54 protein-coding genes and 10 pseudogenes (1 of these 64 cut by a window edge) are annotated in these 55,873 nt (G+C 59.6%); 33 read left to right on the top strand and 31 right to left on the bottom strand.

Features of this window, described 5'->3' with window-relative positions:
* Positions 1-9 carry the 3' end of an ImmA/IrrE family metallo-endopeptidase gene (locus GGD63_RS31990; RefSeq protein ID WP_183247972.1) on the top strand. Its footprint begins 891 nt before the window's first position, so 9 of the gene's 900 nt are visible here — the last part of the coding sequence; its start codon lies off the left edge, out of view; the stop codon is at positions 7-9.
* A 13-nt stretch (positions 10-22) separates the two neighbouring features.
* On the opposite strand, the gene GGD63_RS31985 is transcribed toward GGD63_RS31990, so the two are convergent.
* The 4 genes from GGD63_RS31985 to GGD63_RS31970 all read right to left on the bottom strand — a co-directional run bounded on the left by GGD63_RS31985 (position 23) and on the right by GGD63_RS31970 (position 3,890).
* The gene (locus GGD63_RS31985) at positions 23-1,222 is read right to left on the bottom strand and encodes a site-specific integrase (protein ID WP_246785746.1); all 1,200 of its coding nucleotides are present in this window, start codon (positions 1,220-1,222) and stop codon (positions 23-25) included.
* A 184-nt stretch (positions 1,223-1,406) separates the two neighbouring features.
* Complete coding sequence (locus GGD63_RS31980; protein ID WP_183247968.1) at positions 1,407-1,985, bottom strand: type I restriction endonuclease; 579 nt, start codon at positions 1,983-1,985, stop codon at positions 1,407-1,409.
* 152 nt (positions 1,986-2,137) lie between these two features.
* The gene (locus tag GGD63_RS31975) at positions 2,138-3,049 is read right to left on the bottom strand and encodes a nucleotidyl transferase AbiEii/AbiGii toxin family protein (RefSeq protein ID WP_183247966.1); all 912 of its coding nucleotides are present in this window, start codon (positions 3,047-3,049) and stop codon (positions 2,138-2,140) included.
* The gene (locus GGD63_RS31970; RefSeq protein WP_183247964.1) at positions 3,036-3,890 is read right to left on the bottom strand and encodes a type IV toxin-antitoxin system AbiEi family antitoxin domain-containing protein; all 855 of its coding nucleotides are present in this window, start codon (positions 3,888-3,890) and stop codon (positions 3,036-3,038) included. Before GGD63_RS31970 ends, GGD63_RS31975 begins: the two co-directional genes overlap by 14 nt.
* A gap of 577 nt (positions 3,891-4,467) precedes the next feature.
* Here GGD63_RS31970 and GGD63_RS31965 point away from each other — a divergent pair.
* The gene (locus tag GGD63_RS31965; protein ID WP_183247962.1) at positions 4,468-5,262 is read left to right on the top strand and encodes a trypsin-like peptidase domain-containing protein; all 795 of its coding nucleotides are present in this window, start codon (positions 4,468-4,470) and stop codon (positions 5,260-5,262) included.
* A gap of 102 nt (positions 5,263-5,364) precedes the next feature.
* A protein-coding gene (locus tag GGD63_RS31960) for an IS5 family transposase (protein ID WP_183247961.1) occupies positions 5,365-6,125 on the top strand; the annotation gives its coding sequence in 2 pieces (ribosomal slippage) (positions 5,365-5,704 and positions 5,704-6,125; 762 coding nt in all).
* A 114-nt stretch (positions 6,126-6,239) separates the two neighbouring features.
* Here the strand turns inward: GGD63_RS31960 and GGD63_RS31955 are convergent.
* Together GGD63_RS31955 and GGD63_RS31950 are read right to left on the bottom strand one after the other, a co-directional pair.
* Positions 6,240-7,739 (bottom strand): hypothetical protein, encoded by a 1,500-nt coding sequence (locus GGD63_RS31955; protein WP_183247959.1) that lies wholly within the window; start codon positions 7,737-7,739, stop codon positions 6,240-6,242.
* The gene (locus tag GGD63_RS31950; RefSeq protein WP_183247957.1) at positions 7,739-12,643 is read right to left on the bottom strand and encodes an ATP-binding protein; all 4,905 of its coding nucleotides are present in this window, start codon (positions 12,641-12,643) and stop codon (positions 7,739-7,741) included. The genes GGD63_RS31955 and GGD63_RS31950 overlap by 1 nt, the downstream gene beginning before the upstream one ends.
* A gap of 267 nt (positions 12,644-12,910) precedes the next feature.
* On the opposite strand from GGD63_RS31950, the pseudogene GGD63_RS31945 reads away from it, so the two are divergent.
* A pseudogene (locus tag GGD63_RS31945) lies at positions 12,911-13,328 on the top strand (phosphomannomutase/phosphoglucomutase); the annotation flags it as partial.
* Positions 13,329-14,200: 872 nt separating this feature from the next.
* Here the strand turns inward: GGD63_RS31945 and GGD63_RS31940 are convergent.
* Positions 14,201-15,081, bottom strand: a pseudogene (locus GGD63_RS31940) (methylase); the annotation flags it as partial.
* Between the two features lie 581 nt (positions 15,082-15,662).
* Between GGD63_RS31940 and GGD63_RS31935 the strand changes: the two are divergent.
* The 5 genes from GGD63_RS31935 to GGD63_RS40375 all read left to right on the top strand — a co-directional run bounded on the left by GGD63_RS31935 (position 15,663) and on the right by GGD63_RS40375 (position 21,821).
* On the top strand, positions 15,663-18,119 hold the full coding sequence (locus GGD63_RS31935) for an NEL-type E3 ubiquitin ligase domain-containing protein (RefSeq protein WP_246785745.1): 2,457 nt from the start codon (positions 15,663-15,665) through the stop codon (positions 18,117-18,119).
* A 502-nt stretch (positions 18,120-18,621) separates the two neighbouring features.
* A complete protein-coding gene (locus GGD63_RS31930; RefSeq protein ID WP_183247955.1) occupies positions 18,622-19,926 on the top strand; it encodes an IS701 family transposase in 1,305 nt (434 codons plus the stop codon).
* Between the two features lie 314 nt (positions 19,927-20,240).
* Positions 20,241-20,531, top strand: a complete 291-nt coding sequence (locus GGD63_RS31925; RefSeq protein WP_183247953.1) for a chorismate mutase — start codon at positions 20,241-20,243, stop codon at positions 20,529-20,531.
* A 411-nt stretch (positions 20,532-20,942) separates the two neighbouring features.
* On the top strand, positions 20,943-21,179 hold the full coding sequence (locus GGD63_RS40380; protein ID WP_246785744.1) for an AbiH family protein: 237 nt from the start codon (positions 20,943-20,945) through the stop codon (positions 21,177-21,179).
* Between the two features lie 204 nt (positions 21,180-21,383).
* A complete protein-coding gene (locus GGD63_RS40375; RefSeq protein WP_312013459.1) occupies positions 21,384-21,821 on the top strand; it encodes an AbiH family protein in 438 nt (145 codons plus the stop codon).
* A gap of 220 nt (positions 21,822-22,041) precedes the next feature.
* Here GGD63_RS40375 and GGD63_RS31915 read toward each other — a convergent pair whose 3' ends face one another.
* The 3 genes from GGD63_RS31915 to istA form a co-directional block, all read right to left on the bottom strand.
* Complete coding sequence (locus GGD63_RS31915) at positions 22,042-22,323, bottom strand: hypothetical protein (protein WP_246785743.1); 282 nt, start codon at positions 22,321-22,323, stop codon at positions 22,042-22,044.
* 256 nt (positions 22,324-22,579) lie between these two features.
* Positions 22,580-23,323, bottom strand: a complete 744-nt coding sequence (gene istB, locus GGD63_RS31910; RefSeq protein WP_104465926.1) for an IS21-like element helper ATPase IstB — start codon at positions 23,321-23,323, stop codon at positions 22,580-22,582.
* A 13-nt stretch (positions 23,324-23,336) separates the two neighbouring features.
* Positions 23,337-24,875, bottom strand: a complete 1,539-nt coding sequence (gene istA / locus GGD63_RS31905) for an IS21 family transposase (protein WP_183247951.1) — start codon at positions 24,873-24,875, stop codon at positions 23,337-23,339.
* Positions 24,876-25,277: 402 nt separating this feature from the next.
* On the opposite strand from istA, the gene GGD63_RS31900 reads away from it, so the two are divergent.
* A complete protein-coding gene (locus GGD63_RS31900) occupies positions 25,278-25,568 on the top strand; it encodes a DUF3892 domain-containing protein (RefSeq protein WP_183247949.1) in 291 nt (96 codons plus the stop codon).
* Positions 25,569-26,244: 676 nt separating this feature from the next.
* Here the strand turns inward: GGD63_RS31900 and GGD63_RS31895 are convergent.
* The gene (locus tag GGD63_RS31895) at positions 26,245-26,445 is read right to left on the bottom strand and encodes a hypothetical protein (protein ID WP_183247947.1); all 201 of its coding nucleotides are present in this window, start codon (positions 26,443-26,445) and stop codon (positions 26,245-26,247) included.
* A gap of 576 nt (positions 26,446-27,021) precedes the next feature.
* On the opposite strand from GGD63_RS31895, the gene GGD63_RS31890 reads away from it, so the two are divergent.
* Complete coding sequence (locus GGD63_RS31890; RefSeq protein WP_183247945.1) at positions 27,022-27,240, top strand: hypothetical protein; 219 nt, start codon at positions 27,022-27,024, stop codon at positions 27,238-27,240.
* A 1,115-nt stretch (positions 27,241-28,355) separates the two neighbouring features.
* A complete protein-coding gene (locus tag GGD63_RS31885; protein ID WP_183247943.1) occupies positions 28,356-28,592 on the top strand; it encodes a hypothetical protein in 237 nt (78 codons plus the stop codon).
* Positions 28,593-29,066: 474 nt separating this feature from the next.
* Here GGD63_RS31885 and GGD63_RS40865 read toward each other — a convergent pair whose 3' ends face one another.
* The 7 genes from GGD63_RS40865 to GGD63_RS31850 all read right to left on the bottom strand — a co-directional run bounded on the left by GGD63_RS40865 (position 29,067) and on the right by GGD63_RS31850 (position 33,314).
* Positions 29,067-30,014, bottom strand: coding sequence for a restriction endonuclease (locus GGD63_RS40865; RefSeq protein ID WP_312013453.1), 948 nt, complete (start codon positions 30,012-30,014; stop codon positions 29,067-29,069).
* A 38-nt stretch (positions 30,015-30,052) separates the two neighbouring features.
* The gene (locus tag GGD63_RS31875; RefSeq protein ID WP_183247941.1) at positions 30,053-30,640 is read right to left on the bottom strand and encodes a hypothetical protein; all 588 of its coding nucleotides are present in this window, start codon (positions 30,638-30,640) and stop codon (positions 30,053-30,055) included.
* A 1,052-nt stretch (positions 30,641-31,692) separates the two neighbouring features.
* Positions 31,693-31,881 (bottom strand): hypothetical protein, encoded by a 189-nt coding sequence (locus GGD63_RS31870; RefSeq protein WP_183247939.1) that lies wholly within the window; start codon positions 31,879-31,881, stop codon positions 31,693-31,695.
* A 52-nt stretch (positions 31,882-31,933) separates the two neighbouring features.
* Positions 31,934-32,302: a hypothetical protein gene (locus GGD63_RS31865; protein ID WP_183247937.1), complete on the bottom strand. Its 369-nt coding sequence runs from the start codon at positions 32,300-32,302 to the stop codon at positions 31,934-31,936.
* A gap of 163 nt (positions 32,303-32,465) precedes the next feature.
* Positions 32,466-32,702, bottom strand: a complete 237-nt coding sequence (locus GGD63_RS31860; RefSeq protein ID WP_183247935.1) for a hypothetical protein — start codon at positions 32,700-32,702, stop codon at positions 32,466-32,468.
* Positions 32,703-32,768: 66 nt separating this feature from the next.
* Positions 32,769-33,008 carry a transcriptional regulator gene (locus tag GGD63_RS31855; RefSeq protein ID WP_183247933.1) on the bottom strand — a complete coding sequence of 80 codons (240 nt, stop codon included), beginning with the start codon at positions 33,006-33,008 and terminating at the stop codon, positions 32,769-32,771.
* A 96-nt stretch (positions 33,009-33,104) separates the two neighbouring features.
* Positions 33,105-33,314 (bottom strand): cold-shock protein, encoded by a 210-nt coding sequence (locus GGD63_RS31850; protein ID WP_080140125.1) that lies wholly within the window; start codon positions 33,312-33,314, stop codon positions 33,105-33,107.
* Positions 33,315-33,754: 440 nt separating this feature from the next.
* Between GGD63_RS31850 and rpsU the strand changes: the two genes are divergently transcribed.
* Positions 33,755-34,036, top strand: a complete 282-nt coding sequence (gene rpsU, locus GGD63_RS31845) for a 30S ribosomal protein S21 (protein ID WP_183248050.1) — start codon at positions 33,755-33,757, stop codon at positions 34,034-34,036.
* On the opposite strand, the gene GGD63_RS31840 is transcribed toward rpsU, so the two are convergent.
* Positions 34,026-34,304: a DUF1488 domain-containing protein gene (locus GGD63_RS31840; protein ID WP_183247931.1), complete on the bottom strand. Its 279-nt coding sequence runs from the start codon at positions 34,302-34,304 to the stop codon at positions 34,026-34,028. The genes rpsU and GGD63_RS31840 overlap by 11 nt on opposite strands.
* A gap of 121 nt (positions 34,305-34,425) precedes the next feature.
* Positions 34,426-34,722, bottom strand: coding sequence for a hypothetical protein (locus GGD63_RS31835; RefSeq protein WP_183248048.1), 297 nt, complete (start codon positions 34,720-34,722; stop codon positions 34,426-34,428).
* Positions 34,723-35,167: 445 nt separating this feature from the next.
* Between GGD63_RS31835 and GGD63_RS31830 the strand changes: the two genes are divergently transcribed.
* Positions 35,168-35,494 (top strand): hypothetical protein, encoded by a 327-nt coding sequence (locus GGD63_RS31830; protein WP_183248066.1) that lies wholly within the window; start codon positions 35,168-35,170, stop codon positions 35,492-35,494.
* Positions 35,495-35,990: 496 nt separating this feature from the next.
* On the opposite strand, the gene GGD63_RS31825 is transcribed toward GGD63_RS31830, so the two are convergent.
* From GGD63_RS31825 to GGD63_RS31815, 3 genes are all read right to left on the bottom strand, one after another.
* On the bottom strand, positions 35,991-36,377 hold the full coding sequence (locus tag GGD63_RS31825) for a response regulator (RefSeq protein ID WP_183247929.1): 387 nt from the start codon (positions 36,375-36,377) through the stop codon (positions 35,991-35,993).
* 585 nt (positions 36,378-36,962) lie between these two features.
* On the bottom strand, positions 36,963-37,229 hold the full coding sequence (locus GGD63_RS31820; protein ID WP_183247927.1) for a hypothetical protein: 267 nt from the start codon (positions 37,227-37,229) through the stop codon (positions 36,963-36,965).
* 102 nt (positions 37,230-37,331) lie between these two features.
* A complete protein-coding gene (locus GGD63_RS31815; RefSeq protein WP_210316053.1) occupies positions 37,332-37,541 on the bottom strand; it encodes a hypothetical protein in 210 nt (69 codons plus the stop codon).
* Positions 37,542-38,154: 613 nt separating this feature from the next.
* Here GGD63_RS31815 and GGD63_RS31810 point away from each other — a divergent pair.
* Both GGD63_RS31810 and GGD63_RS31805 read left to right on the top strand, forming a co-directional pair.
* Positions 38,155-38,535, top strand: a complete 381-nt coding sequence (locus GGD63_RS31810; RefSeq protein ID WP_183247923.1) for a hypothetical protein — start codon at positions 38,155-38,157, stop codon at positions 38,533-38,535.
* Positions 38,536-38,537: 2 nt separating this feature from the next.
* Positions 38,538-38,696, top strand: coding sequence for a hypothetical protein (locus tag GGD63_RS31805; RefSeq protein WP_183247921.1), 159 nt, complete (start codon positions 38,538-38,540; stop codon positions 38,694-38,696).
* A 653-nt stretch (positions 38,697-39,349) separates the two neighbouring features.
* On the opposite strand, the gene GGD63_RS31800 is transcribed toward GGD63_RS31805, so the two are convergent.
* Entirely contained in the window at positions 39,350-39,961 is a 612-nt protein-coding gene (locus GGD63_RS31800) for a phage integrase N-terminal SAM-like domain-containing protein (protein WP_246785741.1), read from the bottom strand.
* A 544-nt stretch (positions 39,962-40,505) separates the two neighbouring features.
* On the opposite strand from GGD63_RS31800, the gene GGD63_RS31795 reads away from it, so the two are divergent.
* Complete coding sequence (locus tag GGD63_RS31795; protein WP_183247919.1) at positions 40,506-40,706, top strand: hypothetical protein; 201 nt, start codon at positions 40,506-40,508, stop codon at positions 40,704-40,706.
* Between the two features lie 485 nt (positions 40,707-41,191).
* Here the strand turns inward: GGD63_RS31795 and GGD63_RS31790 are convergent, their stop codons facing one another.
* Positions 41,192-41,674 (bottom strand): MarR family winged helix-turn-helix transcriptional regulator, encoded by a 483-nt coding sequence (locus GGD63_RS31790; RefSeq protein ID WP_100233494.1) that lies wholly within the window; start codon positions 41,672-41,674, stop codon positions 41,192-41,194.
* Positions 41,675-41,771: 97 nt separating this feature from the next.
* On the opposite strand from GGD63_RS31790, the gene GGD63_RS31785 reads away from it, so the two are divergent.
* The 7 genes and pseudogenes from GGD63_RS31785 (at position 41,772) to GGD63_RS40355 (ending at position 45,301) form a co-directional block, all read left to right on the top strand.
* Entirely contained in the window at positions 41,772-42,137 is a 366-nt protein-coding gene (locus GGD63_RS31785) for an antibiotic biosynthesis monooxygenase (protein ID WP_246785740.1), read from the top strand.
* A gap of 30 nt (positions 42,138-42,167) precedes the next feature.
* Positions 42,168-42,623: a hypothetical protein gene (locus tag GGD63_RS31780; protein WP_183247915.1), complete on the top strand. Its 456-nt coding sequence runs from the start codon at positions 42,168-42,170 to the stop codon at positions 42,621-42,623.
* A gap of 172 nt (positions 42,624-42,795) precedes the next feature.
* Positions 42,796-43,287: a hypothetical protein gene (locus GGD63_RS31775; RefSeq protein ID WP_183247913.1), complete on the top strand. Its 492-nt coding sequence runs from the start codon at positions 42,796-42,798 to the stop codon at positions 43,285-43,287.
* A 261-nt stretch (positions 43,288-43,548) separates the two neighbouring features.
* A pseudogene (locus GGD63_RS31770) lies at positions 43,549-43,756 on the top strand (transposase); the annotation flags it as partial.
* 193 nt (positions 43,757-43,949) lie between these two features.
* Positions 43,950-44,204, top strand: a pseudogene (locus tag GGD63_RS31765) (IS110 family transposase); the annotation flags it as partial.
* An 85-nt stretch (positions 44,205-44,289) separates the two neighbouring features.
* Complete coding sequence (locus GGD63_RS31760) at positions 44,290-44,997, top strand: PDDEXK nuclease domain-containing protein (protein WP_312013452.1); 708 nt, start codon at positions 44,290-44,292, stop codon at positions 44,995-44,997.
* 25 nt (positions 44,998-45,022) lie between these two features.
* Positions 45,023-45,301, top strand: a complete 279-nt coding sequence (locus tag GGD63_RS40355; protein WP_246785739.1) for a hypothetical protein — start codon at positions 45,023-45,025, stop codon at positions 45,299-45,301.
* 238 nt (positions 45,302-45,539) lie between these two features.
* Here GGD63_RS40355 and GGD63_RS31755 read toward each other — a convergent pair whose 3' ends face one another.
* Entirely contained in the window at positions 45,540-46,031 is a 492-nt protein-coding gene (locus GGD63_RS31755) for a hypothetical protein (protein WP_183247911.1), read from the bottom strand.
* Between the two features lie 408 nt (positions 46,032-46,439).
* On the opposite strand from GGD63_RS31755, the pseudogene GGD63_RS31750 reads away from it, so the two are divergent.
* From GGD63_RS31750 to GGD63_RS41030, 6 genes and pseudogenes are all read left to right on the top strand, one after another.
* Positions 46,440-46,817: pseudogene (locus tag GGD63_RS31750) on the top strand (helix-turn-helix domain-containing protein); the annotation flags it as partial.
* Between the two features lie 169 nt (positions 46,818-46,986).
* Positions 46,987-47,112 (top strand): hypothetical protein, encoded by a 126-nt coding sequence (locus tag GGD63_RS40655; RefSeq protein ID WP_283809572.1) that lies wholly within the window; start codon positions 46,987-46,989, stop codon positions 47,110-47,112.
* Complete coding sequence (locus GGD63_RS31745) at positions 47,106-48,209, top strand: phosphoribosyltransferase domain-containing protein (protein ID WP_183247909.1); 1,104 nt, start codon at positions 47,106-47,108, stop codon at positions 48,207-48,209. The genes GGD63_RS40655 and GGD63_RS31745 overlap by 7 nt, the downstream gene beginning before the upstream one ends.
* The gene (locus GGD63_RS31740) at positions 48,206-48,955 is read left to right on the top strand and encodes a hypothetical protein (RefSeq protein ID WP_183247907.1); all 750 of its coding nucleotides are present in this window, start codon (positions 48,206-48,208) and stop codon (positions 48,953-48,955) included. The genes GGD63_RS31745 and GGD63_RS31740 overlap by 4 nt, the downstream gene beginning before the upstream one ends.
* Positions 48,945-50,039, top strand: coding sequence for a cysteine protease StiP domain-containing protein (locus GGD63_RS31735; RefSeq protein WP_183247905.1), 1,095 nt, complete (start codon positions 48,945-48,947; stop codon positions 50,037-50,039). The genes GGD63_RS31740 and GGD63_RS31735 overlap by 11 nt, the downstream gene beginning before the upstream one ends.
* Before the next feature lie 27 nt (positions 50,040-50,066).
* A pseudogene (locus tag GGD63_RS41030) lies at positions 50,067-50,285 on the top strand (HpcH/HpaI aldolase/citrate lyase family protein); the annotation flags it as partial.
* On the opposite strand, the pseudogene GGD63_RS31725 reads toward GGD63_RS41030, so the two are convergent.
* Positions 50,261-50,503: pseudogene (locus GGD63_RS31725) on the bottom strand (IS256 family transposase); the annotation flags it as partial. The pseudogenes GGD63_RS41030 and GGD63_RS31725 sit on opposite strands and share 25 nt — an antisense overlap.
* Before the next feature lie 459 nt (positions 50,504-50,962).
* On the opposite strand from GGD63_RS31725, the gene GGD63_RS40350 reads away from it, so the two are divergent.
* A complete protein-coding gene (locus GGD63_RS40350; protein WP_312013451.1) occupies positions 50,963-51,145 on the top strand; it encodes a hypothetical protein in 183 nt (60 codons plus the stop codon).
* Between the two features lie 340 nt (positions 51,146-51,485).
* Here the strand turns inward: GGD63_RS40350 and GGD63_RS31715 are convergent, their stop codons facing one another.
* Positions 51,486-51,725, bottom strand: a complete 240-nt coding sequence (locus GGD63_RS31715) for a cold-shock protein (RefSeq protein ID WP_183248047.1) — start codon at positions 51,723-51,725, stop codon at positions 51,486-51,488.
* A gap of 675 nt (positions 51,726-52,400) precedes the next feature.
* Here GGD63_RS31715 and GGD63_RS31710 point away from each other — a divergent pair.
* Both GGD63_RS31710 and GGD63_RS31705 read left to right on the top strand, forming a co-directional pair.
* Positions 52,401-53,540 carry an alanine racemase gene (locus tag GGD63_RS31710; protein WP_183247901.1) on the top strand — a complete coding sequence of 380 codons (1,140 nt, stop codon included), beginning with the start codon at positions 52,401-52,403 and terminating at the stop codon, positions 53,538-53,540.
* Between the two features lie 88 nt (positions 53,541-53,628).
* Positions 53,629-54,247, top strand: a pseudogene (locus GGD63_RS31705) (transposase); the annotation flags it as partial.
* Here GGD63_RS31705 and GGD63_RS31700 read toward each other — a convergent pair.
* The 3 genes and pseudogenes from GGD63_RS31700 to GGD63_RS31695 form a co-directional block, all read right to left on the bottom strand.
* Positions 54,219-54,619 (bottom strand): annotated as a pseudogene (locus GGD63_RS31700) (hypothetical protein). The pseudogenes GGD63_RS31705 and GGD63_RS31700 overlap by 29 nt on opposite strands.
* 27 nt (positions 54,620-54,646) lie before the next feature.
* A pseudogene (locus GGD63_RS40860) lies at positions 54,647-54,847 on the bottom strand (DNA primase); the annotation flags it as partial.
* Positions 54,840-55,873, bottom strand: a 1,034-nt coding sequence (locus tag GGD63_RS31695) for a thioesterase domain-containing protein (RefSeq protein WP_246785737.1), incomplete at its 5' end; no start/stop codon positions are given. The pseudogene GGD63_RS40860 and the gene GGD63_RS31695, both read right to left, overlap by 8 nt.

Raw genomic sequence — 55,873 nt, 5'->3', positions numbered from 1 at the left:
AAGAGTTAAGGCGGAGAACCACCTATCCAAACATGTTATCGGCAATGGCATCCATTGCCCTCTTATGGTCGTCCGACTTGAACAGGTGACCGTAGCGGTCCATCGTGACCTGAAGGCTGCTATGGCCGGCAAAGGTCTGAACCGTCTTGGGTTTCAGATCGGCCTCGATCCAGCATGACACCGCGAAATGTCGCAAGGCGTGCCAGTTGAAGCGCTCGGGTGGCGGCGCGTTCAGTCCTTCCTTCTTGTACTTTTCCTCAACGAGGTCGAACAGGGGAAGGAACTTGCGCTTCACCATATTGTCGTGGCTCGTGTACCAGCCGCGCTTGTTCGGGAAGACGAGGTCCTCGGCCTTCTTGCGCTTGGTACGCAGCTTCCATTCCTTGAGCATGAGGACAAGCTGCTGCGACAAGGGGATCGTCCTCATGCCGGCGGCTGTCTTGGTGACATCCTCGTCACCATAGGAATCCACCCGGGTTTCGATCGTTACCTCGGCTTTGGCAAGATCAAGGTGATGCCAGCGTAGCGCGTGCAACTCGCCCGCCCTGATGCCGGTCGCACTGGCGAACGCAAGTTTCACTCTAAAATCCTGGTCGGCAACCGCCAGCAATGCGCGAATTGCTTCTTTGCTGGGCGGCACGACCTTTCGAGCGCCCTCTTCGCGCCGACCGATTACCTTCACGCCTTTCGCAACATTGATCGCGACCCAATCAAGGCTGACGGCGTTACCGACAATCTGTTGCAGGGTGCTCAAGATTTTGCGGGTGGTAACGACCGTGACACCGGCTTCCCGAAGGCGGTCCCGAAAATCTGTCACGACACGGGTCCGCAAATTCGACATCTTGATGCCGCCGTCGAACAACTTGAGACGCGCGACGCGCTTCTTGCCCTCGTGGCGCTTCGGATCTGGACAGATGTAATTGTAGACGTGACCTTCCATCACCTTGTAGTTCTTGGTCGTCATGCGTTCGCGTCGCTGGCGTCGGCCCTCGCAGTAGTCGAGAAAAGCAACAGCGGCGTCCTTGACCGTGAACTTCGCGGCGTCACCCCGGAACGTTCCGGCGAGCATCTGCCCTTCCGTAGCAATCCGGAAAGCATCGGCTTCCTTGCGGCTGTCGAACTGGCGCCGTTCGCGATGACCGGTGGCGTCGGCAACGTCGGCCACCCAGACCGTCGTTTCCGTACCGTCGGCGTTTTTCCAACTGCGCTTGCGGACTGACATGATCATTACCCCTGCAACAGACTAGCACGCGTGCAATGAGCACTTCTCAAAAATCCTCTTGCAGGGCGAATGCATTGCAAGACATTCCCACATATTCCCAACTCGATTCTAGACGAGGGAGATTCCGCGACGCAATCGAATAATCAGCCCTCAGCGCTTCGATACTTTTGGGTACGGCGCCTGCTTAATACTTGCCGTCTGCGATGATGTTCATTGTGAGCAGGAGGCGCTCGTGGCCCTTGAGGATCGCTTCAACCGTGCGGTTGATGGCGATCTGTTGATAGTATCGCTCGTCTTTACCGCCGGTGTGATTGAACGGAGTCAGGAGTCGCTCGCCGACCTCGACTTTTCCGAGGCCTTGTCCTGCTTGATAACGCGCCCAAAGCTCTTGGGGCGTTGCGTAGTCTGTGACGTGGGTTTCCTTGCCGGTGAAATAGTCGATTTCAATGATGTCATGCCCGTTGGTCGCATAAGCGAATGCGAGGCCGAGCATTTCAGCGTAAGTGCGGGCCTGCTGGACGGCATCGGCAGCGGTCTTGTAGGCCGCTTTGGCCTCGACCACTGCAAGCGGAAAATCGCGCATGTAGCGCAGAAGGTAATCAACTCGCTTCGGTGGCTTGCGGATGAAGCCTTTCCCGACCGGAACGACACGGCCGTCTGTAATCGTCCGCTGCTCGGCGATGGAGTGAGGATCGCTATCCCAACCCGCACTTTGAAGTTTGGGTACAACGAATTTTCGGCAGGTGTCCGCTTCTGTGGCCATTCCATAAGACCAAATCGGATTGAGAAAGGAAAGAAGGACAACTTAAGGCAGCTTGTCGCGGAGGTAGTAACGTCCGCATTCTGGTCAAAAGAGATTCCAGCAAAGTACAATAAAATCAATCCCCTAATGACACGGATAACCTAAAGTACCACTTAATTGAACAGCACCTTTTCAAGAGCCTCCACGAGTTGGGTGCGGCGCTCCTTCGTGAGCTTGTCGAGGTTCTGCTGGCGCCATTTGACGGCTGGTAGATTGGCCGCGTCGGGCACGCCGAGGAGACCCCAATCCGGTTGCCCTCTCTCGAACGACACCAGGAATTTTCGGTGATCGGCCGGCATCTTGCCAACGATCTCATCAACAAGCTTCTTACGCGCCGTTATCAGTTCGTCCTTTGATACGGGCTTGTCGGTCATGCCTTCAAAGCCGTGAAGGAATTCATCGCTGATATCTTTCTGGGGGGACGCAAGGACCTCGGACATTGGACGGTCGTGACTTAATAGGTAGACGATGAACGCCTTGCGTATCTCATCCGTAATGCCTTCGTTCGCCAGCAGGTCGCGAACATCGAACAAATCGCGGGGATGCTGTCGATCCAGCGCGGCAACGATCTTACCGGCATAGAGATCGGCGAAGGAGACCGTGCGGGTCTCTGCAAACCCAAACTCGTTTTCGACGGCGGGCCGCGCGGCGGTTAGAGCGGGCTCGAAGACACATCCGCGCAACACAGGCGTAACTTCAATCTTGATCTGGACGTTCTGGGAACGAACGACAAGCTTGACGGTGGCCCCCTCTCTTTGAGTCTCGTGCACGTGCGCGCCTGGGATCTTCTCTTTGATCTTTACGACTATGCGTTTCATCGCAGCGTCTATGTCGGCAAGGGATTCAGCTCGCGGCGCTACGGGGACATAAGTAAGATCAATATCGACAGACAGTCGGGGCATGTCTCGGACGAACAGATTGATCGCGGTGCCGCCTTTCAGGGCAAAGCATTCTTCCTCGGTGACGAACGGAAGAACGCGCAGCAGAAGTGCGACCTGTTTTTTGTAAACGTCAGCGAACGCCATTGAGGTCTCCGGGGACGGTTATCTGATAGGTAGGATCGAGGACGCCACCTCTAACGAGCATACGTTTGCCGTGGCCCAGGTCGACGGTTTCTTTGCTGAGGCGTTTGAGCCAGGCATGGTTGTGGCGGTCGGCGAAGTAGAAGAATAGACGCTTGACCTTCACGCTCGCGCAATCTTGCAGGAGCTTCTGCAGGCGATCCGGCCGAAGATTGGCGAGGCCGCCAAGTAGAGCATCGACTTGCTCGAAACTTTCATTGTTGGGCAATTCGTCGAGCAGCTCAAAGACAGCGCGCTCAGGCGTCGATAAGGTCAAAGGCCAATCCCATTGTCCCCAGTTCAGTTGAGCTACGTCGCCTCCTCGAAAGGCCGTGACGTCAAGCATCTTCCCAGTTTCGACATTCCAACGGACGCTGCTTATGCCTTTCGCAACGGGTTCGTTTTCGAAGAGCCGCCGGTCGTTGTGGTAGATTAACTTGACGGACAGCGGCAACTTCTGAACCCAGGGCGGCGGCGCCTTTGGTCCATAGAGATGAACACGCGTCGTCGATTGCGGAAGGTAATGCGCATAGCCTTGCAGTTCGAGCGCCGTCCGCCCGCCAACCACAAGCGGTGAATAGTTGAGGATGGTCTGTAGGGATATGACGACCTGTTGCCAGCTTAGGGCGCCACGCGGCCGCCGGAAGACACCTCGGCTGGGCTGTTCGAGCCAGCCTGACTTTACGTACAGGTTTTGAAGCTGGGTGGAGTAGCCGTGGCTTTTGAGCCAGGCCGAATCCACCAGCAGCCCCTCCGGGAGGAGCTTGTCGAGCTGGTTTAGAAGGTGCCATCTTGATCTAGCCATGCTTGATAATATGACATATATTCAAACCAAAGTCGAGTTTGAAAAATCACATATAAATCAAGTCATTATTGATAAAACCAGAAATCAATAAACCGCTTCAGGCGCGCTCCTACCAGAACGAGCATCGGCTGCGATAAGCTTCCTGGTCATGAATCAACGCACGCAAACCTACTTCGACGAACTCGTCAGGCGCGCCGTAACCGCGTTACCGATCCCACGCGAACCACAACCTCTCGCCCAACCCAACGCGTGCCACGAGAATTGCGACGAATTCGCTAGGCGTCACGCCGGCTATGAAGTCGTTCGCGGATGGCTTGTATTCGGAGGCCATTGGTTCGTGCCACACAGCGTGGTCCGTCAAGCCGCGTCACGTGAGATGACCGACATAACCCCCGATCCAAGCAACGGCGGCGCGATTCCTTTCGTCGAACACATGGGATCGGAAGATGATTTCGCCGTGCTGCGCCAAGGGCGAGATGGTGGCTGGTTACATGTCTCAGCCTGATTTAGCCTCCGTAATATGAGTGAACCGCGCCTGAGGCCATTGCCAGGCACCGCATCCGCTGGAAGCTGGCGTATGCACAATGCCGACGACGTAATCGCCGATGGGCGTCTCGCTACATTTGCGGTTTTGAAGCGGCCGACACCGTCAACAGTTGCCTTGATCGGCACGGGCTTTTACCTGCAACCAAAAGGTGGCTTCGCGACGGCTGCGCATGTGGCCCTGGAGGCCGAACAACAGCTTGCCGCCACGCCGGATTCGGTTGGCATAGCCCACACCCTTCCCAACGGCAAAACCCGGTTTCTTCCGATCTGGAAATTCTTCGTTCATCCAACCGCAGACGTGGCGTTCGGGATTCCTCGTTACGAATTTGTCGACGACACGTCTGGCAACGTCATTAAGCCAAAGGTTTTGTCGTTGACATCGCAGATGCCGGAGATCGGCGCGAAGGTGAGCACATGGGGTTACCCACTCCATCGAGTAATCGACGATCCTGCGGGCCAGTCGGTACACCTTCAGCCCGACTTTTACGATGGCGTATTAGAAGAATATTTTCTGGATCGCGGCCCTTCGGCAAAGCTTAAACCGCCCTATTTCCGGACCAGCATCAACCTGCATGGGGGCTCAAGTGGCGGCCCCGTCTTCAACGCTGCCGGAGAAGTTTTTGGCGTGGCGTCATGCAGCTACGATGGCGCAACAGACATTGCGTTCGTCACACCCATAGGCACGCTGCTTGAGCTTGAGATACCTGAGCACATTTCTGATTCCGTCAAGGGAGGCCCGACCGTCAGCCTGCGTGAACTTGTAAGTCGCGGCCGGATCGTGGCCGACGCGTGTTCGTCACCGTTCCTCGGCAAGGGAGGAGCATGATGCGTGTAAGCAACAAAAGCTGTCGATTGACTACTAGGGTCTGTACCTAATTAGCGAACTCTGATTCCCTCGCAGCGGGTTGATTCCACGCGGGGGACTTCGATGCGCAAAGGACTGTTCTGGCTCAACGACAAGCAATGGGCTGTGATAGAGCCGCATCTGCCAACGAACCAGACCGGACCGGTGCGCGACGACGATCGACGCGTCATCAGCGGTATCATTCACATGCTTCAGTGCGGCGCACGCTGGCGCGATTGCCCGCCCGACTATGGTCCGTACACGACGATCTACAATCGTTTCAATCGCTGGGCCAAGCGCGGACATTGGCGGGCGATCTTTGAAACGCTCGCCCGCTGCGGCAAAGACGGCGTGACTTTGTCCATCGACTCCACCACGATCAAAGCGCATCGCTCGGCGAGCGGCGGAAAAGGGGGGAGCATGACCAAGCGATCGGCCGCTCGCGCGGCGGACGGACCACGAAAATCCACGCGCTGAGCGACCCTGACTGCAGACCTTGCGCATTTCATCTCACTCCAGGCCAGGACGCTGATATTGCCGCAGCGCCAGCCCTTTTGGAACTCGCGCCACCCATGTCTGCCCTCATTGGCGACAAAGGGTACGACGGCGACGGCTTTCGAGCCGAAATCGTCGATCGTGGTGCCAAGCCCGTCATTCCAAACAAATCCAACAGGGTCACTCTCCACAGCTTCAGCAAACGCGCCTACAAGGGGCGCAACGTCATCGAGCGCTGTTTCTGCCGCCTCAAGGATTTCAGGCGTGTCGCAACTCGCTACGACAAACTAGCCAGGAACTTCTTGGCTGCCGTCCATCTCGCCGCCATCGTTGCCTATTGGATCAATTGAGTCCGAGCCCTAGTACTCTCTCGAGGCTTGGGCCAAGCGCAGGGGTCCACCAATCAAACCTTGCGTCAATGCTCGAGCACAGGCCGCCCCGCGGCGCGGCGGCAACCTTGTACGTTACGAGTTAATAGCCTGCTCTCCAGATTGTGGAGCCGCGGAACCTCGAGCGGCGAACCCGCAAGGCAAGCGATTGAGTTCGACTGCCGGCCAACAAACATCCTGGAACACACAGGCTCGACAGCACAGGTATTCTTCAAACGCGGAGACCAGGCAGCGTCGTTGCCGGCGGTCGTGCACGCCGCGGTGTGCGCAATGATGAAGCTCAAGCGTAGTAAAAAAAGACGCAGGTTCAAAGCTGCGGCTTACCACCGGAGCGCTTAGTTTATTCTCTCGAAGGGTGAGGCAGTCGCTCCAATTGTGCCCGGCGCATGGATCGACGGTAGGATGCGGCAGGCAATAGTGGGTATCCGTGCCGGTGGCGAGCAAGAATTCGTCAGGCCTTGGCGATGATTTCAGGAATGTCGCGGTTTGCGAGGCGACGGCCGGAATTCGACCATTCGCCAATGTTGGGAATCCCGGAAAATCAGACAAAGACGAAGCCATGAGCGTGGTATTGAGTTCGCGGTTCACGGTTTGCAGAAGCGCAACCGAGCTGGCCTCGACTTCCTGAAAGTGTCGCGCCAGGTGGCTGTAGTCGTGAGGTACCGCGATGCGGGAACGATGGCTATCAATGATGGAGATTAGTTGGCCATCCCGGCGTTCGAGAACGATTGCCGGATAGAGATTGATCTGCGGAAACGCATCGAAGTGTGCGCCGTCTCGCTTGCGCGCGATCCAAAGCGCATGAAAGAGACGCGCAACATCCGCAGGAGCCACATAGCTCGACAGGTGGCTCGGCTGGATGAGGTCTGGTGGATCGTTGATCAGCGCCTGACGCGCCAGATATTCGTAAATTTCGTCGGAGCGGGCGACGGCATCGCGCTCGTCAATGACGCGGATGTTAGCCGGAGTAACGTTGCCTCGGGCAACGAATGTTTCATAGGGGTCCGTGAAGATGACCCACCAGCGGCCCGCCGTAATGGCAAGGCACTGCACCACATGCCCACTTTGCTTGTGGAGCGTCGTTACGTATTGGTGGAGCTTGTGCAGCCATTCCGCCCATTCGAGGATGACCGGGGACTGGTTGGGCTGGCCACCGGCTTTGCAATGCTCGATAGCCTTCGCGATCAAAGCCTCATGGCTTGAGGGGCTCGTGAGGACTTGCTGCGCGGCACCGCCAAATGACGGCGTCACCAGCGGTTTTGCCCATGCCTTGGCCTCTACGATCAACAGCGGCACGCGTGTCGTGGGATTGACGCCAAGATAGTCAAGGAAGAGCGTGGTATCGCCTTGAGCGCGGGCCTCTTCGACGACCTGTTGTGTCAGCCGCCCGAGATCCCAGCCGAGCGCGGCGGGGATGTCGTCAATGACATATCGCCGGGTCGTATGTTCAAGCGGATCACGATAGGCTGCGCCGATAAAAGCCGGAGGCCCCGATCCGCTCGACCGCGGCTTGAACGCATCGAAGATATCGTGGAGCGTGGTCTTGAAGCGCGCCTTGTCGCGGGGCCCGTTCACTAGAGCAATTCCGGCAGGCGATAAAGGAGACGCCGGGCGGAGGGCCATCCGGCATCGACGAAGGCTTCGAGGCAGGCGACCAGCTGATTCCGCCGCTCATGGTTGTCGAACACCTCGCGGTGATCGGCAAGAAAAACGCCGATCACCTGGACAAAGCGATCTGCACCAAGCGACTCGAATTGGAATCGTTGTTTGCGTCCGGCTGTAAGCAGCGCATGCGCGACCAAGTCGAACACGCGCGGGGCATCGGCGGGAATCAGGTAACCGAGCATCTCGATCAAGTGAAAGATCGTGTGCGGCGTGCCAACATCGCCGATCCGGTGAAAAGTCGCGTGGTTGTCATTGAAAAACGCGGCTTTCACCGCGTCGTTGGCGAGCGGCTCATCTTCATTTGCGTTGTCGCGGAACGCGCCGGACGCGAAGTAGAATTGATCGCCCATGTTGTCTAGCAGCTTGGCGAACGTAGTTGCAGTCGCGTTCGCGGCCTGCGTTTGGTTCTCGCGCGGGAGGTCGAAGTAGCGTTGCAGGCCGGATGCGCATGCTTCGACAATTTCGGCAGCAAACTGTTGGCATCGCGACCGTATCGCGGCATCGTTCGCGTCGTTTGTGCCGTACCCGACAACAAGACCGCCACGGATCGAATGAATGGCGTGGCTAATTTCGGGTTCATGGGCTGGCGGGTCCGACAGCCATCGATCGAGCCGCGCGCGTGCCGCGCTACGAGTATGTGTTACCCACAAAATGACCGTGATGCTGCCGAGTGCATCCATGAGCTCGTTCTTGTCGTCAGCCTGGAATTGCTCGGCCTTCGGCAGGATAGCGAACACGAGCTGTTCGACGCGTGCGGGATCGACATGGAGAACGCGCGTCAGGAAATCTGCGAAGAATTGCAGGACTCGCGCGTTCGTTTCGTGCTCGGCAAAGGTGTCGGCGAGGTCCCACATGAGCTCGCGGGCATTATCCCAAAGCATGACAAGCCGCCACGCAATGGCGAACCGGACGGCGGGATGGGTATCGCGCGCCAGACGGCGCAAGTCGTCGAGGAAACGTGCCGCTGTCTCGGCATCGATCCGGCAGAGATTCATGACGGCTTCAGCGCCATCAACCCGCCCCCCTCGGACGGACGCAAGCGCGGTTTCGTCCTTGGACTCGTCTTCCTCGGTGATGATCGGCGTCGTGTCGGCGAGCAGCGTGTCGAGCAGCTCGCAGAGTGCGGCGATCGCGTCGGGCCGCGCCCGGAGCGCATCGGTATTTTCGGACAGTTTTGTGCAGCCGCGGCCGACTATATCCTTGGCGTATGAAACGACCTTGGCGCCTGCCGCGCCGGTTTCTTCGTCGGCTGCGTGCCACAGGGCGCGCAACAGCGCCACGCCCTCATGCGGGTCGGCTGTAATCGGGCCTTGCGGATCGAGACCGAACTGCCTGTTGATCTCTTCGAGTTGAGCGAGGAGCTCGGCGTTCGGCGAGGCCGTCACGTCAACATCGTCTTCGCGCAGCCACCAATAACGGTCATCGCCGGGGCCCGACCATGAGGTGATTTCGAATGGGCGGGGATTGGTCTGGCCCCGGATATCTGCGGGAGCATCCTGGAGAACTTGCCGGGCTCCCGGGGTGACCAGATGGTCGGCGCCAATCGTCCGGAAAACCCGCAGCTGGAAATGCTGTCGGGCTCTTTCTGGCGACTTCGAAAGGGGAAATTCGATGGCGATCACGTCGCGTTCAAAGATCTGGCGAGCTTCGATCGTCTGCGCGGCGTAGCCGGACGCGATGAGGTCGATAGCGTCCTTGCTTGTGTCCTGCGACAGGAGGAAGGGACGCTGTGCAGCGAAGGGCGAAAGCAGAGCGGCAAGCGGTCCGCCGCGCCTGGAGGCGGCGCCGAATAAGCGCGACCAGAGAAGCGCCAGCCGGTTACGAGCGATGACTTCGCCGGCCAATTGGAGCGCTTCGTCCTCGCTCGCCGCTGTCAGGCGCGCCGAAAATGCCTGGACAAGACTAACGCCATTATCGCTGTGCCTGTCGTTCGGGTTCCAAGCCCAGATATGACTACGGTCGTCGATGAGCCTGCCGGTCGAGGTGCCCGCGCGTACGGCAATCTCCTCGGCAGACTGATCGAGGGGGTGTGCCGTTTCGACATAGGCGTCGAGAGCCGCGACAAGAGCGCGCACGCCCTCGATGGGGTGCGCTTGAAGGAAGCGCGGAAAGGCTTCCTTCAGTGTCCATCGCGCCATCTCGTAGTCTTGCCGCCGATTGCTGTGCAGCGGCAAGATTTGGCTATCGCCAATATTGGTCCGCTCGTCTTCGGTGGCGGCGTGACTGAAGACGCCCTGGTAGATGGCGGGTACAAACGAAGGATCTCCGTTCCCAATCTTGAGCACCTTCCGCGCCAGCCAAGGCATCTCTTCATGGGCGTGTTCACGCAGCCGGTCAGGTGCGAGGAGCTGTTCCAGACAGCGGCGCGATGCGACGATGTCACTTTCAAAGGTATCGGCGACAAAGCCGACCGCGGCCGACGCAATCTGGGACCAATTGCCGGTCTGGTGAATGGCGTAGTCGAGCAGCCGACGCGAGGCGAGACCGAGCTCGGCCAGTTGCTGCGGCGTTAAGGTCCGCTCGGAGAGCAGAAAGAGCAACGTGCGCAGCGGCCATGCGATATCCGCAAGGTGGTTGCTGGCAGCAGATGCGAGAGTGCACCAGGGACCGAGCTGGAGCGCTTGGCCGTCTTCGATTCTGACGGAGAGAGCGCCCACAATGTGGGAGAACGCTTGAAATGCTAGCTGCCGCGTGGCTGGAGCTCCTGAAAGGAGTGTCGTGAAGCCGCGCATGTCATCGGCCATGGTTGGCAATTCGCATGCCGCGCGCGCGGCAACGCTGCGCGCAACGGGATCGGAAGTATGGTCACCGGCAAAATGCGCGACGGCCTGCCAGAACTCCTGATGGCCGGCTGACCCGGTAACCCACAAGTCTTGCAGCGCATAGGAAAGCGCTGGAGCGAGCATAAGCCCGAGGCCGCGATCGCGGCGCAAGAGGTCGCCTGTGGCTTCGACATCTGCGGGGTCGATGAAGACGCGGCTCGCGGCATAATCGAACAGGATATGATGACGAAACGCAACGTAGCGGTTGCCAGCGACGCCGATGAGCACGTTGTTGCGCAAGAGCCGGTCGAACGCCGCTGTGTCGCTCTGCGCGACTGTCAATCGGCTCGCTTGCAGACCGCGGTTGGTAACCATCTGCTCGACGGCGGCTCGCAGGCACAGGTCGGCGCCGCTGCCGAGCGGGTTGATACGATGTTGCCAATAGAGCGCGAGTAACTCGACCTGGAGGCTCACGCCGCCGAACACGTCCGGCGACACGCCATCGCCAATCAGGTCGGCGAGCAGGCGGGTATTAAATGGCACGCGTGCCAGATCGCGGAGGCGATCACCGGCGCGATCGAGCACAGCCGCGATCGAGGGGGCCCTTTGCCGGAGCTGGTCGAGCTCGTCATCGGACCAGCGCGGAATGTGGAGGTGGCGAACATTGGGAAACGCGGAATCAACGTATTGGTCCGAGGGTGGCTCGCCTTCAAACAGGTTCTTGAATTGCTCGCCGAGCTTGAGATCGAAAGTCCGGATAGATGCGATGACGCGCCAACGATTACCGGGCAGTTCGAGTATTTCCGAGATGAGGGACCGGAACACGGCCTCGCTCTTGCCGCCTCGTGTGGCGTCAAGCGCATCGATGAACAGGAACGCGGGTCCGGCGCCGGGCCAGTTTTCGAGAACCTGCCGGACGCCGTTATCCAGTTCAAGCGCGATCCGAAGCCCGTCAAGAGAATCAACAAGGAGGCGATCGACCGCCAGCTCTATGACCTCGTTGCCTGCCGCGCGGAGACGCTCGGCGGCCGCGCTGACGACGGCGCTTTTGCCTGCGCCGGGTTCGCCGACAAGAACCAGCGATCCGTCGCTGGCCGCTTCGACGGTCGCGGCCGTGCAGTCGCGCTCGATCTTGATCTCGACATCGCCAACTCTGGTCTCTTCATATTGAGTCAAATGTGCCTGAACGCGCGCACTGTAGTTGCGCAGGCGTTCAACATCGAGCCGATAGGTAGGCGCGGCGCGAAGCCGCACGCCACGGCCTGCCAAGGCTTGGCGCAGCTCGGCGGCGTCGGTGCCGCGTCTGGTCGCCATAAGCCGTTCGCAAAGGCGTTCGACCGTCGAGAAGGCCGCCGATGCGTCGGCCGCATTCTCGGTGACGTGCGCGAGCGTTTCGACCGCTGCGGTGCGGTCCGGTCCATCAAGATTAAAGTCGATGATCGAAAGGAAGCGTATGATGCTATCAAGTTCGTCGCTGTCGGGGGCGACGCCGTGGATTTTCTGCCATGCGCCGGCAAGCAGCGCCCGCATTTTGTCGAGGGCTTGCTGCTGAGCTTGAGGCAGAGGAGCGGCGGCGGGTGCCTGCGTCGAGGCCAGCGCAATGGCCAGGTCACGCTTGATCGTGCCCGGCGCGTCAGGGCCGACCGCGATGAGCATCCGGTCCCGTTCGGTAACGAGCGGTCGGTCCCAGCCGCGTTCGCCTGTTCCGCAAGCGCAGGCTTGAAACTGGCGGATGATTTGCTCGGCCGTTTTTCCGAGTTCGCTATCCGGTTTCGTCGAAAGGGAAAGGCTTGTCTTTGCCTGAACGAAGACCCAGCCGCCGGCGCTGGTCTCGACAAGAACGTCATCGAGCGGAGCTTCGGTCTCGAAACGGATCGAGCGCAGGTTGGCATTGCCAAGCCGAAGCCGCTCATCGAGACTGCGGTCCGCAAGAAGGCGGCACGCGAAAGCGGCGCCTACCGCAGCCTGAAAGCTCACGCCGGCTGCGGTGGCGTTGCCGCCACCTGTGGCGAGAAGATCGTCTTCTGTAGGTGATTGCCGATCAGGTGCCATAGAACAAGTGATTCAGTGGACGGACGGTCGCGGTCAAGCGGCGCGTTTGGACTTGAGCGACTCTAGAGATTCGGCAATCGACCGTCGAGCGAGTTTGAACGTGAAGCTGAGGTGTGGGCTCGAAGGAAAAATGAAAGCGCAATCCTCTGTGTCGGATCAAAGCATAGGCAGCCAGGGCCATTGCGCCATCGCCGTCAGTAATGATGTTGGTTGCGGGAGCCGGATTTGAACCAGCGACCTCAAGGTTATGAGCCTGACGAGCTACCGGGCTCCTCTATCGGCCTGGTCTCGGCGATCGCGATCTGCGACATGCTTGACCGCGCCCCAGGCAAATGGATGGCGGACCTCACGGACGACCTGGTCGTCGCCGACCATGTCGCCGCATTGCGCCGATGAAGCCAAGTACGGCGTCGTCGACCAGGTGGTGAAGCACTTTGAAGGCTTGCAGGCGAAGGGCGCCAAGTCCGGCGGCCAGTCGATCCGCGATCTCGTCACCGTCAACGGGGTGCGCGTCACGGTCGAGGACCGCAGCTGGGGCCTGGTGCGCGCCTCCTCCAACAAGCCCGAGCTCGTCGGCGTGGTCGAGAGCCCGGTCTCCGAGCAGCGTATGCACGACATGTTCGAGATGGTGGATGGCGTGCTGCGCACGCATCCGGAAGTCGGCGAGTACAATCAGACGATCTAATGACGTTCCGCCCGCCGCGCAGGTCCGTCGGCTTAGATCTACGCCTCCGGAGGAAGCGCTGCTTCTTTAGCGCGCCAAAGCTGTCCTAAGCTGCGCCTACCGTGGCCAGAAATCTCTGCACCTCCAGCTTCAGACGATTGCTATCCTCAGATAAGGACTCGGCGGCGGCAAGTACCTGCGTAGATGCCGCGCCAGTCTCGACCGAACCGCGGTTTACTTCGGCGATATTCGACGCAACCTGGGTCGTACCAATTGCCGAAGGCTTCATTTTCGTAGAGGGCGCCTTTCCAGAAGCTGACAATTCAGAGAAAGGGTGTTACCGACGTCCGACATTTTTTGAACCCTTCCCCGTTTAGCTGCCAAACGCCACCCGAAATTGCTCCCTTTGCATCATGAAGAACTCCCCCACCAGCGTTCATGATGTCGGTTGACGGTTGGGGGCCGCCGCTGACAGGCAAAGGTCTAAGGTCCGCCCAGACATCGCCGTAGAACGACTTCTCAACGTCGATCAGGCCTGAGGCAGATGCGCCGGATGCTATTTGATGAGGCTTCGATCTTCGGCCGTAAGGCATCATCGAGCCGCCTGTAAGCGATTGCGGCAACTTCCATGTCGCCCATATCCCACCAGGCGTAAGCCGGACTGGCCAGCCCCATGAGGACGAAAACAATACGCGAGAACGCGCATGGCTTGGCTCCCCTTCCGCACAGCAATGGCTGGCAATAAAACCTCTCAAATCAGTCCGTGATTCGTGCCGACGGGATCACTGCATTGTTCAAGATGCCTTTGTGCAGCTCGATTTGAGTAGGCTCATGACGTGCCGCCGCCCACCGCAAAAACTCTGCTCGGATACGGGAAGCTTGCCAGTCGAGGTGACTGGCGAATGAGATGGAACGTGTTCGCCGAGCCAACGGAGCAACGTCGCGACGTCGGGCGCGATTCCCGGCGACTGCGGGAAGCGGGTCATCGGCCGGCCACCTTGTCGATGACGGTGAGGCGCGTCTCGGTCGTGGTGCCATGCTTGGCATAGATCGCGCCAGTGATCGCGGCGGTGAACACCACGCGGCCACGTTGCTGCAACCGGACGAAGGCGTCGGGCCAAGCAGCTGAGGCCTCGGGTGAGAAGTTTGCGCGTGATATCGTGACCAGGCGGCCGCCATCAGCAAGACGCGCCACGCCTGAGGCGATATGACGATACGTTGTGTCAGCCATGCGGCCGGAAATGTTCGCCATCGCCGAGAAAGGCGGGTTCATCAGCACGACACTCGGGGCGACGGGATGGAGGTGATCGTCGACTTGGGCCGCGTCGAAGCGCGTGACGAAGTTGGCCGGAAAGATGGAAGAGAGCAACATGGCCCGGCACTCGGCCAGCTCGTTGAGCACGAGGGGTGCTGCTGGCGTTCTCGGCGAGGATGGCCCGGTGCCTGCGGACGGCTCGAGTAGCGCGCGCGATCGGCCGCCGTAATGGCGGCTGAGCTCAGCGCTGCCAGCGCCGAGCGGGATCGGCGTCGAGAATTGCTGGAAAATCTCGCTCTCGGCAGAGCGGAGCGTGCAAGTCGGCAGAAGCGACGCGATCTTGCCCAAGGCGGAAAGACGTGAAGCCGGAGAAGCGGCTTTGCGGAAGAGCGCCTTTCCGTATTTGCGCAAGAGCAGGGCAGTGGCGGCCTCACAGGCTTCGTATGCCAACTTCCAATCCCAGCCTCGCCGGCGGTGGCCACCGCATGCGCGTGACAAATTGCCGTTTTTACGCAGTGTCTACTTCCCTGGTGCTGTCGTGAGAGCGACCGGTATAGCCACCTTGCACCTCCCTAACCGTCACCCCGCGGGCGTGGCACGATTGGCGGATTAACATCCTGTTACCTGATCTTCTCCAGCCGGTGGTTGCCAGAGCGCATCTGGTGATTTTCGAAGTGAGACGATGGACTTCGGCCTCAGCCCGCCTCCGATGAACATACTGGCGCAGCAATCGGTCCACCAGTTACCTAAAGAAGGTGCGCAGCATGGCGTCAAGCCAAGGTGATCTTTGCTGTCCGACCTAGCTGCGCAGTGATCGGATTGCCGGATGCAGGGCGGGAGATGCAATTTGCTGACTTGCTCTCGCGGCGTATGAGCACGTCTTCCCTCGAGGATCACGCCGGCAAGGCTCAAGTCTGCGTAGCAGACATACGCAAGCTGTCACTGCAATGATCCATCCAGCAATAAGTGTTCCACGAAGGCCTTACGGGACAGTTACGATCATTCTGATTCCTCGTCAGCTTCTAGAAAGCTAAGCCTCTTAGCGTGAACGTACTTATCCAGACCTGCGTTAGCTGCTCAGATCTGACAAGGAGAGTGGGATGGATGCGTTCAATAATCTCAGCCCATTCGAGACCCGTGTCGATCAGACGTACTACGATCGGGGGCAACAGCAGCAGGCAGACCAAGCCGGGTTTCAGCAGCACGTGAATGAGTTGCGTCTTCACGGTCGCCAGCCTCCCGATTCAATTAGCCTCGGCGAGCCGCCCTGTGTTGCTTCGAACAGAGGTGCGGATCGTTTGGGAATGCCGCACGAGGATGTAGTCCGACAAGCCACCTCGCGGTCGCCGTCGGATTCGTTCGCCTGCTCTGAACGAGACGATCAGCATGTGCTTTTTCCGGTCGCGGATCGCGACGGCCAGTTGCCGGATGGCAATTTCAGTCTGACAGATGATTGGCACGCCATGGATTCAGCTGCCGATTGGCCGCCGTATAGTGTCGATCAGGAGGAGCATTCGTGGGCCGAGGCCGGTGATGTAGCGCCGGAGCCGTCAACATCCGCCGCAAATCGTTCCGAGCAAAATTTGGGGGCATCGATTCTGGGCCGACAGCCCCGGCCGGGCGATGGCAATACCTCTAGAGGAGGCCGCCGACTGACCCCGGCCGCAGCGCAGTGGACCATAGCCTTGCAAACGGGGGCTCCGGGGCGCGCAAGCGGTCCGACGCATGAAGACCCCGTCTTCAGCGAGTCGCGGCTTAACCAGATCCTGGATGGTTGGGCCGAGGAGGAAGGGCAGTCGCAAGACGAGAAGCGCGAAGAGGCTGTAAGACGAATAAAAGCCTGGAGTGAGGCAGGCGACGTCTATGCAGGGCTGGAGCTGTTAAATCTATCCCTGACGACACTGCCGGCCGCCCTTCCGCCTGGGCTTCAGTCGCTCAACGTGAGCGACAACGAGCTGGTGCACCTGCCTGACGCCCTCCCGTCTGGACTGCGGGCGCTCCGCGCCAGCGGCAACCGGTTGACCCGCCTGCCGGACACACTCCCTAACGGGCTTCAGTCACTTGCCATCGGGGGCAACCGGCTGACCAGTCTGCCTGAAAACCTTCCAGAGGGCCTTTTGACACTCGCGGTCGGCAGTAGTCGCTTGACCAGCCTGCCGGATACCCTGCCGGATGGGCTGCAGGACCTCGACGTCCGCGGCAACCGGTTGACCAGACTGCCCCACGCCCTCCCCATCGGACTTCAGTCACTTGCCGTCGGCGGCAATCGGTTGACCAGCCTTCCCAACACTCTCCCGCCTGAAATCCAAGAGCTCGAAGCCAATGGCAACCGGCTGACCAGCCTTCCCGACAATCTTCCCGTCGAACTGCAGGTGCTCTTTGCGTGCGACAACCAGCTGGACAGTTTGCCCGAGACCCTCCCCCCTGAGCTCCAGAGACTTCACGTCAGCGGCAACCGGCTGACCAGCTTACCCGACAATCTCCCCGTCGAACTGCAGGTGCTTGAGGCACGCAATAATCGGCTGAGCAGCTTGCCGCAGGCGCTGCTAACCCGGCTAGCTTTTGGGTGCATGGTTTATATGGAGAATAATCCGCTGCCCGAGCAGGTGCGTACGAATTTGGCGGAAGCCCTGCATTCCCCGGGCTATGACGGCCCGCGTGTCTTCTTCTCGATGGGCGAGGGAACGGCTGTGGATCAGGAACGGTCACTGACCGAGGTAGTAGCGGACTGGATGGAGGAGCCGGAGGTGATCGCCGCCTGGCAAAACTTCGCCGGCGAGGCTGGGGCGCCGGAATACGCGCTCTTCCTCAATGGGCTACGGAACACCGTAAACTATGATAATCCTCATTTCCAGGAGGCCGTCGCCGAGGATCTGCAGCAGGCTGCGATCAGGCCGCAATTGCGCGAGCAGTATTTTCAGTTGGCTTTCGGGGCGAGCGAGACCTGCCAGGATCGCATCACTCTGACCTGGAACGGCATGCAGACCGCACGCCTGAACGCTGATGTCGAGGACGGGGCTTATGACGATCGGCTCGGCGAACTCATCCAGAAGGCCCGGGTCTTGTTTCGCCTGGGCGCACTCGAGCCGATTGCCCGTCAAAAGGTCAACTCACTCCAGTTCGTCGATGAGATAGAGGTCTATCTGGCCTATCAGGTCAAGCTGCGTGACCGGCTGGACCTGCAGCTCATCGCTCCGGACATGCGGTTCTACGACGTCTCGTACGTGACTGAGCACGACCTCACCGCAGCCGAGACGCAGGTGCGGAATGAGGAAGCGGCGGGGTTCGCCGACTTTTTGGCAACTCTCTGGCAGCCCTGGGAAACGGTGGTGAGCCGGATTGCCCCCGAAGCCCATGCAGAGATGCAGAACCGGCTCGCCGAGGCGATGGACGGGGAGTTTCCGAGCCGGCTCGAGCAGCGACTCGCCGACCATGACCTGACCGGAAACAGCGATGCCGAGTTGCAGTTCGGAGCCCAGATCCGCGACGAGATCGCCCGCGAGATCAAGGGCGCACTGATGCGGCAGGTGCTCGCGGATCATGCGCTTGAGCTGTGAAGCGGCAGTCCACTCGGTGCGGATCCCGGCGCGCCGAACGGGCTGTTTGTTGAAGACGTTATGCCGGCAGGATTAGGCACGTGGCAGGCACGAGGCGCGCTGCAGCCTGCAATTCATCACCTTCGCAGCAACTGTTGGAAACCAGCATGGGCTGACGGCCCAATAGACATGACCCTGAGGAATGTCCCTGATTCCGTTGAAATTCTGAAGAGGTCGGCGTTGTCCTCAACCGGTAGGCTCGCGGTGGAGAGCAACGCCACGACGAGAGATATTACGCCGGCTGGTTCGGCGCCCACCAACGACCTGGACGAAGCCTTTGCAGAGGGCGGACGAACTTCGACCGGTCCTGCCGCATGTCTAGAAGCTAACCGCAAATAGAAGACGTAGGGAATGGCACTTTTTCAGAACCGGTTAGTCTTACTGAGTCAGAGTGTCGCGGCTTTTACCGAGAAGAATCATATATTTGAGAAGACTCATCTTTTCAGCATGCGGAGAGGCTGAGATGGGTCTGGCAAAATCGGGGGACGTCGCGTCGCGGTTTTCGGCGTATGTTGAGGGTCTTACGAGCGTGATCGGGCACTCAGGCCGAGCCAAACCGCTTCGCGACTACTGCACCGGTCTGATGATGCCTTGCGATCGCAAGAGTGTCGAGCCGATGGCGGCCATCACGGCTCCTGAGCGGACAGCAGCGCAACACCAGTCGTTGTTGCATTTTGTCGGTCAAGGTGACTGGTCGGACCAACAAGTGTTGGCCAAGGTCCGTGAATTAGTGCTGCCGAGCATCGAACGCCACGGAGAGATCGAAGCTTGGATCATCGATGATACGGGCTTTCCTAAGAAGGGACGGCATTCGGTCGGGGTTGCACGGCAATATTGCGGCCAACTGGGCAAGCAAGACAATTGTCAGGTCGCCGTGACCCTTTCGATTGCCAACCATCACGCGAGCCTGCCGGTGGCGTATCGCCTTTATCTACCAAAGGAGTGGGCGACCGACCGTCCGCGTCGGCTCAAAGCCGGTGTGCCCAAGGAGATCACCTTCAAAACCAAGCCGGCTATCGCGCTTGAGCAATTGCGCTGGGCCTGTGCAGGGGGCTTGCCGCGTGGCGTAGTGCTGATGGACGCCGGCTATGGTGCTGATACCGATCTGCGTACGAGCATCACAGATCTCGGCTTGAACTATGTGGCCGGCATCCAGCCACAAACGTCCGTATGGCGCCCTGGCACTGGGCCGCGGGCGCCGAAGAAGTGGTCGGGGAGCGGACGACCTCCGAAGTTGCTGCGACGTGATGGCAAGTATCAACCTATCTCAGTTAAGAAGCTTGCGATTGGTCTGCCAATGGATGCTTGGCGCAAGATCACGTGGCGTGAGGGGACGGCAGAACGCTTATCCTCGCGCTTTGCCCGTGTGCGCATCCGTGCGGCACATCGAGATTACTGGCTCGCCGAAAGCCGGCCGGAGGAATGGCTGCTGATCGAATGGCCGGAGGGCGAGGAATCACCCACCAAATATTGGTTCTCGACGCTTCCGGCGAACATTGGATTCCGTCAGTTGGTCGACACGGCCAAGCTGCGCTGGCGCATTGAGCGCGACTACCACGAACTCAAACAGGAGATTGGCCTTGGCCACTTCGAGGGGCGAGGCTGGCGCGGCTTCCACCATCACGCAACGCTGTGCATCGCGGCTTACGGATTCCTGGTCTCCGAGCGGGAGACGCTTCCCCCCTCAGCAACGGGTTCCGCCGGGCTTTTCAAAGAAATTACAATTCCCGAAACTTATCGCCCGAGGGGGTCCGCCATTGCGGCCTGAACGGCACGTTCCAAATTCGATAGCGACCGTTCGGCGAGGATTGAGCGTCGCTCTCGCGTCCACACTATCTCGATGCCCTTGTTGCATCAGGGCAGTCTCAAGTCAAAGTAGCTATCGAATTTTGTGACGCAGTAAGATTAGTCGGCTCCCAGAAATCACGTCCGCTGGCTAAGGTGCTTGCATCAAACTCTCGAGCTGGCTCATAAGACGTCAACGTTAGCTTGCACTCGAGGTCTGGCTCAAGAACTGGCTTACTAGTACAGAGACTCGTTATAAGCCGAAAAACATCGTGCGCATCGAAGGGACCTGAGACGTTGGAAGCTCCACCCGAATTGAATGCTCTTCGGAGCAGCATCGACAATCTGGACGCTGCCCTGATTCACATTCTCGCCGAACGTTTTAGGTGCACTCGAGAGGTGGGAAAACTAAAGGCGCGACTGCAAATGCCTGCTGCCGATCCAGGCCGGGAGGAGAGACAGACAAAAAGACTGCGTGCGCTCGCACAGGCCGCCAACTTTGACCCAGACTTTGCTGAGAAGTTCCTGGCATTCATCATAACAGAAGTGATCCGGCATCATGATCTTGCTCGTGAAAAGATCGGTTAAGTGTAGAATTGTCTCGTTCAGCATGCGACGCGGCCCGTAAAGACTGGCGCCCTCTCTTTCACAGTAGCGGCGGCGAACCGATTGCAAAGCGTTTTGACTGAGGAATGCCCAGCGTGAGAGTGCTGATTGAATACTTCCTGTTCATTTCAGAGCAATCGCATGGGCTTCGACGGGCTCGCGTTCCAGCCCAAATCCAGCCGCTTGAAACTACACCTTCTCTGCTTAGTCGGATCTGGGATCACCGACGTGCAGCGCGCGAATCGGACCTTTGCCGGGCGGCAGGCCCTCGAGCGCGGTATGGAGGCATTTTCCTGCCTCGTCGTGGATTGGCAAATCCGCTCTGTTCGGCTCGGGGAGCGGAATCGATCGAAGTCTCGGATAGGCACCGCACGCTGTTGAGAAGGATGATCTTTGAGTGAAACACTCTACATCATTGGCAACGGGTTCGATCTGCATCACGGAATTCAATCGTCATACAGGGCGTTCGGTGAATACCTGAAGGCGGTCGACCATGCGACGTATCAGGTCGCGGAACGCTATTTCCATGTCAACGCGGCGTTTTGGCGCGAGTTCGAGGCCCGGCTCGCGCACTTCGATAGTGATACGCTGATCGAGGATGCATCCGATTCCTTTATCTTACGGTGCTGAGGAATGGAGCGACGCATATCACCACGACCACCAGTATGAGATCGAGCAAGTCGTCGATGCGATTTCGAAGAGAGCGCGCTTTGGAGATTGGATCCGGCAGCTGCGCATCCCACACGCTCCGCCAGTTGAGAACCTGCGGCTTCCGATTGATCCATCAGCCTCCTTCTTGAACTTCAAGGCAGGTTGTAGAGGCGTTGCAGGGATCTGGTATATCAAAACATCCTGCACATCCACGGAGCGGCGAGCGACCCGGAGGCGCAGCTCGTGCCTGGACACGGCCAGGAGCCGGACGACAATCTTGATCCCTATCGGATTAGCACCGATCCGGAGGATGCCGACACAGTCGTGGAAGGCCAAGCCTTTGATTCCTATTTCAAAGAAACGTTCAAGCCGACTGAGGAGATCATTCAGAGACCAAGCGTTCTTCCGCAAGATCGCCCCGTCGAGAAACTTCTTGTCATGGGGCACTCCGTCTCGGAGGTCGACTATCCCTATTTCCAAGAAATGATGCGCAACATCGATCCAAGCCGGACGCGCTGGAAGGTAAGCTACTTCGGAGAGCTTACCGCTGTCCGCAAGCGTATCGGGGATCTCGACATTGATGCCCGGCTTGTTGAGTACGCGCTTCTTGTTGATTTTTGAGCGATGTTCATCAGCGACCGCGCTCACGAGCATCGCCACAGGACTTGCACGTTTGCCAAATGAGAGGGAGATTGACAGATTCTCCCTGCCATAGGTTTTCAGATGCCGCTATTCGTAGCTTGTCAACCGAGCTAGCCTTTCGATGTAGTGGCTGGAATCGCAAGATAACGCGGCGCCGCCGTTGGTGTCGTTTTTTTGACCTGGCCGTGTTTGAGTTTGATCAAGCAGCTTTCTCTTGGCGGGCGCGGATTTCGGCGATCCATTTCTCCAGCGCATCTAGCTCGGCCTTGATAGCGGAAGGCGCAGCCAGCCTCGGATTGATCTCTCCTGGTTGGCTATGGAGCAGCGCCGAACAGCGCCCGAATGCCTCGCGCATGATACTGCAATCGGTGTCGGTAAGAACAGTAGGGACGTGATGTGCCGCTCGAATACGTGCATCCGTTGGCCCGTACTGCGCCCATGGATTTGAGCCGCTAACTTCGGTGGCCAGTGCGTATTCCACGGATGGTGATCAGTCGTTCCAGGCGATCGCGATCACTCATTCCAGACGATGGTGATCACTTGCAGAGGCGAACACGACTGACGTGTTTATGTCTGCTGGAAATGGTCTTCCTGGTCAAGACGGGCGGGAGGGTTCGGAGATCGGTCCAGCGGTCCATGGGAGGGCCCCGCGCGCGGCGCGGAGTGCCCCCACGAGCGGCGCAGCGGCGCGCGCGGGAGGGACCTGTGGGCCGGTGGGGCGATCGGGCGCGCGGTGGTCACGCTGCTGTCCTATCGTCGGCCCGACGACGCAGGCTGTCGCCCTTAAGCTCGATGCGGTGGGCGTTGTGAATGATGCGGTCCAATATGGCGTCGCCGAGGGTGGGATCGGCAATCACGTCATGCCATTGCGACACGGGGACCTGACTTGTGATCAACAATGATCCCTTGTCGTAGCGATCATCGACGATCTCGAGTAGATCACGGCGCTGGTCGGCGGAGAGCGCTTCGGGTCCCCAGTCGTCTAGGATGAGCAGGTTGACGCGCTCCAGCGCCGCGATCAGGCGGGCGAGACGGCCTTCGCCACGTGCCTGGGCGAGATCGGCGAACAAGCGGGGCACGCGCTTGTAGAGGACCGAGAAGCCGTCGCGGCAGGCTCTGTTGCCGAGCGCGCAAGCCAGCCAAGACTTGCCGGTGCCGGTCGGACCGACGATGACGAGATGGTTGTGCTCGCGGATCCATTGACAGGTGGCGAGGCTCTGAAAGAGCGAACGGTCGAGACCACGAGCGGTGCGATAGTCGACATTCTCGATGGCGGCAGCCTGGCGGAGCTTGGCACTACGCAAGCGCCGCACGAGACGTCGGTTGTCGCGAGCGGTGACCTCGCGATCGACGAGGAGACCGAGCCAATCGGGGTGTGGCATGTCGGCGGCCTCGGGATTGTTCTGCAGTTCGATGAGGGTATCGGCCATGGCAGTGAGGCCGAGCGCGCGCAGGCGTTCGACGGTCGGATGAATGAGCACAATGATCTCCTGATTAGTTGTAGTAGCTGCGGCCGCGGATGTTCGCGTGGAAAAGGACGGGCGCCTCCTGGGCGGGAGAAGCGTTTTTGTCGGTGGCGTTCTTGAGGATGGCAGCGACCGACTTATAGGAACGGGCATTGAGCAGCAGCGCACGGGCGCAGGCGGCGTCGACGCGTTCCTGACCATAGCGCTTGACCAGTCCGAGAATGCCGATGGCCGAGCGGAAGCCTTGTTCCGGATGCGGCCGCGACCGGAGGATGACCTCGATCAGGGTCTCGGCGTCGGGCCCGACCTTGGCGGCTTCGGAGCGGATGCGCTCATGGGTCCAGTCGCGGTAGCGGCGATGTGAGCTTGGCATATGCTCGGCAATCGTCGTTGGTCGATGCGGCAGAGAGCTGCGCAGATGGGAGGCGACGCGCTTGCCGCGCAGGAAAATCTCGACGGTTTTTAGGGTGATCCGTGCCTCGACCTCCTCATGCACCAGGTTGTGAGGCACGCTGTAGTAATGCTTGGCAATCTCGACATGATAATCGAGGTTCACCCGACAGCGCTTCCACTCAGCGTACTCGTAGGGTTCGTCGGGCAACGGGGTCAGCGCTGGTCGGTCGAGCTCCTCGAACAGCTCGCGCCGGCTTCGTCCCCAACTCCGTAGCGGTCGGTTGTTGAGGTCGATGAGCAGTGCGTGAATCGCCTCGTTGAGAGCGGCGAGTGAGAAGAAACGGCGGTTGCGCAGGCGCGCCAGAATCCATCGCCCGACGATTTGGACGCCGACTTCGACCTTGGCCTTGTCGCGTGGCCGATACGGCCGTGCCGGAACGATGGCAGTGAGGTAATGGCAGGCAAGATCGGCATAGGTCCGGTTGACCATCGGCTCGTGAAAGCAGGCCCGGGTGATGCCGGCCTTGAGATTGTCGCTCACCGTCTGCCGGGCCACACCGCCGAAAAAGCCAAAGGCCCGGATATGGGAGCCGATCCAGTCCGGCAGGCTCTGGCTGAGGCTGGCTTCGGCGTATGTGTAGTTGGAAGCACCGAGCACGGCGACGAAGATCTGCGCCGTGCGCATCTCGCCGGTGAGCCCATCGACCACCTCGAGCGTGTGGCCGGAATAGTCAACGAACAGCTTCTCGCCGGCGACATGAACTTGACGCAAGGTCGGCTTGAGGCGGCCAGCCCATTCCCTGTAACGTTCGCAGAACCACGAATAGCTGAAACTGTCGGACTTGGGGTCGCAATACTCCTCCCACAACAGCATCAACGTGACGTTCCTCCGCCGCAACTCGCGATGAACGAGCGCCCAATCCGGCTGCGGACGCTCATCGCTGGGTAGATCGGACGGTGGCGGAAACAGGCGGGTCTCGAGCCGGGCATCGTCATCGAGCTCCGGCGGCAACGGCCACGTCAGGCCGGCCCGGCGTGCCAGGTTGAGGTACTTGTTGACCGTGCCCTGGGCCAGGCCGAGGCTGCGGGCAACAACGCGCTGCGACATGCCGACGCTGTAGTGCAGGCGTAAAACTTCGCGAATTTGGCGCATGGACAGTCTCTCTGTCGGCATCTCGATCCTCTGCTATCGGGCAAAAGACCAAGCTACCTGGGTTGCAGACTGTCAGTGGTGTCCGGCTCGCTGTCCCCGATCACGATCCGCTGGAGATACCGATCACGATCCCGTGGAATTGGTGATCACGATCCCCTGGAAACGGTGATCACGATGCCCTGGAATGAGTGATCACGATGGCCTGGAATTGGTGATCACCATCGTCTGGAACGCGCAGGCCAGCCCGTCCCCGAAGACTGAGGCTGGCCACCTTTGCTCCCGAGAGGCTCAAATTCCCAAGGGGTGCGATCAAGGAGTATCGCTGAGAAGGACTGGAAGCACCTACCTGAATTGGCAGCCGGTCGAATTGACTGCTCCGGTCTAAGCTAGTGCCTCAGGCTTGCAGATTTGGGAGAGACTCAAATGACCAAACGCGCACGCATTCGTTACGCCAACAAGACGGACAGAAAGAATCCTCACGAAAGAATAACACATGTCGGCGGAGTAAACCCCGATGGAAAGCCGTGGAAGCGGTCCATCGATCAGGTTGTCAAAGATATCGAGAGCGCCGAATGGGAGTTCTATGTCGAAGAAAATGGACGCAGGGTTGGTGTGGTTGGGGCCACGCACAACGGGCACAAGTACATCAAGACAACGGCCGACGACATTCAACCAGACAATGTTCTCCCGCTCCTAGCCGAGTGCCCCGAATGATCTCAATCTCAGTGACCGTAGCCAGCGCGGGCGCGACTCGGCGCCGGTCAGCTGGGAGGGATCGGACGCTGTCCCCACCACGCCCGCGCTGCCAGTGAAGTTAGCGGCAACGTGACTCGGCGCTTGAAAGTGGACCGATGCGCGCTGTCGCTGCCACGCACCTTTAATTTCAACACCGTCTGCTAGCAAAGCTGACCGCGCTCGCTCCCGAGAGGCTTAAATTCCCAAGGGGGCAACCAAAGCAAAATCGTCGAAAAGTACCGGAGGGCACCTACCCGCACCAGTGGGTTGCCGCCTCCCCGCGTGCTGTCATATTAAAACCCTTGGCCAGCAACTGTTCGAGCTGGCTCCGCTCATAGGAGTAACCGCCGTGCCTAGGACGGAAGTGGTAGCGGCAATCCAAGCATTCAAGGACTACGTCCGTAGGCCAAGCCATACACCGGCAGAAGACACGTAGGGGCCACAGCGAACTGAAGAACAGCTGGCCGATTGGCGATCCCGGCTTGAAGTTGTCGGCTCAGAAATGGACGCGGTGGCGGATTGCCCTCTTTCGACCTTATACGAATTCGAGGCGCTCAGACGCGAGATGTGGGACAAGATTTTCCCGCAACGCCACCCGCTCTACTCAACCGTGTAGGGGACATTTTTACGCCGTGGTTCGGCGGATGCCGGACCCTTAATCAGGACGGAGCCGGATGATGCCTAGCACATTCTCGCTGCACAAGTCGGCGAAGCTATACGCGACCTCGAAGAAAAAGTTGCTCACGGTGCAGAAATCAGCCGCGAGGAGCTCGCGAGCGGCATTCTGCGGATTACGAAGCGTCTTCGAGATGAACTCGAAGCCGCGCTCAAGGTAATCGATGGCCTCAAGGATCACACCGGGCTCACGGTGGCAGCCGCGCGACCTAAACAGCGGGAACGTTAGCGGCCACGTGACTCGGCGCTTTGAAGTGGACCGATAAAGCGCTGTCCCTGCCACGTGCCGCTAACTTATCGGCTTCAAGCGGGGGCAAGAAGCTGACAGGGGTGTATTCTCCGGACGACTGCCCTAGAGCAACTACCAAGACAGGGCGGTGACTTGGCGATCAGTTTCAGGTCGCAGGCAGTGCGGGCGAGACTCGGCGCTGTTCGGTTGCGTTGGATCAGAGGCTGTCCCTGCCCCGCCCGCGCTACCATTTGAAGTTAGCGGGAACATAACTCGGCGCTGACCGTTCTGTTGCCATTGCGCTGTCCCTGCCACTCGCCACTAACTTCAAAGGCGTTTTACGCGGACTACCTTTCCGAAAGCTGACAAGACGGGGCGGCTATAGATCGCCGTCACGCTGCGGGCCTGCTTAGAATCCCACGTAATATGTTTTGTGAACAAACCATGGATCGGTCAAACCACTGTTGCTAACCGCTGGTATTGAGCCGATGACCGGCACGGCTGGAGGCAACGCCCCAAGGGACGGCCATGCCTAATACTATTCGCGAACAACTTGATGAAGTGGAGCGTGATATCAAACTCTACGAGGAATTCGACGACCGCGAGAAAACTCGCTTCGAACGTGAGTGCTTCCTTTGGACCGCGGAAGATCGCATCGAGTGGCAGAAGACGCAGCGTTCGGCTGCTGAATACCTTCGCGAGCGTCAGGACAAGCGCATCGCCTTGCTCGACGAGCTTGAAGAATGAGTTATCATTCGCCGACTCCAGCTTACTCGCGTCGCTTGAATCGTTCCTGTGCAAGAATAGGACGCCCCGCTATAGGTGGCCTGCGCGCCTCGCCTTCGTAGGCACGCGCCAAGTGATTACCGAGATGTGCGCCAGCAAGGGATTGAATCCGAGCCCTCGCGTATGAGCATTCTCAGCGCCTGGCGGTGCATCGCTCGCGTGTTGTCGTCGATGTCAACGAAAACGAAGACGCCCGGACGGCAAGTTGCCGAGATTGATTTTCATAGTTGGCTCGCGAGTCATCAACGCGCAGCCACCTTCTGCCCGACGACATCATCAGACCAACGATGAATGATCCGCGTAGAAGATGCCGCCATTGGAAGTTGTCGTCAGTTGCGCAAAGCCCCCACCCAACACGGAGTCCGGCCGTCCTTGTAATCTCGGCTGGCAATCTCGCGCTGTGCTTTCAACGCCGCGATGGCGTGTCCCCCAACAGTTGCCGGTGCAGTTGTCAACGCCGCCCGGATTTCTGGTACGTCTGCTTCGGTCTTGCACGGGCACGGATTAAAGCTGCGCGGATTACTCGCCATGGCTCCAGGTGCTCGCTACTGGCTTCCAGTGACGTAATCCGAAAACCGGAGGGGCCATGCTGTTCCGAAATTCCCCCGACCGATACCTCGAATGGAAACGCAGCCGTGACCTGGATGATGATATTCCGTGAAGTTCCGCCACGGGGGTGGGACCGGTGTTAGGCTGTCCAAGCCGAAGGATTAACAGAATACGTCCGGCACACCGATAGCCTCGTCATCGAGGGGAAAGTCGAGGCCTACTTCATGAGCCATGAGCTCTTCACTTGGGCGCGCTACCGGCAGCTGCTTTCCACCGAGTTGGCACCGCGATCGACGCGGTCGCAGGGACCAATGACCGAACGCCGCGTCGCTTTTGTTGGGCGGGCCGCGCACGGCGCGACGTTGGATCGGCCGAGTTGCGCGACCATCCCCCTTCCGACGCCAAGCCTTTGCTCGGTTCGCATACACTCTCCGTCGCCGCCGTGGCGCAGACGGCAACCTAGCAGTTGCGGCGGTTAGGGCATCGGTTCATGCATCGAACTTAGCCGCATTCTCGGCGGCGACAGATTGTCGCATGAAGCGCGGCAGCAGGCCGAGGCCGAGGTGATGGGCGATCTGCTCGACATCGAACAACAGGAGGCGGCGCTGGTGTTCGCCGCGTGGGAACAGGGTCTTGCTTGCGAGCATCGCAGCGACATCAGCCCGCTCGCGCTTTTGCAGGTGCGGTTGATCACCGTACCGCGCGCACCCGACGGACCATCGTCGCCGGAGCGTGCTGGCTACAACCTCATCGGCGGGTGGTGATAACAGCTTCGTCAGAAGGCCATCTAAGAAGGCATCTATGGCCGGTTTCTTCGTTCTAAACCGCGACTGGGTATGGATATCCTCACGTACCCTCCACCGACGACGGCCCATCATTGGATAGCGGGGACAGGGCGATCGTGTTCGTTTCCGACATGAGAATGCGCCTCCCGGGAACCTGCACGGTCCACTTCCAGCCTGTTGGGCTGGATATCTGAACCACCTGATACTCCAGGTTACGGTACTCCATGATCGATCACTCCTTGACTGCTGATCGATAACGAAGTCGTCCCGGATCAGTTGCTGTCCGCTACCCGACATAGCGGACACCGGGGTCCGCGCCGGGCGCACCAATGTCACCGCCGAGTGAATGGTGACCCGGGGCCCTCTTGGTGTCGGTTTGTCGGGGTGGGGTCTAGCGCCACTCCTCCTCGCTCTCCCGCCGAACCGCCGCGCTCTCCGGACCATGGCCGGAGGCTAAAATGCCGGTGGCTCTGCATGCCAGCGCACCAGATCATCCATCGCAACGAGCATGATCTTGTCAGTCAGGGCTGTCGATGCAATGGCTTCCTCTGTAAACGTTGACGTAGTGATGATGTAGCCGCGATGGGCATTTTGCTCTTCCACAACTCCCTTGAATTGCTGGATGGTCGGTCGCCCTACTTTGTTCTCCGTCGAGTTTCGCTTGCACTGGACGATCATCAGGCCGTCAGGATGGACGGCAAAGCCATCGACACCAAAGTCGTTCGATTTTCGAGTAGCCCAAGCTTCAAGGCCAGCCCTATGAAAGAAGCTCATGCTGTGCTGCTCAAAATTAAAAGGGTCCATGCTGAGCAGGTATTGTCGGAGCGCCATCTCTTCCACCGGCATTGCGAAACGGGTGGGGTCCATCGGCTGCTCTTTCATCGCGGCCTTCATCTGCACGCTAGTCTGACGTAGCCACTCGTCCTCAATGATGATGTCGATGATTTCAGCAATATGGGTCCGTGCCTCGGGGTTTGTCACGACCGCTTCGATGATCGAGGTGATGCCTGCAGTACCGAGAAAGACCAGCAGCAGCACCGGGACGCCGAGAGCGCCACCAAACGCCGCTATGCCAGCGGCATGACCGCCGACGAACGGGATCGCGGCGAGCGTGGCCGGTAGCGCGATCTTCATCGACAACGGCAGGTTCGACTTCCGGTAATTCGAGGCGGTTGCAGATATGCTCTTGGCCATCGCTTTGATGGTCGTCCGCGAATTGATCAGCGCGTTCAACTGCCTCAGCTTTTCGAGGGAGCTGGCTTGGCTTGCAACGACCTCGCGTGATTGGCTGAGCCAGCGTATCGCGAGGACCCGGTCTTCGGGGCGCGTCGTGTGGGTGATGGTTGAGGCGAAGAGGCCCACAAGCCACGTCTTAATTCCGTTGGTTACATTGACGAACACGGCTGCTCCACAGGCGAGACGAAGGGATAGTGGCGGTTCTATTTGCACGAAATTTCCAAGTCATCCGTGTCGCGCGGCAACTCTTCCTTCTCACTGGCCCGGAGGTTGACGAACTTCATGTTGACCCGAGGCGGGACAGCGAAGTCCACGTCGAGGTAAGCGGTGCCGAGCTTCATTGTGTTCTGAATGCGCTTCGCTGTAGCTGCGCTGGTGATCAGGGCCGAGACCAGCACGCCGCCACTCGTCGCCTTGGCAGCGATGGCATTTACTTTCTGGATGTCGGCGTTGCCGTTTGATTTCAAGCGAAGCCGGGCTTTCGGCGGTAGGCCCCACGTCACTTTGAAGGTCGTGACCTCATAGCCCATCTGTTCGAGGATCGGCAGCGCATCGCCGACTTGCTGGGTGAAGGTGTTGAACTCGGTCATCAGCCTGCCCGTAGTGTCCAAGAAGTCCCGGAGCGAAAGGTCCGGCATCGACGGCAGGGACACGGAAGGCAAGGATGGCATCGCAGGCATCATGTCGCGCGCAGATTTGGTGATGCTGTCGATCCGGCTCGGCGCGGCTTCTTCGGCCTTGGCAACCCCAATGGTGGTGAGCAACACGAAAACTATCGACAATGCCTTCATTCAATTCCCCTTTGGCCCTGCCAGCCAGATTAGCCATCGGCTAACGCTAGGCCGTGTACCCACAAACCCGGCGCGATGCGAATAAAGCAATGTCTGCATTGCTCCCATAGTGACAGACTCCGTGCGGCAGCAGCGGAAGTCAACGTGGGCTGAAATGAAAGAGGCCCGATTGTGTGACGTAGAGGCCCGCGTTGCTTGACCTAGTGCTGCTCCTCGATGTCCTTGCGGACCATCTGGCGAATTTGATCTGTGCGATCTGGATCGGGCGGCGGGACTGGCCCAGCCAACTCTCGAAGTATGCGGTCCCGGTGCTGGATATGTTGAACTTGGCTCGCATAAAAGTTGTCGAGGAGCTTGTGGGCCTCGGTTGTGTCCTGCCCTAGGCGGGCAAGGTCATTGATCCTTAGTTCTTGCTCCGCAATATGCCGTTCGCGTTGCGCAACATGGCGCTGGGCTTGCTCTAGGTGCCTCTGGAGCATTTCGCGGTCCATCAGCTACCTTACCCCAAATTAGGACTCCGCAGAACAAGGTTAGGACTTGGGGGCAAATACGGAAGTACCGTTGAGGTGCTGTCCTAACTAGGACACCCGGCAATCGGATTAGGACACTGGAAGTTTGCGGGGATCGCAGAAGCAAAAACGCCGCCTGCTTAAATCCAGCGCAGGCGGCGGCGTTTCCAGCCCCGGGAGGGAGACTGTAAAATCCCGATCTTATGTGTCTGCGCAGGGCGCTGAAAGGTTCAACGCGACACTGAGGCGGCCTTAGCTCGTTGAGCAACTTTCGCTGCTCCTCCATATCCTCGCGGGCCATCCGGCGGAGTTTCCCCGTGCGCGTCGCACCGGGCGGGGATCGGCTCTGCCAGCTCTCGACGTATGTGGTCGCGGTGCTGAATATGTTGAACTTGGACCCGTCGCGGTCGGGCCCCCCGCCTAACCACATCAAAGTAAGCCGGCTCGCCGGTTTCACCGCCTGCAGTGCTGCAAGCGCGCTTGAGAAGTGCGCTCACCATAAGCAGACCGTTGTCTGCGGTTCAAACGCCCCCGAACAGCTCGTTACGGTCGGTTCATCCCTGCATTGGCCTCGCGCGCCAGCCGCTGCGCCTTTAAGCGCTCGCGATTTTCCTGGAAGGACCGCTGCGCCTTTGCGTAGTCGGTCGTCGGGGTCTGCGGCTCGGGGGCCTTGAATGCTTGGTTGGCTTCGCGAATGACCCGATCACGGGCAAACTCACTTGCTCTCATCATCTCTCAAAACTCCAAATTGAACGGCGGCGCATTAGGCGCCATTCACGTTCGGTTATCGCTCGCCGCGGTCAGCAGATCGACTTGCCTTTCGGCGATCAACGCGAACGCGGCTAAACTCTTCAGGCCCGTCAAGCAGGTGTCGCTTGCTCGCAGCTTTAACGTCGGCGGTCATGTTGGCACTGATCATGTCGTCTATCGTCTCGCCGGCCATCTTGCGGGCGCGCCGCTCTTGCCTGTCTCCGGATGGGTGCGCTCCTTTTACCTTGAGGCCACTTTCGACCAGCTCACAGATGGCCTGCGACAAGGTGAGCCTCTCTCCTTGGCGCTCCGCCCACTTGACGATCGCCGCCCGCAGCAAAGGTGTCGGCCGAAAATCCATTGGCGCACCATGATGGTTACGGCTCTTCGATTTCGCGTTCATCTGCACTGCAGGTTTGTGGGGGTGGTCGCGTCGCTTCCGTACCAGGGACAACAGGCGACGCCTGCATCGGTTCCTCATCGTAAAGGGGACCACTGGCGCAATGAATAACCGCGAGCCTCGCACGCGCTCTCAACGCGCCCAGCCGGGTTGCCCGGCTATTCGCCTACAACATCGTCAGCTTGATCAAGCCGTCTTCGATCTGGCCCACCGCGAACCGCTCGCGGGCGAGGCGCTCGAATTGCTCGCGATGTTTGTGCAAATAGCTGAAAGCCTGATTCTGCGTCACGAAGGTGGTCTGAAGGCGGCACATTTGCCGGACTGTGCCGATGGCCAGCACAAAGGCGACGGAATGTCCGTTACGCGAGTCGGGTTCGGGAGCGATCCGCAAATCGTTCAGCATATGCCTTCCTCCCACCTTGTGATGAAGATCGCAACTTACGTCGCGCTGCCGATAGGGCTGGCAGCCTCATCCAGCAATCCCTTTGGTGCGCTTCTTCTTTGCGGGCGGCAGGGCCGTCCGCGCACTCGCTTGCTCCAACAGCTTGGCTTCCCGCAACGCGCGAAGCCGCTGCATGTTCAGACGGACTTCAACGGCCCGGCGGTTCGCATCCGCCAGAGCTAGGGCGCCCTCCTCCCTGGCCACACGCTGCCGGTTGACGCGCGCGATGCTATCAGGCGAAGGTTCGGCCGTCCTCTTGCCAGTCATGTCTCATCCAAATTGGAACGCGCAATGCCCGCTCAACCCTGCGATCGAGCGGGCCGCACTGCCGCTTCAGTACATCCGTGAAACGGCGCTAAGATATCAAGCCAGCGAGAGATTCTCAGCGCTGACTTTGCCTCGCATCTTATCGGTCTTGATCTCGAAAGCGACTTTCTGACCCTCTCCGAGTCCGGAAAGGCCAGCTCGTTCAACAGCGCTGATATGAACGAACACATCGTTACCGCCGTCGTTCGGCTGAATGAAACCGAAGCCCTTTTGGCCATTGAACCACTTAACAGTACCTGTCGTCATTTTCTTCTCCAAAGCGCGCAAGCGCGTGCCGCGTGACAATCACACGGTGACCTTCAACTTCGTCGATGTCTTTGGAAAAGGAGCCCGCGGGCGCATTCAACAAGGCACAGCGGCTAATCGAACAACTCTTAATATACATCACTTTTCGGATTTTGCAAGGTGGGAAGCCATTTTGTTTCGTCTCCGGCCCTTTCTGGTTCTCCGACCAGGGAGGATTTGATTGAGTCCGCAGGTCTTTATGAAGGGCTTTCTTGATTGACAGTCGTCAAGGAGAGTGGGCACGTTGATGTCACCAGGCTGCATCGCTGCTGCAAGCAGATCAGCACGTCGAGTGCGCGACGAATATCGCCGCCGCTATCCTCAAACTCCCAATGAAGCTCCTGCGCATTTGGCTGCCTGCAGGAGGTGCCCCATTTGCAGCCAAAAGCGAGGACTATCAATTGCAGGTACTTGTCAGAGACAACAATGTTGAGCAGGCCCTTCGTGTTCTCAAAAAGAAGATGCAACGCGAGGGCGTGTTCCGCGAAATGAAGCAGCGGCGCTCCTACGAACAGCCGTCGGAGAGAAAGACCCGCGAGAAATCTGAAGCTATTCGACGAGCCCGCAAGCTCGCCCGCAAGCAGGCGATCAGAGAAGGACTGCTGCCGGCGCCGCCAAAGAAGAAGCCTTTCGAGCGCAAGCCGCCCTTGCCGGAGGTCAAAGCCCGCGCTTCTACGACCTGAAATCGATGCCTCGCAGCACGATTCCCGGTGGCGTGCCTTCGAACTCCGTCGCGTTATATTTGCTTGCGGCACATGCTTCGATACGATCCCGCAGGCGCGTGAACTGGGCTTCGCGCTGCTCGGGTCTGACTTGTGGGCCGCCCTCGAGATGGTCCATCGCCGAGGTTGAGATCGCGCAGGGAACCTCTTTGGCTCCATCGTGCATCGAGAACCGAACAATCATCCGGTCATATTCGTGGCCGATGAAACGGCCGCTGGTTAGTGTCATGGCTCACTCCGTTAGGCTGATCGCGTGCGGCGATATCGCGCGTGAAATCACCGCCCGCGGCGGCGCGCTTCCCAGTCGCGCGCATGGCATGGGTCGCGGAGAAGGCGGCCGCTCGTTCACCTCAGTCCTCTCCCGACAACCTGACGAAATCGTCGAACAGTGCTGCCACTAGGGCGCGGTGGCGCGTGTCCTCGGCGGGCAGGCTTGCAGCATAGAGGTTGAGAAGATACCGCGCTTTGGCTGCGGCCTCCGGCCATGACGCCGCAGCCACTGTCAGCAGGTGGTTCTCCAGGTCGGCCTCGCGCTCACGCAGCTCGCGCAGATTGTTCTCGACCTCCGCCAGCGCTCGGCGCAAATCGGTCGCTTTCTGCGCGGCCATGCCGCGATGCTTGTCGAGATCGACAGTGTGATCAGTCACCGGTGACACCTGCATCCCTGTTCGGTCCTGCGGGCGCAAGCCGTTCGATGCCGCGGATGAGGAAGGAATGCCCGAACTGGTTTTCGCCGCGATCGGAAGTTCATGCACGCCTGCCCTTCGCGAGTGAAGCCCGGCCGAGGCCGGGTCGACCATGCTCCCATGGCCCGACAATAGCCAGCTCTTCGTCGCGGCGCGATCGTCGCCTGCGAAGCATTTAGCGCTCGCTAAAGACTTAGCGGGGGCGTAGGGTCGCTGCCATCACCGCAGTTCTCAACGGCTTCGACCGGTGACTGAGGGTCACGTGTGCTCCCGCCAAAGGCTACGCAGGAGCGTTCGATGCAGCGTTTTCGCCTTTCGGAATGGATCGCGCCGCCGGTGATCGCTCCCTTGTTTCTTTTACTTCTCGTGTGCGGAGCCGCCATCCTCAATGGCTAGGGCAACACGGGTGCCGTATCTGGTCAGCGGGACCAACGAATACGGCAGCTCCAATCTCGGCCGCGGTACTGCGACAGTCGCACTGCGCCTAGCACGGAAACTGCTGCGCGAAGGCTACATGGACGTCAGGGTCTGCACCCCGCGTGGACGGGTACTGCAGTCGGACGAATTCGACGAACTTAAGCCACTAAAGGAGGTCGACATGGCAAAGGGCCAGCAACGTGGTAATCGCGAAGCCAAGAAGCCGAAGAAGGAAAAGACCAAGGTGATCGCCGCGGCGCCAAGCCGCAAGGAAGCCGCCTGGCAGCCGGATTTCGGGCCTGCGAAGAAGAAATAGCGACGAGCCGACGCCGCAGACAGTGCGAGGCTACGTGCGGTTGAATCGTCCTCTGGCTTTGGCGGTCGGCGATTGGACCGGTTGGCCGTCGGCTATGCACCAAGCGGTTTGGACCGAAGCTGCCTTAACACTCCAGGTGACGGGCCTGCCTTGGCAGCTTTCGCGCTTAAACCTACCCACTTCGGACGCATTTCAGATCCGGCCAAACTGCGCTCGTGCTGCCGGGCCAGGCTGCAGCCAGTTTCGCACAAGGCAGGCCGGGGCTTCGGGGAGTGAGAGCCGCTTCCAACTTGATACTGATTTCGCGGGAAGGTTTCCCTACCTCGCCGAAGCCTGACGGGTTAGGGGTCTCAGCGGATAAAAATAGTAGAGCAGGCCGATGTCTGAACTAGATGGGCACAGTCGACGTGCTGCGCACATCATTCTTAGGCAGCTGAGGGCACAACATCGGAAGTGAGCGTCGGCTCTAAAAAAGAGGGCGCCAACTCATGCGGCATTACTCATTCGGCGGGGGCGTATCGTTTAGCAATTGAGACACAGCGGTAACGACCTGCGCGGGCGCGAATGGCTTGGTCAGAAGAACGCTGTTGGGAACGCCACTCGATGCCCACTCGTCTGCAGCTGCGCCGGTCATGTAAACCACAGGGAGGTCGGCGAACAATTCTCTGGCGCGTTTTGCCACCTGCCAGCCCGTGAGTTCGTCCTGCAAATTGATATCTGTAACAAGCGCGCGGTATTTTCGGTCGTCATCAATCAGCGCGAGCGCCTCCTGGCCGGATGCGACTATCTCAGTCTCGAAGCCTCCCTCTGCCAGCGCTTCCCGGACCATTTCCGCAATGAGGTAATCGTCCTCGACAACCAATATCCGCAATGGACTTTGCACGGCCCGCCCTCCAGCCCACTCCGTTGTGGCTGCCTGCTAAGTACAAAAGTGGACACAACGTTCCAATCTGTTAAGGGCATCCCAGGCCTCTGGGAGAGTAAGCCTTTTTGACGAGCGCTCAGGTCCGGGTGGCAGCTATACGATGCAGGGTGGCCGCTTGATTGGTTTGCACCAGCTCTAATCCGCAAGTTGCAGGTTCGACCCCTGCCGTCGGCGTCGCGCCAAGCGGGGCCGCCCTGTTGAGTGGGAGACCGCCGAACAGAATGCCGATGGCATGGCGAAGGCGATGAGGGAGCTTGCTGACGTTCCGGCCGCTTCGATCATCACATCGGGCGGCAGTCCATCTCGCCATCGGTGAAGCTGCTCGACCATCTCGGACTGATCGACATCGAGCCGGGTCCGCGCCTCATCAAGATCTTCAGGCTCTCGACCCGCTGGCGAATTCCGCGAACGAAATTCGGGGCGGCTTGTCGCTAACCGCACTTGGATTGGCTTGTGTTTCGTCACTCATGAAAGTTGTATCCCTACGACGACCTTAGCCAGTCCGATCCACTGTTCCGGCGGGATTTAACTCAATGACAGCGATTACGGAAGTCCGCGCTCGCGCTCTACGGGTACTATCCCGGCAAAACGAACAGAGCTTTCCAAATGGATCGAGCGCAACATCCGGCTTCCCGAGCGGTCGCCGATCGCCCGCTCGATCGCAGCGAACACGCGCCGCGCGCGCAGGGGCAGCATCTGAAAGGCCGATGAGTTCTCCCGATCCGTCATCGCCGTCCTCCCTTCGGTTCGTGAAGTCGCGAGTTCTTCCACCGGCGCCGCCGCCGAACAATGCGCCAGCAGCTCGACCACATTGTCGCTGACGTCAGCGACAACTCTATCCCGATGATCGGCTTTTGCATTTCCGATATTGCTCGCGCTCGCCCGTCGCGGCGGTCAGATGGGCTGCGCGTCTCAATCGACACCTGCAACCATCGAAATGCAAAAGTACGCCGCGGCACCGCTTTCAAGCCGACGCTCGCGCCAGCGCCAGCAGCGCGACGAGACGATCGCCGCGACCAGCGCGATGAAGATGAGGCTTCCTGATGCTCGCATGCGCCACATGGTGCGCGCCTGTACGTCGATGCTCCGCCGCCGATTTGTTTCACCAGCGCCGCCGGTCATCAAAGTCACCCAGCGCGCCATCTAGTGTTGCGCCCTTTTAATGAGGTGACGTTGCCCTCCGGCAACGTCCGGGCAAAACTCTGCGTCCCGTGAAAACCCGCCAGCTGACCGACGGGTTTTTAGCCTCGTGAAGGCTCAGTTCGCTTTGATGGCGGAAAGGACGGCCTACAAAGCGGTCTGGGGCGGATCATCCCAGATTGGATATCACGTCCCCGGGTGCTGCTCCCTTCGCAACTCAAGACGGGAGCCCAGTTCATAAAACCTTCCAACTTATCACCGCCCTCTGTCGCGGTCCCCCACCAGATCTCTGAGCTGATACCGACTTGTTCGTGCTTGTTACCTTCACGAGACGCTCCAAAGAACCGGTTGATGGCCGAGGCAAGTTTCTCGAGCAGGCCGGTGTGCCAGGTATCGCCGTGCCAGCCGCGTCTGGTGGTGACGTACTGGAGCAGCTCCAGCGTTCCGTGCTTCGTCGAGGGGGACATTCACCAAGGCCCACGCTCCACCATGGTCTCCTCGCTCCGGCTGTGTCCATGTCTCGCTCTGCAATACGACGGCAGGCCGCTTGTTTTCAAAGCTCGATTAGCGTACTACACTTATTATGAAGCCCTCAATGAAAAACGTAGTACGGAAACGTCCGGGCCGGCCGGCCACCGGTCAGGACCCGGTTACGGCTATCCGCCTGTCCTCGGAATTACGGAAAAGCGTCGATGCCTGGGCGGCCAAGCAAGAAGACCTCCCCGGCCGCTCCGAAGCCATCCGCCGCCTGGTCGAGCTGGGGCTCGGCAGAGCCCTCTCATTTGCAAGGCCTGCGACAAGGGCCGGTGGCGCCAGCGCTGATCGAGCCAAAGAACTTGCCGAAAAAACCATCGATCGCTTGGCCGATCCGGAGACTTCATCCGAAGAGAAGGTGGTTCGCAGGCGCAGGCTGGTGAAAGGGCCCTCGGAATTCCGGGAAGACCGTCTCGATCAACCCCGCCCCAAAAAGAGATAGGGATGGACGCGCTCGCCGAGCTACTCCAGCCGGTGAGGCTTGGGCATTGGCTCATAATCGCGGGCGGCCTCTTCATTGTTCTCGGCGCCTTGGGCCTGATCGGACGGACTCGCCGAGTAAGCTCTGAAGTCGAGGACGAAGTTACCTCCGACGCCAAATAGTAATCTGGGGAGAAGGAAGATGATGAGGCCTGCGCTGATTCTCGCCACCGCCATTCTCGGCTTTTCGGCATCTGCCTACGCTCAAACTGCCGCGCCGAAGGCGACCGCGCCCCCCAAAGCCCGCGCGGCCAAGCCGCAAAAACAGCCGCTGGCCCCGATGGGTTGTAAGCTCGTGGGAACGGTGAGAGGGACCAAGCTTTGGGCAGGCGATTGTGTCACACCGTCGGAGCTCAGGGGTACTACACCCGCCGCCGAACCCGCCGCGCCGGAAACAACTCCCGAGCCACCTGACAAACAGTAGGCAGTCGAGATATCGCTGCGATGGAGCTTTTTGGGATGTCCGACCGAGAAACACGCACAGATGCGACGTTAAAGCGCGAAGCAACGGTCAAACAGCTATTGCGGCGCGCAGTCAAGCGTAGCCGGCCCAGCGAGTCCGTTTCAGTAGTGGCCTACGGGCGGGAGACGGACCCGAATCGAGAGTTTGCGCCGGATCGCGACGCGGACGCCATTGTGTGGTTCCTGATAGCGCTCCCGATATTCATCGTAGCTCACGCGATCTGCGTGAAGATTGGCGCCATCTAAGCCTACGCGCAGCCCGAAACCGGTGGTTCCGGGCTCCCTGCCTTGGCTGCGGAAGTTGCGATAGACCTTCAATTTTCGGGGGAGAGTAGCGGTGACGCCAGACCCGTCCATCGCGCAGCAATGAAGATTGCTGAAATTCCTGACGTACGCAAAATCTCCAGCAGTCGTGGAGAAAGCATCGCGTAACGATCCCTGCCACCCTTGCCGTTCTCGATGTGGATCAACATTCGCTTGCTGTCGATCGAGCTCACCTTCAGGCGGACGACTTCACTAACCCGTAAGCCGGCCGCATAAGCCGTCGGCAGCACGACGCGGTTGCGCACCCCTGTAACCGCGTCCAGGAAGCGCTCGATCTCTTCGGCACTAAGGACGAGCGGGAGCTTGTCGGGCTTCTGGCCACCGATGATCCGCTCAAATGCCTCCGTCTGCCCGAGTGTGACGCCGTAGAAGAACCGCAGCGCGCAGGCTACCTGGTTAATGTGGGACCACGAACGCTTTTGGCCAATGAGATGCAGTTGGTAGGCGCGGACCTGCTCGAAACTCAACCGGTCCGGGGCGCAGGCGAAATGGCGGCTAAACTTTGCGATCGCATAGATATAGGATTGCTGAGTCGACGGCGACAGATTGCGGACCGTCATGTCCTCGATCATGCGCTGCCGAAGAGGGCTCATCGTAGCCATCTGGGTCTCCTGTCTTGAGAGGGCTGGTGCGAAGACCAACATCCTCTCAGACAGGACACCTCAGTTCAGCAGGCTTGCCCCCACTCCCGCGCAGCGGGTTCGTTCAATCCTGGGCGAGATCAAATCGGAATACCCGGGCGAGATCATCGGAATCGGCATCCTGAAGAAGAGCGCGCGAGGACGCTGACGCCCTAGCCTGTCAGGAATGCCCGCATGTTTGGTTTCCCTGTGCAGCCTCCCCGGTGCTCGGGGACGCCCTCAATGCCGGCTATCGCTATCTTGAGGTGAAGTGTCCCGGCTGCGACACCCACCAGACTTTAGCGCTCGATATCGTTCGGCGCCCAAGATCACGCCCATCCACGAGCTCGAGCGCTATATGCGATGCGAGCAATGCTCAGTCAGGGGCTCCCGTTTAAGCGCCTTGCGGACCACGAAGATTCCAGTAATCCACCTTCTGTTTGGTGGCCGGGGATCGCTGAGAACTGAAGCTGTCTGCTGAACGACCTTACGCCAGCCCTGGAGCGCCGCGCGCAAGCTTGTCGAATTGGCAGCCAGCATTGAGCCGGTCCAGGATGGCCGCATCTACATCGAGCTGGTCAACGCGCCATTTCTCCACATGCTCAAGGCCAGCGGACCGGAGTTCGGAGCCGGCATCAGGCACGCAGTTGAGAAGGGCTGGTTCGAGCTACACGAGAGCGGGACTTTCGTGCGTTTGCTGGAGCCGGGAAAGGCGCTGACAACGTAGGCCAACCGGCCCCCGCCTGGAGGTTTTTCCGGATCGAAAAACGAGCTGGGACCGAGAGGTCTGCCGCTATCTGGTCGCGGCAAACGCACCTTAATCCCAAAAAATCACCCCCTCGGGATTCACATTTGTGAATCGACGCAAATGAATGCCCCAGCTCGCGTGGGACGAGCTGGGGTCCGGAGGCAGCAGACCGGGCGAGCCGGTAAGGTCGCCTCAATTGGCTGCCGGTCTCCGCGCTGGCGAGCCTTGTTCTGGCTAGTGATCTTCAGAAATTGGTGCCGGTCGTCGTCTTTTTGCTTGCTCGTTCCTCGCTGGCCATACGGCCTAAGCGTCCGAGCCAGCCCCGGAAAATGCTTGAGGCCGTTTTGTTGTTTCCTGTCACGAACCTTGGCACGGTCATTGCTAAGGTAACGCTAACTGGGATTTCAGGGCTCAGTTTGAGAATGAAACGCTGCCGGGACATGTATTTCGAGCCCGGCAGCGTTCTATTTCGAGAAACTGGTGGCACAGCCGCCCGCGCCCTCAAGCTTATCTCGCAAGGCCGTGATCACGCGATGGACAATCCGTATATCCTTGACCGACAGCCCTTCTGAAAGATCGTTGATCCAGGGAGCCTGCAATTCCATTGCGGCTTCGAAGGCGCGTTGTCCATTCTCAGTGAGCACGACGAGCTGCGCCCGTCGGTGATGCGGGTTGACCTCAAAAGATACGAGGCCCTCCCTGTGCAGATCATTGATAATCCGCTGCACGTTTTGACGATTGCCGCCGAGGTCGCGTGCGAGCCAAGCGACCGGTTGGGGACGTTCGGCGGACACAATGGCGCCAAGCACCTGCCAGCGTGCGCTTGTTAGGCCAAGCGGGGCGACCAGACGGTCGCCGGCCGTCAGAAGTAGGCTGTCGAGCCTGAATAGATCGAGAACAAGGTCGGTCAGGGCGTCACCCTCGGGCGTTCGCTCGGCTTTTTTCATTTGTCACCATTGTCTTATATTGACACCATGATGTCAATCTGTTATGTAATCATAATACCAATTAGGCATCACATATTAAATAGCGATGGAGGCACTCATGTCGTTGCTACGCCCACTGGACCCCTTCCCGATCGACCGCCAGATTGCTATCGAGGCAAATTCGGTCGTCCTGGTGAACTTATTCACTCTCGACAAAGCCGATGAGGCGGCTTTTCTCAAAGCCTGGCAGGACGACGCAGCGTTCATGAAGCGACAGCCGGGCTTCATTTCCACTCAGCTGCACAGAGCTCTCGGCGACAGCTCGACCTATCTGAACTACGCCGTCTGGGAATCCACCGCACACTTCCGCGCGGCCTTCACCCATCCTGACTTTCTAGCAAAAATCGCCACCTATCCGGACTCGGCGATAGCTTCCCCTCATCTGTTCCAGAAAGTTGCCGTGCCCGGCATCTGCGTTGCCTAGCCCTGCTGTTTTTAGGAAGGGAAGATACTCATGATCAAGTTGATCCATCCTGTCGCTGGCGCCTTGGCTATCGCAACGATCGGCACATTTTGGCTTTCGACGGTACTCAGCGAGCTGTTCGCGTCCCATGCCACAGTTGCAACGGTTAAGAGCACCATACCGTGGGGTTTCTTGTTGCTGATTCCGGCGCTCGCTGCGACCGGTGGTATAGGTGTCATATTGGCAAAGGGGCGCCGGGCCGGACTGATCGGGGCCAAATTCAAGCGCATGCCATTCATTGCAGGAAACGGCATCCTGATTCTTATTCCGTCTGCGCTCTTCCTTGCGTCCAAGGCTCAGGCGGCAGAATTCGATGCCACGTTCTATGCTGTGCAGGCGATCGAGCTCGTCGCGGGCGCAACAAATATTACACTTCTTGCTCTCAACATGCGGGACGGTCTCAAAATGAAGGGATGGTTGCGCCGCCAACCCCGCTTGATCACCTGAACCGGAACTGCGCGGACAACTGACCTGACGCCCGGTATTGTGGCATATGAGCATATATTCACAAACTCACAATGAGCTAGCCGGAAGGCGTTGGTTCGTTGCATCGCCGTTGAAATGGTTCCCCCGGCCGACAGCGCCGAGGCGTTCTCATGACCCACTAGAGGAGTGCGCTATGTCCTGGAAGTGGAAGCCGAGTTGGTACATCTTGGGCGGCAAGGCCAGCATCGTGCAACCGGCCCTTCAATGTCTTGTCACAAAACGCTCGACTGTCTTTAAGATCGACGGCCCCCGCGCCCCCAAGCGGGCCCAGCCCGACCTGGTACTCGATCTGATCCGCAAGGCTGCAAACGCCCTTCTGCACCTAAGGCGGCGCAAGGTCCATCGCAGCCGGTTCAGCGAACCAAAAGGAAATCCGCGCAAGACGAAGGGCGAAGCGCCATTGCAGACCTCAGCAGAGGTTGTGCGCACTTATAGTGCTGTCGTCGACGCGCTCACAGCCGCGATTCTCAATGCAGAGGCCGCCTTAAACTGGTTGGGCACTCAACCGCCAGATCTGGAAGAAGCCCGGCGAGCACTTAGTACTATCGCTAACGACGGTAAGCGAGCAGGCGAAATTATCGCTCGACTTCGAGCGCCGATGCAGGATGACGCTCTTGATCCCTAAACGCGCTCTGACCCGCACCATCCCGTTTATGACGGAGTTGTCTAATCGCTGCTGAAAGGTCAAGCATATAATCTTGTTGAAGTGCTTGCCGGGTGCACGGTTGTCTTCGCGGTCGACAGTAGCCGCCGCATGATGGAGCTTCGCGGGACGAGCCCTTCAATGTGGACGACGCACTTTGCTGAGTCAGCGGTGCAACCCCATCAGCGGCATGGCTCGGCTCACGTCCCGGCAAGGGACACCTCAAGCGTTCAGCTTCAGAACGCTCAATCCGGAGAAGTCGATTACGGCCATATATCCCGACGGCGACCGTCATTTGCGAGGGCTTCTGTACGAAGCAGCGACGGTCATTCTCACGCGCAGCTCAAGCGAAAGCACGTTGCGCACGTGGGGTTTGCAGCTCCGGGAAAGAATCGGCTTCAAACGAGACTGGACCGCTGTCGGTATGGTTCTATCATTCCCTGCGCGCTGAAGGATTGCCGGGGATCTGCATCGTGAGGAGCCGGACAACTTTAAGAAATCACGATCTGTTGGTGCGTGGATCGGCCTGACGACGCGCCGCTATCAGAGCTGCCGTGGCTGTGGCGAGCAAGCTGGCAGTGATAATGCATACAATGCTTAAGACTGGCGAGCTGTTCAATCCGACAGCCGGAGCCATCGCATGAATCCGAGTGTTCAGCAAGCGGATCAGCCGAGGAAAGCTGCTGGATTTCTTCGGGGCGCAGCCGAGTTGCACGGTGGCGCTGGAGGCATGTGGTGGAGCACATCACTGGGCTCGTCAGCTGACCCAGCTTGGCCATGAAGTTCGGCTGATCCCGCCCGCCTACGTAAAACCGTTCGTGAAGCCGCAAAACATGCGGTTCGTGGCCATGAAGAGCGAAGAGCAGCAGGCGGCGGGTCTGCTGTTCCGAACCCGTGATCGGACGCAACCGGCTCGCGCGCGAGATCGAATCTGAGGAGATCGTCGAGCTTATCTGAGCGGAGGCGTGGCCGGATGGCGGATTTGTGCAACAGGTTGTTGCACTTTTGCCTTGGGGCCATAACGTCCGCCTGCTTGATGCAGTCAAGGCGCCCGAGGAGCGCGCTTGGTACGCCCGCCAAGCGATTGAACACGGATGGAGCCGCAACGTCCTCATCCATCAGATCGATAGCAACCTGTTCGCGCGCCAGGGCAGCGCGCTCACAAATTTCTCGCGGACCCTGCCAGCCAAGCAATCGGAGCTGGCCCAGCAGATCCTGAAAGACCCCTACACTTTCGACTTTCTATCGCTGGGTCCCGAGATGCTCGAGCGCGATCTCGAACGTGGGCTGATCGAGCACCTCCGGTTGCTCATCCTCGAACTCGGTAAGGGCTTCGCCTCCGTCGGCAGCCAGTATCATCTCGAGGTCGCCGGCCAGGACTACTATCTTGATCTGCTCTTTTATCATCTCCGGTTACGCTGCTTCGTGGTGATCGAATTGAAGATCGAAGACTTCAAGCCCGAATTCGCAGGGAAGATGAACTTTTATCTCTCGGCCGTTGACGACCAACTCCAGCACCGGGACGATCAGCCGACGATCGGCATCATTCTCTGTAAGGACCGCAATGAGGTGAAGGTCGAATATGCTCTGCGACGCGAGCAAGCCGATGGGTGTAGCGAAATATCAGCTCTCACCTGCTCTGCCGCCCCAGCTTCAGCAAGACCTACCTACTGTAGAGGAGTTCGCTCGTGAATTTCCGCTCACGTCTGTCGTCAAGATGCGCATAGAGATCGAGAGGGCGCTGCGCGACTTCATGGGCAACCACAGCTTTGCTCCGCCGACCGGCCTCAGCAACATGCTGCGCGAACTGCATCGTCGCAGCCTCGCCCCCGCCAGCGCCGCGCAGCTTCTGGACGCACTGAGAGTCATGAACGAGGCCGCGCCCGGTCTGGATGTCGACCCGACGGCCGCGGAGCAAGCCGTCGATGTCGGCACAGTATTTCTGGAGGAACTTCGAAACCTGGGTGGACTTGACCCCGGTGATGGGGAAACATGATGATTCAGGACCTTTTCCTTCATCGTTACCGAGCGCGCGAAACGCCCGGCCGAAGCGGAGACAGGAGAGAAGGCCCCCGCTGAGGGGTAGTGATAGCGACGCTGGAATGCAATGAAAGCGAGCTCGCTGCACGAGTGCCTCCGGCGAGGGAGACCTTACGGGCTCTCTGCCCAATTCGTCGAGCTCCATTGCACTCGCTATCGGCAAGTCGCATAAACCACAGCAGGTTCGTTCCGTGTCAGCCGGTCTTGAAGCGCCATGCATCCATAATGTTAGTGCCTTCCATGTCCTCAAACCTCACAGGTTTGCCGGCATCGACGAGCGCCTTGGCCTTGTTCATGGCTTCGACGGTCGGCGGCCAATAACCCACGGCGGACACAATTCGGGGCACGCGAACGCGCATCACCAGGGAGTTCCGCTGCTTCTTGATGATGTCCGCCAGCGCCGTCTCGGAGTTCACAGGTTCAAGCGTGAGCGGTCCCTTAATCTCGTCGAACGTTGCGGCGATATGGGCATCTCTTAGGAGGCCATGTTTCACGACACCCGGGGACGACGCCATCCAGCCTGTTACGGTGACCGCACCAACCCCGATCCACGTCGCATTCTGGCTCCTTGGGGCAAGGCAAAACAGGTGCTCACCAATCGTATCCGGAATTCTCCCGGAAACCCATAGCTGCCAGACCCAGTTCAAAATCTCTGTTACAGGCGGCTCGTCCTTCGAGTCCAGCACCGCTGTAATGAACCGTTTATCGTGAGCCCAGCCATCCGGACCACAAGGGAGCATGCTGAGGTTAAATTGAGAGACGAGAAGATAGACTACCGCCTTTAGCGCAGCGTTGATCTCTTGGCCGAGACGATCAGCGCTGAGTCCCTCGAATACGAGTGTCTTGATCCGCCACCAGGGAATCTGATCATGCGGGGCGGACTACGATGGCAAAACGGCTCGGCGCGACAAACTCATATGATCCGCACAGAAGAAGACGAGCCATTCATTCCCAGAGGCGGGCACAATCTTTCCAGTCACCTACCAATCCTATCAATTGATCAAGCAGACAGACACATGGCATTCATCCGCGCTGCGTGAAGACCGTCAAGAGCGTTGACGTCGGCTTTTGGTCGAGAGTCGAGCACGTCCTCCATGCGGGCGACGTATTCGCCATCGACATGGGGGATACACCACATGTCCCTGGCGGCCGATGGAGGCTGCCGCGACAAGGAGATTGCCAGGACCGTGAGTGTCAGCCTCTCCACCGTTTATCGGACCAAGCGCCGCTTCGTGGAAGGCAATCTGGAGCGGGCCTTGAGCGAGGAGCCGCGTCCGGGCGCAGAGCGCAAGCTGACCGGAAAGGAGGAGGCCCTGCCGTTGGCGACGGCATGCGCCAAGCCGCCCGCCGGCCGCAAACGTTGGACGCTGACGCTGCTGGCCGACACAATCATCAAGCTCACCGATCATGACAGCCTGTCGGGCGAGACCGTGCGTCGCCGGCTGGGCGAGAACAGACCCGCACCGGCGAGGCACACCTTTCTATCTCTATTGAAGCGTTCACTGCGCAAATTCTCTGGCGGCACACTCATTGCTAGTTAGGTCCCAGATCCCTGCCGGGGAGAACGCGCATAGTAGCAAACCCTGCAATCGCCGTTGTGGGGATCGCGAGCTATCGCTCAAGCACCGTGGAGCGTACTTGATGCTCAGCTTCCTCGATTCGTTTGGCATTGAGCCGCAGATGGCGCACGAAGCGCGGCTGCTTGGCCGCGCAGACGCGGTCCGCCAAGCCCGCGACATGATCGCTCGCGTCACTTGCGAATGTTGACCGCCGCCGACAAGACCCAGTCGATCCAGTTGGCTACGGGCCGGCTCGATATCGCCGTGGACAAGGCGGCCTGGCCGCTGGACAGCCTTTGCGCGTTTGCGGCGCGCGAAAATCCGCGGCGGGGGTTCCTGGTCGTATCCCGCGTCCTAGGGCGCTATTTGCCCGCCACGCCGCAGATGATGCGGCAGAGCGCCCGCGATCTCGCGGCGCGGCTTCCTGACGATCTGCCGGGGCCGGTGCTCGTCGTCGGCCTGGCCGAGACCGCCGTGTGCCTTGCCCAGACGGTGCACGAGGAATTTCGCCTCGCAACGGGCCGGGTCGACATCCACTTCCTGCATTCGACGCGACAGCAACTGGATCATCCGTTGCTGTGCCGCTTCGAAGAACCGCACAGCCATGCCTCCGCACATCTGATCTACAGGCCGGCGCTTCCGGAGCCGCGCTCACTGGTATTGGTCGACGACGAGATCTCGACAGGAACGACCCTTTGCAACCTCGCCCAGGCGCTCGCCACTGCCTGGCCGCGGATCGAAGCGATGGCGGTAGCGACGCTGACCGACTGGTCGACCGGCAAGGCGTGGCAAGCACGCATGCCGCGTCCCACGTGCATCGCGGCGCTGCTGCGCGGACGCATGGAGTGGACGCAGGAGACGACGACGGTGCTCAACAGCTCGTTCGATACCGCTGCCGCTTCACTCGGGCGCATGGCGACGCATCGCAATTTCGGTCGGCTGGGACTCGACCGGCCCATCGTGTGCGAACCAGATACCGCTGTGCCCGAGATCCTCGGCCCACTGCGGATCATCGGAACCGGCGAGTTCACCTATCCCCCCTTCCTGCTGGCGGAACGCCTCGTAGAAGAAGGGCATGATGTCGTCGTGCAGGCGACCAGCCGAAGCCCCGCACTCCGCGGTGCCGCGATGGCGACCAAGCTCCGCTTTGCCGACAATTATGGAACGGGCGTGCCCAATTACCTCTACAATGCGGACCGGGCCGATGGACGCGCGAACTGGATCGCGCATGAGACCGGCGCGGCGACAATCGACCCCGGGCTGATTGCCGCTCTCCGTGCCGAACTGATCGGCTGGACGGCATGACGCGTGCCATCGCCCTGGTCGATCTGGACGACACGCTGTTCCAGACGCTGCGCAAATGCCCGCCCGATTTGCCGGCCGACCGGTTGACGCCGCTGGGCTTCGCGCGCGACGGATCGCCGCTGAGCTATGCGACCCCGCGGCAGATGCAGTTCCTGGAATGGCTGGCCGATACGACGCATTTCGTCCCCGTCACCGCCCGCAGCCTGGACGCATTGCGGCGGGCGCGCATTCCATTCCGCGCAGCGGTGTGCGCGCATGGCGGCGTCGTGCTGGATGACAGCGGTCAGGTCGACATGGACTGGGCTGCGACGATCGCCGACCGCGCCGCGCCCTTCGCGTCGCAGCTTGCTGGCCTGGCGGAGGCGATCAGGCGCAGGGCGCGCGACCGCGGCATCGCGGTCAACGCCCGTGTGCTGGTCGAGGACGCGCTGCCGCTCTACACCGTGGCCAAGCATGAAGATGCAAATGCCGCGGCACTTTTTGCGGTGGTCGACGCTGCCGTGCCGTCCTTGCCCAAGGGCTGGACGGACCACCGCAACGGCAACAACGTGGCGCTGACGCCACCCTATCTCGGCAAGGCCCATGCGGTGGCATATATCCTACCGGGCCTCCGCGCACGCTTCCCTGATGCGCCGGTGATCGGCATCGGCGACAGCCGCACCGATGCGCCCTTCATGGGCCTTTGCGATTTCGCCATGATGCCCACCCGTTCGCAGCTGGCCGGCGGCATGTTCCATGCGGACTGAGGTCTCGCCCCCGTTCTCGGGCAGCTACGACCCAGCCGACGTCACCTTCCTGCTCAAGCCAGTGGTAATGGCCCCGACTTCCGTCGCCGAAAAGGAAGCGGCGATCCAGTCCGGCCGCCACCACTATTCGGAGATGATCGCGCCGGAGAGGGTGCCGGACGACAGCTATCTATCCCTCTATCACGCCGCGCTTGCGCGGAACAGTGCCCGCCTGGCGCAGGATGTCGCCACCCTCGCTGCGCAGCTCGCCGCACGCAGGCCGGGGCGCGAGCTGGTAATCGTCTCGCTGGCGCGTGCGGGGACGCCGATCGGCGTCTTGCTCGCGCGGACCTTGCGGGCGCACGGACATCGCGCAGCCCATTATTCAATCAGCATTATCCGCGATCGGGGTGTCGACCGCGCCGCGCTCGCGCATATCGCCGGCCGGCACGATCCGCGCGACGCGGTGTTTGTCGATGGCTGGACCGGCAAGGGCGCGATTGCCGGCGAACTTCGCGCGGCCCTGGCCAAGGCGCCATTCGGCTTCACACCGGACTTAGCCGTGATTGCTGACCCTGCAGGACAGGCAGACATCGCCGCGACGGCGGATGATTATCTGATCGCCTCGGGCTTGCTGAACGGCATCGTTTCGGGCCTGGTCAGTCGCTCGATCCTCAACGCCGCGTTGGTGGGGCCGGGCGATTTCCACGCCTGTGTCACCTACCCGCAATATGCCGGTGCTGATCTCTCACGTGCCTTCGTGGACACGATCGCGCCGTTGGCCGCTGCGGCGATACCGCAACCAGTAGACGGGCACGACGCCCGCCGAGCAGCGCTGAAACAGGAATGCGAGGCGATGATGCAGCAGTTGCTGGCGGAAAGCGGAACGCGTGACCGCAACCGGATCAAGCCCGGCATAGCCGAAGCGACGCGCGCCCTGCTGCGGCGGGTGCCGGAACGGCTGCTGGTTCGCGATTTCGAGGACGCCGATGTGGGGCACTTGCTCCATCTCGCCGCCGCGCATGCCATTCCGGTCGACACGCTGGGCGGGGAATCGCAGTATCGCGCGGTCGCAATTATTCGTAGCCTGGGCGACGACGCATGAGCCGGGTTTCCGCCCTCCCTTGGCGCCTCCTTGTGTATGCCCTGCACCCGCGAGGATCTGGCCGATGCGTTGCTCGGCGCCAAGCGCGTACCTGGTCTCCGGTCCGCCGTGCTGTGTCTTGAGGATGTCGTGCTCGAACGGGACCTGCCGGTCGCACTCACCCGGCTTTCGGCATTCCTTCGTTCCGAGCTATCGCCAAATTTTGGTGACGGCCAGGCCCGTCAGGCGGCGGCGGTTGTGGGCTGACGGTCAGTCGGTTTGGGGATGATCTCGATCCCATCGTTGAATGTCACACCGATAACGAGTTTTGGCAACTGGTTGTGGCCATCGAGACGACGCCAGCTTTTCTGCGCGGCCTCAAGCAGTTTGAAGACCATCGCGAGCGCCGTCCTGTTGGACAGGCAACCCTTCGATCGGATCGTGCGGTGGCGCACGGTAGCGAAGGTGCTTTCAATGGGATTGGTAACCGGTATGAGATGTCTTGGTGCCAACGTTCCGCTGCGGTGTTCTACATCGTGGCGTATGGTGCGACCATCGCGACAAAGGCACCGGGAGCACGAAGTGCGGGCAGGCCGATGCACACGATGAGCCGAGAGCTCGAGTTAGTAGCTGGCCGCCGCCGCGAGCGCAAATCCGTAGTTGTCGTGTCGCCCGCAGCTCCCGTCATGTGTCTGGCAGAGGAGAGGCGAATGCGACGGTTAATTGGCATTGATGTCCACCGAATCTTCGGGGAGGTGGTTTTTGGAGAACGGCAGGCTTCGACATGCGGGTCGCATTGATATGACGCGGACTGCGCTGGAGGGATTTGGCAAGACCCTGCTGGCCGTTGATGAGGTGGTGCTCGAAGCAACCGGCAACAGCATGGCAGTCTCGCGAGTGCTGACGCCATTCGTGCGCGGGTCATTATCGCCAATCCGTTGCAGGTGAAGGCGATCGCCCAGGCTCACGTCAAGACCGATAACATCGATGCTGGCACGCTCGCCAGTCTGCAGGCGGCGGGATACCTACCGCAGATCTGGACGCCTGACGCGGAGACCGAACGCAAGCGCAGGCTGGTGGCGCGCCACTACCAAGTCGTGCGGCACCGTACGCGTCCGGTAACTTAATCTCGGCGACGGTCCTCGCTTGGCATTCGGGCTCTCGCCGTGGTCGACGGCCTGGAGCGGAAAAGAACGTTCCGCGCATCGAGCGCTGACCATCGATACTGCCTGAATTGGGACGCGCCTTGCGCAGCCAAGACCCGCGGTGTCTTAAGAATAGCATTCGGCTTGGCAGCTGTCTCGCGGCAGGAGCAAGCGTGGGCCAACCTAACCGAGGCGACCGCACGTTTGGATTCAGCCCGCTCGACTTTGGCCGCCCCTCGAGCGCCAACTGGATATCTTCCAAATGTCTTAAAAGCACGAGATTCGGACTAGCTCGAAGACAGCCAGGACCTCGAGCTCCGCCTCATCCTAGGCGGAGATTTTCTGCGGCTTGTTTGCCGCTGCGGTTCGTCACCAGCTCGTAGCTGACCTTCGCGCCTTCAACAAGCGAGGTATAGCCGGCCTTCTCTACCGCAGAGATGTGCACGAAAACATCTTTGCCACTGTCATCTGGCGCGATGAATCCATAGCCTTTCGTCGGGTTGAACCACTTAACAGTCCCTAACGTCACGTCATTTGCTCCAAAAAGAAAAAACAATTTCATATCTAAATCAATCAACGATCCAGTCGCAAGTCTCCACGCGAATAGTAGCTTGAAGGGATCCGTTGTCTCGCGCGGTCGCAGGTCATGGACAGAGGAAATAAAATGCCCGACGGGATGGTCGTACAAGCATTGAAATGGGCCGACATTCAAGAACGACGACGCGAAGGTCACATTTTCTTCGGAAACCACGTGCTAACTGTCGCCTGGTTGTCGCGTCGCGGCCGGATGTACGCCGTGGCATCACGGGAGCCCCGGCCTTCATGCCGCGTTTTTCGTTTTTGGCGCGAGAAGCACGCCGATTCAAGAGCCTCTTGTGCAGCCGCTTTGAGTAGGATCATGACGCGTCGTAGACTGCGACAATTCTGCTTGGAGCATCGTGGGACACTCCAATTCTACAGCCATTGCGGAACCTGCTGGATCTGCTCGCGAAATTTCACAGAGATTAAGGCCGTGCACGATCCGGATGCGTCGGCCCTGCGATCTTTGTCTGGTTTTTCACAGCCGTGTACAAAAGCTGTAAGATCTAAGACATCGCGCGCCGTGGGGCATGGCGAACTGTTTCAAAGCGTAACCAGGCGGTTTAATGCGCGAGGAACGCTGGCATGGTCATTGCTCTCGCAGCAGGGAACAACGGCGTCGGCTACTCCGCGTCTGCCGCCATAGGAATGGTCCAATATGAGCTTGGTGAGGTCATTGGAAAGTGCGGAAGTTGACGCCTTCTATACGCTCAATGAGAGGCGTCTTGCATCCGTCACGCGCGAATTTGCTGAGCATTTCTCGGGACGCGTGCTGTATGCGGTGAAGGCAAATCCGTTGCCCAAAATTCTTCACGCGGTCTCTCGCGCCGGAGTGGCCGGGTTCGACGTGGCGTCGCTGGCCGAAGCCCACCTTGTCCATTCCACTATTCCAGGGGCCCGTTCATGGTTCATGAATCCCGTAAAATCTCGTCGCGATATCGAACGGACGTTCCGCGATCTGGGAGTTCGCGACTATGTCATTGATTGCGAAGCCGAGCTACGGAAACTCCTCGAAGCCTTGCCGTTGCATGATCCGGAAATACGAATCTACGTCCGGTTCAAGTGTAGCGCGACGTGCGCCATCATAGACTTAAACGGCAAGTTTGGTGCCTCGCCCGCCGAAGCGAGCCGTCTGCTGGATCTCGTCAACGCGCAATCGCGCTGGACCACAGGGTTGTCCTTTCACCCAGGTTCCCAAACGATCGTTGTCGATCCCTATCTGCATGGCATTCGCGCGGCCGTCGACATTATGGAAGCTGTTTCTCCGACCCCCACAGCGCTCGATATTGGTGGCGGCTTTCCCGGCCATTATCTGAACTTCCCCTATCACTCTCCCTTGCGCATGCTCTCCGAGATCACGAAACTGGTGCGCGGAACGGATGCACTAAAGCGTGTTGAACTGTTGTGTGAGCCCGGACGAGCACTAGTTCACGATAGCATCTCTTTGTTTTGCCGCGTGATCTTAAGAAAAGGCGAGGCGCTCTACTGCGGCGCGGGCATCTACAGCGGGCTCTCACCTGCCCGACAATGTTTTCTGCTCCCCGCCCGCGCTTGGCGTGGGGGACAGCCGATCCAGACTGAGGAGTGGCAAGACTTCATCATCTTTGGCCCAACTTGCGACAGCATGGACAGGCTTGGATTCTCGTATTCACTGCCACGCGATTTGAGCGAAGGCGATTGGATTGAATTCCAGAATGTGGGCGCCTATACGGATATGGCGCGATTCAACGGGTTTTCGGTTGATAAGATCGTGGCTGTAGGGCAGGATGAACTTACCATGTTGCCCGCCGCCATTTAGTAGTTGTTCATGAACATACTAGGGTCTGTACCTGATTAGCATCACGTGATTCTCTGGCCTGTGTGGTTGATTCGGGGCGAGAGAATGCGTGAGGGTCTGTTCTTGGCTGAATGACAAGCAATGGGCGCGCATCGAACCTCATCTACTGACGGGGTTGGAGCGGGACGACGATCGGCGCATCATCAGCGGCATCGTTCACACGCTGCAATCGAGGACGCGATTGTCCGCGTGAATATGGCCCTACACGACCGTCTACAATCGCTTCAATCGTTGGGCGAGCGCAGACGATGGTGCGTCGCTCGACTCGACCTCGATCAAAGCTCATCGTTGTGCTTCCGGCGGAAACGGAGGGAGCACAATTAGGGGATCGGCCCGCTCGCGCAGTGGTGCACGACAAGAATCCATGCACTGAGCGATCCACGCTGCCGGCCGGTCGTCCTTCATCTGCCCCCGAGCCAGGATGCCGATATCACTGCTGCACCCGATGTTCTGGCCCTCGCCCCACCCATGCGCGCACTCATCGCCGACAAGGGCTATGATGGGGACGGCTTTCGCGCCGAGATCGTTAGTCGCGGCGCCAAACCCGTAATCCCAACAGTTCTATCCGCATCGTCATCCATCGCTTCAACAAACGGGCCTACAAAGGCCGAAATATCATCGAGCCCAGCTTCTGCAGGCTCAAGGTCTTCCGACGCGTCGCCATCCGCACACGCGTTGTTTTGCTGGTTCGTCTAAGGTCATCCCGGTGAAGCTAATCAAGGCCGTGATGCTAACGGCAACAGCCCGACGACCGCGAAATCCGTCTGCCACGCGGGTGAAGACATCGCCATCTGGGCAATTCCGTGCATGGCGCTGTAACCGGCGGCCGTAGCGGGCGCGACATAGAGGAGGTTGATCAGGAGCCGAAGCCAAGTCCATGGCACGAAGGCGAGCGCGAGTTGGCCAATGCCAATGGTTGCACCGCCCGCCACGAGCCCTGCTGCGATTCCGCCGAGCGCGCCGGCGCCGGTGTGGAAGGCCCAGGCGCCGATCGTCAGGCCAACGAAGAAGGGCAGTGCGAAAACGGCGAGCGTGAACAGCAGCCCGCAGAAAAAGCCGATGCCTTGCCCGGCGGCGCCAGGACCGGATTCCGGTCCGCTGAGCCGGACGAACATCGAGCGGCCGGGCGTATTGCGGGCGTCGCCCACTGTCCAGTAGCGGCCCTGGCGCGGCCCGTTCGACAGGTAATGGCGGCACACCGCCTCGGCGTCGCGCGCGAGAACCTTCGAACCCTCAGCTTTCGGAGAAAGTTCTCTCGGTCTATTCAACAGTGCCGATCAAGGCTGTTGAAATGGCTCGAGCCAGAACTCGGCGGTTTTCTGGATTGCTCACCATTGTCGCGTGGTCGCCTGGAATCGGTACGGCACGAATAGCCCCAGCATTCACGACCCGGTCCCACCCCTGGTTTGGCAAGCCGCTACTGGGTTGTTTGTCAGGTGGTACCCAACGAGTGATGAGAGGCTCACTCGCATAGAACTGATGTATTTCAATCGCGAGCGGCGGAACGCGATACGCTTGTAGCGCGCGGTGAAATGTCGCGGCCCTTTGATACATCGAAACGTCACTGTGAAGATCGTGATCTGGAGCTAACGCTCCTATTTGCTGCGCCTTTTCGAACAACTCAGAGATGGAACATTGTTCGGTGTCGCGTTCCAAAACCTCGTGATACTCATCGCGCAAGATTCCACAACGATCCAAGACAAATTCTCGTGCCAAATTCTTCAGTGATCCCTTTGAAGAAGCCGCAGCTAGACTAACATCGATGAACGCCATGAATGATACAACTTCATCAACACTCAGTAACTGCTCGGCAATTGCATAAGCCAGGATTGCACCTGATGAGTATCCAGCAAAGCGGTATGGGCCACATGGCTGGATCTGTTTAATTGCAAGAATCACCTTTGCGGCTATTGCCTCAATAGTCGGTGGACGAACGTCATCGAAAGGGGGCCATGGCAGAGCGTAGACCGAGCAGTCTGCATCCATTTCCGCTGCCAAACCGAGGACATACGAACAATCCCCAAAACCTGTCGGGACAAAGAACAGAGGTGGCTGCGATCCGGTCGGTCGAACGGGAATCACCGCCGTGTTACTGGGCTGCACCTGCAAACGAATCTTCGATGCAAGCTCCTTCAGAACTGGGGCTCGGAAGAGGTCGATAGCGCTAAAACTCAGCCCAAGCTTTAATGCGCGACTGAGCATCTGCACGGCCAAGAGCGAGTGGCCGCCCAGTTCGAAGAAGTGGTCGTTGCGCCCGATGCGCTCGACACCCAGGAGCTCGGCCCAGATCCGCG

Source organism: Bradyrhizobium sp. cir1, assembly GCF_014198245.1.
Taxonomy (GTDB): Bacteria; Pseudomonadota; Alphaproteobacteria; order Rhizobiales; family Xanthobacteraceae; genus Bradyrhizobium.
The sequence above is the reverse complement of the archived record's forward strand: the minus strand, read 5'-3'. Positions and strand labels throughout refer to the sequence as shown.

What these genes read in the sequence shown, in the direction of transcription:
- GGD63_RS31970 (WP_183247964.1), bottom strand. Translation starts at nt 3,890, where the DNA reads ATGGCTAGATCAAGATGGCACCTTCTAAACCAGCTCGACAAGCTCCTC.
- GGD63_RS31805 (WP_183247921.1), top strand. Translation starts at nt 38,538, where the DNA reads ATGGACGCGCTCGCCGAGCTACTCCAGCCGGTGAGGCTTGGGCATTGG.
- GGD63_RS31790 (WP_100233494.1), bottom strand. Translation starts at nt 41,674, where the DNA reads ATGAAAAAAGCCGAGCGAACGCCCGAGGGTGACGCCCTGACCGACCTT.
- GGD63_RS31860 (WP_183247935.1), bottom strand. Translation starts at nt 32,702, where the DNA reads ATGCTGAACGATTTGCGGATCGCTCCCGAACCCGACTCGCGTAACGGA.
- GGD63_RS31975 (WP_183247966.1), bottom strand. Translation starts at nt 3,049, where the DNA reads ATGGCGTTCGCTGACGTTTACAAAAAACAGGTCGCACTTCTGCTGCGC.
- GGD63_RS31950 (WP_183247957.1), bottom strand. Translation starts at nt 12,643, where the DNA reads ATGGCACCTGATCGGCAATCACCTACAGAAGACGATCTTCTCGCCACA.
- GGD63_RS31985 (WP_246785746.1), bottom strand. Translation starts at nt 1,222, where the DNA reads ATGTCAGTCCGCAAGCGCAGTTGGAAAAACGCCGACGGTACGGAAACG.
- istA (WP_183247951.1), bottom strand. Translation starts at nt 24,875, where the DNA reads ATGCCGACAGAGAGACTGTCCATGCGCCAAATTCGCGAAGTTTTACGC.
- GGD63_RS31810 (WP_183247923.1), top strand. Translation starts at nt 38,155, where the DNA reads ATGAAAAACGTAGTACGGAAACGTCCGGGCCGGCCGGCCACCGGTCAG.
- GGD63_RS31815 (WP_210316053.1), bottom strand. Translation starts at nt 37,541, where the DNA reads ATGACCGGCGGCGCTGGTGAAACAAATCGGCGGCGGAGCATCGACGTA.
- GGD63_RS31745 (WP_183247909.1), top strand. Translation starts at nt 47,106, where the DNA reads ATGTTGACCGCCGCCGACAAGACCCAGTCGATCCAGTTGGCTACGGGC.
- GGD63_RS31780 (WP_183247915.1), top strand. Translation starts at nt 42,168, where the DNA reads ATGATCAAGTTGATCCATCCTGTCGCTGGCGCCTTGGCTATCGCAACG.
- GGD63_RS31715 (WP_183248047.1), bottom strand. Translation starts at nt 51,725, where the DNA reads ATGAAATTGTTTTTTCTTTTTGGAGCAAATGACGTGACGTTAGGGACT.
- GGD63_RS40355 (WP_246785739.1), top strand. Translation starts at nt 45,023, where the DNA reads ATGCGCATAGAGATCGAGAGGGCGCTGCGCGACTTCATGGGCAACCAC.
- GGD63_RS31935 (WP_246785745.1), top strand. Translation starts at nt 15,663, where the DNA reads ATGGATGCGTTCAATAATCTCAGCCCATTCGAGACCCGTGTCGATCAG.
- GGD63_RS31735 (WP_183247905.1), top strand. Translation starts at nt 48,945, where the DNA reads ATGCGGACTGAGGTCTCGCCCCCGTTCTCGGGCAGCTACGACCCAGCC.
- GGD63_RS31980 (WP_183247968.1), bottom strand. Translation starts at nt 1,985, where the DNA reads ATGGCCACAGAAGCGGACACCTGCCGAAAATTCGTTGTACCCAAACTT.
- GGD63_RS31865 (WP_183247937.1), bottom strand. Translation starts at nt 32,302, where the DNA reads ATGAACGCGAAATCGAAGAGCCGTAACCATCATGGTGCGCCAATGGAT.
- GGD63_RS31965 (WP_183247962.1), top strand. Translation starts at nt 4,468, where the DNA reads ATGCACAATGCCGACGACGTAATCGCCGATGGGCGTCTCGCTACATTT.
- GGD63_RS31890 (WP_183247945.1), top strand. Translation starts at nt 27,022, where the DNA reads ATGCCTAATACTATTCGCGAACAACTTGATGAAGTGGAGCGTGATATC.
- GGD63_RS31740 (WP_183247907.1), top strand. Translation starts at nt 48,206, where the DNA reads ATGACGCGTGCCATCGCCCTGGTCGATCTGGACGACACGCTGTTCCAG.
- GGD63_RS31785 (WP_246785740.1), top strand. Translation starts at nt 41,772, where the DNA reads ATGTCGTTGCTACGCCCACTGGACCCCTTCCCGATCGACCGCCAGATT.
- GGD63_RS31775 (WP_183247913.1), top strand. Translation starts at nt 42,796, where the DNA reads ATGTCCTGGAAGTGGAAGCCGAGTTGGTACATCTTGGGCGGCAAGGCC.
- GGD63_RS31900 (WP_183247949.1), top strand. Translation starts at nt 25,278, where the DNA reads ATGACCAAACGCGCACGCATTCGTTACGCCAACAAGACGGACAGAAAG.
- GGD63_RS31710 (WP_183247901.1), top strand. Translation starts at nt 52,401, where the DNA reads ATGAGCTTGGTGAGGTCATTGGAAAGTGCGGAAGTTGACGCCTTCTAT.
- GGD63_RS31850 (WP_080140125.1), bottom strand. Translation starts at nt 33,314, where the DNA reads ATGACGACAGGTACTGTTAAGTGGTTCAATGGCCAAAAGGGCTTCGGT.
- GGD63_RS40655 (WP_283809572.1), top strand. Translation starts at nt 46,987, where the DNA reads ATGCTCAGCTTCCTCGATTCGTTTGGCATTGAGCCGCAGATGGCGCAC.
- GGD63_RS31800 (WP_246785741.1), bottom strand. Translation starts at nt 39,961, where the DNA reads ATGGCTACGATGAGCCCTCTTCGGCAGCGCATGATCGAGGACATGACG.
- GGD63_RS31840 (WP_183247931.1), bottom strand. Translation starts at nt 34,304, where the DNA reads ATGACACTAACCAGCGGCCGTTTCATCGGCCACGAATATGACCGGATG.
- GGD63_RS31930 (WP_183247955.1), top strand. Translation starts at nt 18,622, where the DNA reads ATGGGTCTGGCAAAATCGGGGGACGTCGCGTCGCGGTTTTCGGCGTAT.
- GGD63_RS31855 (WP_183247933.1), bottom strand. Translation starts at nt 33,008, where the DNA reads ATGACTGGCAAGAGGACGGCCGAACCTTCGCCTGATAGCATCGCGCGC.
- GGD63_RS31870 (WP_183247939.1), bottom strand. Translation starts at nt 31,881, where the DNA reads ATGATGAGAGCAAGTGAGTTTGCCCGTGATCGGGTCATTCGCGAAGCC.
- GGD63_RS31875 (WP_183247941.1), bottom strand. Translation starts at nt 30,640, where the DNA reads ATGAAGGCATTGTCGATAGTTTTCGTGTTGCTCACCACCATTGGGGTT.